Source organism: Halomicrobium mukohataei DSM 12286, from assembly GCF_000023965.1.
In the GTDB taxonomy this organism is placed as follows: Archaea; Halobacteriota; Halobacteria; order Halobacteriales; family Haloarculaceae; genus Halomicrobium; species Halomicrobium mukohataei.
Window position 1 is genome coordinate 1663930 of sequence record NC_013202.1, and the last position, 56185, is coordinate 1720114.

Here is a 56185-nt window from a genome sequence, read left to right on the forward strand (position 1 = left end):
AGCGGATCGAACGAGTCGTCACGGATGCTCGCCAGCTTCTGTGAGTGGCCGACGCGGGCGTGTCGGTCGGCGTCCTCGGTCATCCGATCGACGTCCGTCTCGGTGATCGAGCTCTCGCTGCCGAGCTTGTCGGCGGTCTCGCCGATCTCTTCGGGGTCGTGAGCGGGACAGAACATCTTCTCGGTGCGGTCTTCCAGGTCGCCGCTGTCGTACCAGCGATCCAGGTCGATGTGCAACCGACCGACTGCGGCCGTCGTCCCACCGGCGAACGGTCCCGAGTCGATCGTCACCGCCGCTTCGCTGGGCTGGGAGTCTTTGAAGCCAGAGCGAAATCCCATCGAGAGAGGTGCGTCGTCTGGCACGTCGTCCTGTTCGACCTCGTCGGCGACCAGCCCCTGTCCCACGACGCCGGTGCGGCGCGTCGTCCGTTCGAAGATCCCGGACAGCGTCGCGTCGAACGCGACGCCGTTGAGTTCGTCGATCTCGCCCCACAGCGCTTCCTCGGCACCGATCGTCAGCGAGCCCAGATCGCTCGTCAGGAAGAGGACCGCGTCGAACTCGTCCGCGTGTTCGGTGTCCTCTCCGATCGATTCGAGGAGCGATTCGGGCGACGTGAGCTGCTCGACCGAGCTTCCGAGCCGATCGAAGTATCGGCTCGTGTAGCCCAGCATCGTCAGCAGGCCGTCGTTGATCGCCGCCGACGGGTCACCGCCGGTTCCCCACCTGACTGCCGCTTCGAGCGTCGAGAGGGCCTCTTCGACTCGCTCGCGCTCTGCGGTCGTCGGCGGCACCGAGCCGACGTAGGAGAGTCCCAGAATGACCTGATGCTGGGGCAGCGACGTGTTTCCGTGTGCGCCGTGGACGAGATACTCGTTCCACTCGTGTTGCCCGTCGGGCAGCGACGCCGTGTCGGTGCCAGACGGGAAGCGACCGCCGCCCGTATCGGTCTCTCCGCCCTCGTCCAGTTCCCGGTCCATGCACGCGGCGAGCGCGGCCGTCCCACCGATCGCAACCGCAGATCGGACGAAATCGCGGCGAGAGATCCCTCGCAAACGGTCGGATGACATTGACTGGCATTACCTTCACACCCTGATAATTCTTTCGCGAAGACGCTGGCATTTCGGTGTCGCCGAGTGAAACGAACCGGTTTTGGCCACGCAGATCTCCTCGCTGCCCACCAGCAGTGAACGATACCGCCCGAGCGTACGGACAGTCCCGTCTAGGACAGCGTACCGAGCGGAATCCCGTGTCATCCGTCGGATCGGTTTCGGCGAGGCGACAGATTCCGACGGCGAACTGATCCAAAATCATATATGTAATGGTTTGCCAACCATAGGCCATGACAACGGACGACCGTGGTGGCTGCGGTTCGCGGGCGACGCGGCGGCGTGTACTCGAATCTCTGGGTGGGACCGGAGCGGTGGCGCTGGCCGGCTGTCTCGGATCTGACGGGGCGACGACAGAAACCAGCACCGACGATTCGGTGACGATCGGACTGTCCTCGCCCGAGTCCGGTCGCTACTCTCCGATCGGCGATCACGAGCGGCGAGGGTTCGAACTCGCGGTCACCCATCTCAACGAGGGCGGGGGCCTGGTCGGTGGCGATGGGTTCGCTCGTCTCTCAGGGGACGGCGTGCTCGGACGGACCGTCGAGACCGCCGTCGCCGACACGGAAGGGGACGCCTCGACGGCCGAAACGAACCTCCAGCAGCGACTCGGCGACGACGAGCTGGCCATGTTCACCGGCGGTGTCGCGGGCAGCGTCGTCACGACACACCGGGATCTGGCGGACGAACACGAGACGCCGTACTTCGTCGGCACGTCGACGCTGAACCAGCTCACCGGCGAGAACTGCTCGCCACACGTCTACCGCGAGCTGTTCAACTCTCGCACGCTGGCCCGTGCCCTCGTCCCGGAAGTCGTCTCCGACATCGACGGTGCCCAGTTCTTCTTCCAGGTCACTACCGACACGATCGAAGGACGCGACCTCAAGCGGAGCATCAACCGCTACGCGACCGCGAGCGACCTCGACTTGCGGCCCATCGGCACGACGACGGTCCGGTCGGGCTCGACCGACTTCGAGCGAGCGCTCTCGGAAGCGTCGAGCAACAGCGTCGACATCGTCTTCCTCGATCTGTTCGGCCTCGACGCCGTCAACGCGATCCAGCAGGCCAAAGAGATCCTCTCAGAGGATGCAGTCATCGTCGTTCCGTTGCTCACCCAGTCGGTCTCGGATTCGCTGGGCGAGCGGGTCGAGGGAGTCTACGGCACCGTCGGCTGGCACGAGAACCTCGATACGCCGCTGTCGAGCAAGTTCGGCGACGCCTACCAGAACGAGTACTCGGGAACGATGAGCACCACGGCCCTCGTCCCACCGGGCCCGGCCCAGAACACGTACGGACAGGTCCTGTTGTGGGCCAGCGCGGCCGAGGCCGCCGGCACGTTCGACGCGGACGCGGTCCGGTCCGAACTCGAAGGGGTCGAGTACGCACTCGGTGCGGGTTCAGAGACGATGCGGGCCTGCGACCACCAGGCGATGCGAGCCGTCCCGGTCGTTCGTGGCAGTACCGGGACGGACTCGGTCGGGAACTACTTCGAGCTGTTGAACGGGCGGCGAAACGTGGAACCCGGCTGTGACGAACCGCCCGCGTCGGCGTGTGAGCTGTAAGCACGTACGGTCACTCCGGACCCGCCCACACGCCGCCGTCGGGACGCGACTCGATCTCCGTCTCACCAGGAGTGTAGCTCCGAGAGCGTCCCGTCTCATACTGCCGGCTGTCCGTCTGTACAGCAGTTCGCGACCACGGGGTCGCGAACGTCTCGAAACAGAGACAGCCGGCAGTATCAGTCGCGCCCGGTCAGTTCGGAGAACAGCGATCCGAAGTCGTCGACGTTCTCGGAGAGGTCGTCGACCTCGTCGGCCAGTCGCTCGACGCGAGCGGTGATTTCCGCGTACGCTTCGCTCTTCGCTCGGGCCCTCGGATTCATCTCGGACTCCAGTGTCGCCTGCTTCGAAAGGGCTGCGAAGTACGCTTGCAGGTGGTCGTCGTACGTATCGCGGCGCATCATCGCTTCGACCGTCTCCCGGAGATCAGCACCCGTGACGGGCTTCGTGAGGTAGTCGTCGAAGGGCATGTCGACGATGTCGACGTCGGGATCGACGGCCGTGACCATCACGACGCGACAGTCGAGCCCACGCTCCTGGACCCGTTGTAGCACCTCGTCCCCGGAGAGACCTGGCATCTGTCTGTCCAGGAGGACGATGTCGACCGACTCGTCGGCGTACTCCAGTGCCTGGTCACCGTCGTACGCGACGCTGGTTTCGTACTCCTCGCCGAGCCACATGGCGTACAGATCTGCAACGTCGCGTTCGTCGTCGACGACGAGAATCTCGGGTGTCTCGGCGTCCGTCTTCAGTTGCACGCCAGATGCCTCCGTCCGTTCGTCGTCCCCCCGCCACATACTGTCCCCCAATTTCGCCATACCACAGATAAATCTATCTACCAGATTATCGCCCGTGATTATGGACAGGCGACGCGTCACCCCCCGTCTCACCGGTCGGTCTTCGACCCCGCAGTGGGGATCGGAGGGACGATGCCGATCCCGTTCGGCGCTGGCGACCCCACGACATTGATACGCCGTCGCCACTCAGTAGTCACACCGATGACCGATCACGAAGCGATCGAGACGGTCGTCGTCAAAGCCGACGAGATCGTCACCGCACTGGAGGCCAGCCAACGGGGGACCCAGACCGCCCTTCGTGTCACGGCTCCGTTCAGTGCTCGCATGCGGGCACGCCTCCACGTCGAACAGCCCGGCGACGGCGACGACGACGCACAGCTGTTGCTCTCGCCGCGCGCGCTTCTCGACGACGATTGTCCGTCGCTGCCCACCTCAGACGAGACCGCCGAGAGGCTCAGGTCCGAATCCGACGAACAGTACTCCGTCGAGCGCCACCGCGAAACGCACGAAGCGGCCCTCGAAGAGTGGCGGTCGACGGTCCCAGAGTACGTCGTCGACTCCGTCGAGCTCCCCGCCGCCGGAGGCGCGGTCACGGTGGCGCTTCTCTCGGCCGCGGACCGAGAGTGATCGAATCGTCGTCGCTCGGTAAGCCGACGTTATAAAACGTTTCGGGACATTTCGCGCCGTCGTAAAACGTTCGTACGCACTTCGTACCAGCGTGAAATGAACTGAAACAGTCCGAAGCCTCGACCGGTTATATGATGCTCTCGGTCGTGGTGATCGATAGGTGTCCCCGATGTCAAGCTCGACCAACAACGACCTTCGATCGTCGCTCCAGTCGGTACGCTCGGTGAGCGAGGTCGGTAAGCACGTCTTGCCCCCGATCCGGGCGCTCGCGTTCTGGATCGCCATCGCACTGCCCTTCCTCTATCTGCCGCTTCTGGCGGTCGGCCTCTCCAGCCAGAGCCTGACTGGCGCGTTCCTGACCCTCTTGCTGTGTAACGCCGTCGCCCTCCTCGTCGGCCACAAGCACCTGCGAGAGTGACCTCCGTCGCCGTCCCGGCTTTCCTGTCACTTCGTCTGTAGTTTGGGCAATATATTTAACACGTACCGACACGTAATACTTGTATGGCCGCATACGGCCGGCCGTCACTTCGAGACTTGTTCGACGAATCGCCGACGCCCCACATCGCGCACCCGCCGCGCACACACCACCGAGACTTCTACGTCGCTACCGACGGCTCGTATCGAGAGTCGTCTGGCGGACTCGGGGTCGTCATCGAGACGCGGGACGGGGAGCGCGTCGCCCGGCTGTCGGTCCACGACGGCGCGCCCGACAACAACGTCGCCGAGTATCGAGCGCTCCACCTCGGGCTCGACATCCTCGCCGCTCGGGCACCGGGCGACGCCACCGTCGGACTCCTCATCGACCACGACGACCTCGCGGCCAACGTCAACGCCGCGATGCTCGCCGTCAAGAACGCGCAGTTCGACGCGAGCCACCCGGTCTCGATCCCTCGCTCGACCGGGCTCCACTGGCGTGGCATTCGAGCCCGCATCAACGGCTTCGACGAGGTCAGGGCCGCACGGATCGCCAGCGGATCGAACCCGGCCCACCCGCTGGCAAACGCCCCCGACCAGTACGCACACGTCAACGACGAGCCGGCCCGCTGTGTGCTCCCCGAGACGCCGACCGTCGACGAGCAGGTCCCTCCGCCCTCGCGCTCGAACCGAGGCGGCGCGAGCGACTGACGACGATCAGTCGTCCTGTGCGTCGACGACTGCCACGCCCGCCATGTTGACGATGTCTTTGACTTCGTCGCCACGCTGGAGGACGTGGACCGGCTTGTCCATGCCGACCAGCATCGGGCCGATCGCCTCTGCACCGCCGAGGCGCTGGAGGAGCTTGTAGCCGATGTTGCCCGCTTCGAGGCTCGGGAACACGAGGACGTTCGCCGGGTCGTCCAGTTCGGAGAACTCGTAGGTCCCCTGGAGGATGTCCTCGACGACGGCCGTGTCGGCCTGCATCTCGCCGTCGACCGGGAAGTCCGTCGCCGGGTCCTCCCGGAGGCGCTCGGCGGCGCGACGCGGTGCCCGCGTGCTCGGGGAGTCGACGCTGCCGAAGTTCGAGTACGACAGCATGGCCGCGCGGGGCTCGACGTTGAACCGCCGTGCCAGCTCGGCCGTGTGACGGGTCACTTCCGTGAGCACGTCCGCGTCGGGGTCCGTGTTGACAGTGGTGTCCGCACAGAAGACGACCCTGTTGCGGAAGGTGAGCATGTAGACTCCCGCTGCGTACTCGGCTTCCGGTGCGGTCCCGACGATCTGGAGTGGGGGCCGCAGCGCGGAGGGGTAGTGGTGGGTCAGCCCGGTCAACATCGCGTCGGCGTCGCCCATCTCCACCATCACGCTGCCCAGGTAGTTGCCGTCGGTGACGAGTTCGTCGGCCTCGCGTCGCGTGACGCCTTTCCGCTGTCGCAGTTCGTACAGCCGATCTGCGTACTCGTCGAGGCCGCCCTCGTCGGGATCGACGATCTCCGGCTCGAAGGCCAGCCCGAGCGTGTCGGTGATCGCCGAGATCCGGTCCCGGTCGCCCAGCAAGACCGGCTCGGCGATCCCTTGCTCGATCAGCTGGTAGGCCGCGCGGATCATCTTCTCGTCGTCGCCCTCGGCCAGCACTACCCGTTTGGGGTCGCTCTTTGCCTTGTTGAGCACGACTCGCATCATCTCGCGGGACTTGCCGAGCCGCGCCTCCAGCCGTTCGACGTAGTCGTCGAGGTCGATGCTCTTGCGTGCTGCGCCGGAGTCCATCGCCGCCTCCGCGACGGCGGGAGTCACCTCGAAGAGGACCCTGGGGTCCAGCGGCTTGGGGATGATGTACTCGGGACCGAACTGCAGCGGCTGGTCGCCGTAGGCCTTGACGACGGCGTCTGGCACGTCCTGACGGGCGAGTCGAGCCAGCGCGCGGGCCGCCGCGACCTTCATCTCCTCGTTGATCTCGGTCGCGCGCACGTCGAGCGCACCGCGGAAGATAAACGGGAATCCGAGGACGTTGTTGACCTGGTTGGGGTAGTCCGACCGCCCCGTGGCCATGATGACGGTGTCGTCGCGAGCGGCCTTCGCCGTCTCGTAGTCGATCTCCGGGTCGGGATTGGCCATCGCGAAGATGATCGGTTCGCTCGCCATCGATCGGACCATCGCCTCGTCGACGACGCCACCGACCGAGAGGCCGACGAACGCGTCGGCACCGGCCAGTGCGTCGGCGAGGTCGCCGCCGGTCCCCTCGCTGGCGAACTCCGCCTTGTAGCGGTTCAGTCCGTCGTTCTCGACGCGGTCGGCAGTGATGATCCCCGAGGAGTCACACATCGTGATGTTCTCTTTGCGGACTCCCAGAGAGACGTAAAAGCGGGCCGAGGCGATGGCGCTCGCCCCGGCACCGGAGAAGACGATCTCCATCTCTTCGAGCTCTTTGTCCACGATGTCGGCCGCGTTCAGCAGCGCCGCCCCGGAGATGATCGCGGTCCCGTGCTGGTCGTCGTGGAACACGGGCACGTCCATCCGTTCGCGTAGCTCGCGCTCGATCTCGAAGCAGGCCGGCGCGGCGATGTCTTCGAGGTTGATCCCGCCGAAGGTCGGTCCCATCGCGTCGACGGCCTCGATCATCGCGTCGGGGTCGTCGGTGTCGAGTTCGAGGTCGAACACGTCGATGTCGGCGAACCGCTTGAACAGCACGCCCTTTCCCTCCATCACCGGCTTGGACGCCTCGGGGCCGATGTCGCCGAGGCCGAGCACCGCGGAGCCATCGGAGACGACGGCCACGAGGTTCCCGCGTGCGGTGTACTTGAAGGCGTCCTCCGGGGTCTCGTGAATCGCCTCACAGGGCGCGGCCACGCCCGGCGAGTACGCCAGCGAGAGGTCTCGCTGGGTGTTGGTCGGCTTCGTCGTCGCGATCTCGATCTTTCCGGGCGGTGCCCGGCCGTGGTAGTCGAGGGCGTCCTCGTCGAGTCCCATACGTGGCCGTCGATCCCGACGGTAAAAAAGGCCCGTTTCCCGTCAACAGACGAATGGTACTACGACGGTCGTGGAACTGTGTCGGCAGTCTCGGACGGCCGCGAGACGAGCGGCTACCTGCTCGTCAGTTCGTCGACGCGGTCGGTGAGTTCGTCGACGGCCGTCTGTTGCTGGTGCGTGGCCGACACGATCTGGCCGGTCGCCGTCTCGGCCTCTTGGGCGTGTTCCCTGGCTTCCTCGACGATCGACGTGATGTTCTCGATCGCAGTCGCCTGATCGTCGTTGGCGTCGGCGACCTCCTGAATCCCGCTCGTGGCCTCCTCGACCGCCTCCGTGATTTCGTCGAGCGCCGTGAGCGCCTCGTCGATCTCGGACTCCGCTCGTTGGACCCGTTCGTGGGAGTGGTCGACCATGTCGGCGGTCTCGGCCGCCTGCTCCTGAATCGCGTCGATACTCGCGGAGATATCCGAGGCGTGGTCGCTGGTCTCGTTCGCGAGGCTCTTGACCTCGTTGGCGACGACGGCGAACCCGCTCCCGCTCTCGCCCGCGCGGGCCGCCTCGATGTTGGCGTTGAGCGCGAGCATGTTCGTCTGCTCGGCCACGTCGGCGATAATGTCGACGATCTCGTTGACCTCGTCCATCTGGGACTCGAGATCCGTCACGCTGTCGACGAGGTCCTCGCTCGTCTCGGTGAGGTTGTCCGTGACCGCTTTGACCGCCTGGCCGGCGTCGGATCCCTCTTCGGCGGCGTCGCGAGCCCGCTGTGCCGCCGACGCCACCTCGCTCGACGTGGCGGCGACCTCCTCCATCCCGGCACCGATCTCCTGGACGGTATCGGCGGCCGTCGTCAGCGACGTGGCCTGCTTCTCGACGCGTTCCTCGACCGCTTCGGCGGCGTTCGTGGTCTGTTCGATCGTCGACGCGAGCGCCTGGGCCTGGTCGTCGACCTTGTGGGTCAACCGTTCGACCTGCTCGGCCATCTCGTTGAGCGACTCGACGACTTCACACAGCTGGTCGTCGACGTGTTCCTTGCCGTCGTCCTCGGTGAACGAGGCTCGGGCGTCGAGCTGCCCTCGCTGGAGTGCCCCCATCGTCGACTCGACTTCCTCGACCAGCGTCTCGATCGCCTCGTGGCGCTCGGCCTCTTCGGTCCGATCCTGGACCATCTCGACGACGGCGACCAGCTCGTCCCCGTCGTAGATCGGGGCCGCACTGAACGAGATGTGTCGCTCGCTGCCGTGTTGATCGGCCATCACGCTCCGGTCCCGATAGAGCGTGAATCCGGCGTCTTCGACTTTCGGCACGTCGTACTCCAGATGAGTTCGTTCGGGGGCGTCGAGTACCTTGTCGGCCAGCGTCTTCCCGCGCCGACCGTCGGGGTAGAAGGCCATACTGGCCATCTCCATCTCCTTGGCGTCCGTCTCCGAGACGCCGGTGAGGTCCTCAAGCGAGCGGTTCCACGTCAGAATCTCCCCATCGGGGTCGAGGACGAACAGCGGCGTTCCGACGTGGTGGAGCACGTCGTGGTAATCGAACCGATCCGTCGCCTCCGACGCCGCGTCTCCGTCGCCGTCGGCCTCGAAGGCCTCGATACCGGTTCGGGAGACGAACTGCGCGGTTTCCAGGCGCTCTCGGAGCTCGCGCTCGACCGCGTCGATCGAATTCTGGGCATCCGGGCCGACCTCCTTCCGGAGCCGCTCGAAGGCGTCTTCGACGAGCGACTCGGTGACGAGTTCCTGTGTGGTGAGGAACGCCGAGCGGCTGGCACCGACCTGATCGTACTCCGCCACCAGATCCGCAACGTCGGAGCGGTCGAGCGCGAACTGCCGGTCGACCTGGCGACGACCGACCGCAGCGGCGTCGGATACCTCGAAGACGGCGTCCAGTTGCGACGCGTCGACGTCGACGACATCACCCTCGGACTGTGACTCTCTCCGACCGACCGTTCCGCCGTCCGGTCGCGCCTCCGTTTCCGTCGTGTCGCTCGGCCCGAGCGCGTCGACGATGGCGTCGAACATATCTCTTGTTCCTTGCTCCACTGGTGTGGTAGATAAACGTATCCACGCTGGTATCAAACCAGATAACACTGTCGGCCGTTACTCCGTGACGGTCTTCGCCACTCGGGGTGGCGAAAGCGTGCACCGAGGTACGACCGGTGGTATACCCCGATGGCCGCGACAGAGAGAATGGGATAAGTGCGTGGGGCCGATAGCACGACTATGACGAGTCGTTTCCGTCGGCTGTTGCTCACCACGACGGCCGGAACGCTCCTCCTGATGCTCGTCGGGCTCTACACCGCCTACAAGGGCGCAGGGTTGACCTGTGAACAGCGATGGCCGCTCTGTGACGGCTGGATGGGCCTGTTCCCCGCGAACCTCGTGAGTTTCATCGAGTGGTCCCACCGGCTGCTGGCGATGCTCGTCGGCTTCGCGCTGCTTGGCGTCCTGTATCTCGCCTGGCGACGCCAGGACGACCGTCGGGTGAAGTGGGCCGTCACCGCCGCCGTCGTACTGCTCCCCTCCCAGATCATCCTCGGTGCGCTGACGGTGACGGAGTTTACTGCCCTGATCACCGCGGCGCACTTCTTTACCGCCTCGCTCATCCTGCTCTGTCTCACGGCGGCCTGTGTCTGGACCGTCGAACCGCCGTCTGTCGGTGGACTCCGCACGCTGGCGATCCTCGCTGCTGTGGCGGTCCCCTTCCACCTCGCGCTCGACGGCTCCCTGTTTGCGGTGCCGGTCAGCGTGCTCACCGGCTACTACGCCCTCTCTTTCCTCCTCTGGGGCGCGCTCGTCGCGGGGGCGCTGTGGGCACACGGCCACGGACTCCCTCGTGCGCGTCTCCTCTTCGCGCTGGGCAGTGCCGTCACCTGGTTCGACATGCTCGTCGCACGCCGGAAGTTCGGGCTCGACCAGACGCTGACGGACGCGGGTGCGGTGGTCGTCCTCGTCCTGATCGCGGGCGCGATCTGGACGCTCTCGAAGCGGTCGAAGACCGGCGGTCTGGCCGCGACGCGGGCGGACTGATACGGATTATTGTAGCGATTTACCGGTGATCGTCTACTCCGTGGCGACGATCACCGGTAAGCAACTACAAGAAACCGTATGATACGGACTGCCGGTCGGCGATCGTCACATGAAATCGGAGAGCCCGGACTGCTGGTCGCCGTCGTCGCTCTCTTGGCTGCCGTCGCTGTCGTCCGCCTCCCCGTCGTCGCCCGCGGGCTCACCGCCAAGCGTCGCCTGTCCACCGTCGTCAGTGTCGTCGTGGGTGTCGTCTGTGCCGGTCGCGTCCTGTGTCGTCTCGCCGGCACTGGCACCCTCGAAGGCACCGTCCGACCCCTCGACTGCGGCCTCCTCTCGAAGCTCCTCGGCGTCCTCGACGATCGACTGGACCTTGTTGGTGTCTTTTCCCGACCCGGTGACGAAGGCGACGTGGCTGGCGTCCATCTCGTACTGGGCGGCCATCGCGACGGTGAGTTCGCGGTTCTTGCAGTGGTGAGTCATCGTTGCGAGGAAGGGCATGATCTCCCGGCGTGCAGTGCGCATGCTGACGCCGTTGACGGCGGCGATCTGCTGGGCGATGTGGTCTCGCGTGTTGCGCGTGCCCTTCGAGCGGCCCAGCTTCGACCAGTAGCTCGGGGGGCCGTAGCGAGTCCAGCCGCCCTTCGTTCCCTCGCGGGCGGCGGCGACTCCGGCGGTCATGTTGTCGCCCGCGTAGCGCCAGAACGAGTAGTTCTGCTTCGCGCGTACGCGCCCGAGCCAGCGGTCGGCGTTGGCGAGAAACTCGTAGGCAGTCGTCAGCTCGCTGCCCGCGTACTCTTTGGGCATGTTGTCCTCGATCCAGTTGATGAGGTCGTCGGGCGTCTCGTCGACGTCGTAGCTCGCTTCGAGTGCTTCTTGGGGACCGGCTTCTTTCAACAGGAGATCGAGGTAGTCGAAGATCCCCTCCGTCGTGTCGCGCTCGCCGGTGACCACGTCGTCGGCGGCGAGGTGGTCCCGGCCCTCCGCAAGCGCCTGGAGGTCCTTGATCGCTCCCCGGAGGTCGCCGTCGTTCATCTCGGCGATCTCGGTCAGGGCCTCGTCGTCGAACGCGATCTCCTCCTGGCGGAGCACGTCCCGCAACACCGGCACGATCGAGCGCTTGCCCACGTCGCGGAACTCGATGTCATCACAGGCGTTGCGCAGCCCGTTGCTCATCTCGTAGAACTCGTTTGCGATGAGGATCATCGGCTGGTTGGCCTCTTTGACCAGCGACGTGATCGCCCGCGCTCCCCCGCGGTCGGCGTTGCCGTGGATGTTGTCGGCCTCGTCCATGACGACGAGCCGTCGTCCCGCTCCGCCCGCCGTGAGCGTTCCCGACTTTGCCGCCTCCCCGGCGACTTTCTCGATGACGTCTTTCGTTCGGGAGTCCGAGGCGTTGAGCTCGATCGTCGGCCACTCCATGTCGTTGGCCAGCGCGTGGGCCGCGGAGGTCTTCCCGATCCCCGGCGCGCCGTGGAGGATGACGGCCTCGCGGTGGTCCTCCCAGCTCTCGGCCCACTCTCGCAGGGCGTCGCGGGCCTTGTCGTTGCCCCGCACCTCCGCCAGCGTCGTCGGGCGGTATCGCTCCGTCCAGTCGGCCATTGACGTGTGCTTGGCGCGAGGCTCGTTTAGGGATTGCGGAGCGGGAGCGATCGTCGTCTCGAAAGAGAGACTGCCGGAACGGCAGGATGTCCACGGAGGATGGGGATGGAAGCGTGTGAGGTGGGCATCTGCCGTGCCGCATTGCGTTCACCGCTCGCCCTTGGGGAAGTGAGCGAGCGGCGGTGGCAACTGATGGCTTCGTACCGGCACTGTGGAGGGCACCGGTGTCTGGTGGTATCCGGCTGCCCCACATAAAACTATTGGAATTATTATAGTAACAATGGAACCGATTTACACACCGATCGCACTGCAGTCGTGCGATCGGGTGTGCATTGATTTTCAATGGCTACTATAGACAGCGTGTCGCGCCGCCGTCGACACCGACTACAGATCGCACGACGATGCGGGCGGCTCCTCACAGCCGGGTTCCATACCGCGTTTGACAGCGCGTAGTTCGAGGTTGTTGTCGATAGACTCCGTCTGTGCTCGACCGCGAACGATCGGGACCGAACGGATAGACTGGTGGTCACAGGCCCGCATCTCCTGTGTTCCCGCACCGGCTGCGTACCCAAGTCCTTCGAGTTCCGTCCGAAGCGCTGTGGCGTCGAAGCTCCCGGCTCGTTCGGCGGCGTGGGCAAAGAGGACGACCTGTGCGTAGACGGTCTGTGCCGGTCCCGGTGCGACGAGCGCGTCCGAGTCCGACCGCCCGTACTCGCGCTGGTAGGCCTCGCCGAAGGTGCCGGCCAGTGGGGTCCCCAGATCCTCGTGCCAGCCTGTCGTACCGTAGATTCCCGCCACCCGGTCCCCGAGCAAGTCCGCGATCGACTGCGTGAGATACGGCACTACCACCGTCGTATCCTCGGAGAGCGTGTCTCTGGCCCACTGGATCGCGTTGACGGCGTCCAGTCCGAACACGTCGAGAAAGACGAGTGTCACGTCGGAGAGGGTCCCCTCGTTGATTGCCGACTCGAAGTTCGTCGTTCCCGGGCGGACCGCGATACCCCCCGTCGGCCGCCAGGGGAGGTCACGGCGGGAGACGACATCGCTGATCGAGTGGAACAGGTCGTTGCCTTCCGGTGCGTCGGCGTAGACGTGGAAGGTCGACTGCTGGCTCGTGATGTCGCTGGCGAGCTCGGACACGAGCGACCGGGCCAGCGTCGTGGAGTTGAACAGGTGCCGGTAGACGTGGGGCGAGCAGCCGCTCCCGGTGAGTGCGTCGACCGTCGACGAGCCGACGAAGTACGGCGTCTCGTACTCGTCGGCGAGGTCGCGATTGGTCTGTGCGACGGATCCGGCGACGCCGCCAAACACCGCCGCGAACTCGTCGCCGTCGAGACGCGGGCGCACCTTCGATTCGGTCGTCGCGGGGCTGCCCTCCGTGTCCAGCACGGCAGTCTCGACGGTCGAGCCCAGCACGCCGTCGCCCGAGAGGGAACCGTACTCGGAGTCGTCGACGATCCCACCCCCTTCGTTGAGGTGCCTGACGGCCAGTTCGAACCCGTCGCGTTCGTGCTCACCGACGGGAGCGTAGTGGCCCGTCTCGGGTGCCGTGAGCGCGATCGTGACCGACCCGTCGCCGCTGCTCGTCGCGGTGGATGAGCTATCAGATCCCAGACAGCCGGCGAGTGCCAGCGTTCCAGCACCGCCGACAGATTCGAGCATTCGCCGCCGCGTGACGCGCGAACGACGCCCGTCGCAGTCCTCAGTGGTCATGGATCACAGTTGGTAAACCACCTCATATATCGTTTTGGGTATACGTTCTGTTCGTGAGATTCGAGATGAATCGAGGACCGGGATGTCGGCTCGATGGGATCGTCTCACTCGTCGAGCGGCGACGGCGTCGTCACTCGCACGGGGTTCGCGATGAGAGTAACTGACCGGGGAGGGCTCCGAACTTGCGAGAGACTCACTTCGTTCGTCTCACGTACCCTCGCTCACTGCCGTTCGCGAGGACCTACCGGGTTCGTCGCCCGGGCATACCATGACAGACTCGTCACTCACTGTCGTTCGTGACTCGCATAGTAATGGTATGCCCGGGGAGGGCTCCGAACCCTCGATCTCCGCATGACTCAGGTCGCAGGCGCGACGAACGCCTGCTGTCATGCCGGGTTGGTACCGCGTGAGTCTGACGACCCTATGAGTGCGGCGCTATGTCCAGCTAAGCCACCCGGGCGCGGTGCATTCGTTCGTTGTCCGGAGGTGCTCTTTAACGTTCTCATCTAGTGGCGGTCCGTGACGCTCTGGCACCCGCGGATTTAAGCCACCGGACTGGTACATGACCACCATGGAGATACCAGACCTCGTCCGGCAAGCGCTCGGGGACGAGGAGGTCACGGCCGGCGTCAACCTCGGGGACGAAGACGCCGTCTGTTTCACCCCGACGCGGACGCTCGTCTACAGGGGCGAAGGGTTGCTGAGTGACGAAGGGGTCGGCGAGTACGCCCACGACTTCGAACGCCTCTCGATTTCCGAGGGTCGCCGGAAGACGAAGTTCACGATGACCTACGTCGACGACAAGGACTCGTTTGCCGTCCCCGGCAAGCGTACCAGCGCGGTCCTCGAACGCCTGCTGGAGGGGAACCTCCGCGTCAAGGGCGTCATCGCGGACGACGAGGGCGTCAGCGGCGTCTTCCGCTTCAGCGAACTGACGCTGGTCGTCACCGAGTCGCGCCTGCTCAAACACATCGGCGAGTACACCTGGGCCGGCGACTTCGAGTCGTATCACTACGACGACGTGACGGGGCTGCACTTCGAGGAGGGGAGCGTCGCGACGGCGGTCGTCCTCGAAGCCGACGGCCGTCCGGAACGCATCAAAGCGCCCAACGATCAGGCCGGGCTGTTCCGCAAGACGCTGGAGGGGTCGCTCTTCGCGTACCACGACGTGGACTCGCTCGGCGAACTCAACCACGCTCTCGAAGTCGACGAGACGGACGGCGAGACCGACGACGAGGAGGCGAGCCCCAGCGGGTCGGACGGTCTCGGACTCGACTCGGGCATCGATCCGCTGGTCGGCGACGACGAGGACGCGGACCCCTCGGACGAGCGACCGGCCGCGGCCGCCGGACAGCGTCAGTCGGCCGCCTCGGTCACCTCACAACGTGACGCGACCGGGTCCAGACAGGCGTCTCCGAGCGCCGACGGCACCACGAACGATGCCGACCTCGCGGCCGTCGAAGAGCAACTCGCGACGCTGACCGAGACGATCGAACAGCAAAACGAACTCCTCGCGAAACAACAGCAGACGATCAAGCAACTGATCAAAGAGCTCCGGCAGGGCCGCTAGTCGCGCCCGAGCACTTTCCTGATACACGTCGAGCCGAAGGGGCCGAGTTCGTCGCTGTCGAACTGGACGAAGTGGCCCTCGGAGATGCCCGCGCCACAGCGCTGGCAGTCGAACTCGCCCTCTTTGACGACGACGTCGCTCTCGAAGCTGACGAACGTGCCCGTCGCGGTCGGCCGGACCGTCCCGTCCTCGCGTTCGACGACACCCTCACGCTGTGCGGCCGTCAGGATCTCGCGCTGGACTGCCGGATCGGTGGTAACGATCTCGATGCGGTCCATCGCGTCCTTGACCGACAGCTCGGCGTGTTCGAGGTGGGCGAGCAGTTCCAGACCGAGCGCGACGCGATCGTCGGACGGCACGGTCGGAGCATCGACGGCGACGCTGGTAAACGTTCGGCTGCTCCGTCGAGCGCCGCTCCGGTCGCCGGGGAGTCGGACCACAAGAGGTTTCACACTGCGAACGCCGTTTTCGACCGATGAAACAGTCGACGCGACGGCAACTCGGGGGTGTCGTGGCCTTCGCCGCGCTCGTGCTCGTCGCGTCGCTGGTGCTCTCGCCCCGGCAGCTGCTCGACGAGGTCGCACATCTCTCGGCACATCCCCTCCAGTTCGGCGCGGCGCTGCTCGTGTTGTATCTCGTTCGCCCGCTGTTTGCCTGGCCGATCAGTCCGATCTCCGCGCTCGTGGGCTACGTACTGGGCCTCCGGTACGGGATCCCTGTCGCACTGGTCGGAGCGACGCTGACGACGATCCCGCCCTTCCTGTTCGCCCGCTATGCCGGGCGTAGCGGCGGCGGGCTGTTCGCCCGGCTCAACGACGCGGGCCGGCGGTTCATCTCTGTCACGGGCGCGACCCGCGGCGTTCTCGCGGCACGCCTCTCGCCGCTCCCCGCGGATCCGGTCTCGTACGGTGCCGGCTTCTCCGGCGTCTCGACGCGGGCCTACGTCGTCGGGACGTTCCTCGGAGAGATCCCGTGGGTGTTCGTGGAGGTGCTCGCCGGTGCGTCGATGCGGACCCTCTCGACCGAGGGGCTGAGCGCGGGCCTGCACGTGCTGCTTGGCTCGTTCGCGGTGGCTGTCGTGTTGCTGGCGGGGCCCGCGTACCGTCACGTCCGGTCGGCTCGTCCCTCGCGCAACTAGGTCGTGACCTCGAAGCGCGCACCGCCCGCGTCGCTTCGTCCGACCGTGATCGACCAGTCGTGAGCCCTCACGATGGTGTCGACGATCGCCAGTCCGAATCCGGTCCCCTCCTCGCTGGTCGTGAACCCCCGTTCGAAGATCGTCTCACGCTGGCTCGGCGGAATCCCGTCCCCGTCGTCGACGACGGCGAACCCGTCGTCGGTGTCGACGACGCGGACCGTCTCGGCTCCGCCGTGGGTGATCGCGTTGCAAAACAGGTTGTCGAACAGTTCCTGGAGTCGGTCGAAGTCGGCCTCGACGCGGCTGTCGGTCTCGGCGACGAGATCCTTCTCGTCGGCGTCGAGTTGCGACCAGGCCGCCTGGGCGACCACGTCGAGAGCGACCGGTTCGAGGTCGCCGACCCGCCGTCCCTGGCGGGCGAGGGTGAGGAGGTCGCCGATGAGCGCTTCCATCCGATGGGCGGCGTCGGCCGCGTCGTCGAGGTGTTCGAGCTCGCCGGTCGCAATAGCGTGGTTGACACGTCCCTGAACGACGTTGAGCGGGCTCCGGAGGTCGTGGCTGACGACGCTGGCGAACTGTTCGAGCTGTCGCTCCCGCTGTTTGCGCTCGCTGATGTCCCGGATGACTCCGGCGGTCCCTCTGAACCGCCCGTCGTCGGCCGGCAGCAGGGCGACGTGGTTCTCGCAGGTGATCCGGGTTCCGTCGGCCGTCTGGAGTCCCATCTCGAAGGTCCCGTTCGTCCGATCCGGGTCGGCGAGCAGTTCGGCGATGAGGTCTTCCCCGGCCGCAACGTCTTCCGGGGTCATCAGCTTCGAGATGTGCTCGCCGATCAGTCGATCGCGGTCGTAGCCCGAGAGCGCCTCCATCGCGTCGTTGACGACGGTGAACTGCCCTTCGGCGTCGAGCGTGTAGACGGGATCCCCAACCGCCTGCAGGATCGTCTCGTAGCGCTCTAGCTCTCGTTGGCGTTCGGTCCGCTCGGTGATGTCTCGGATGACGCCGGCCGTTCCCTCGAACTCGCCGTCTTCGTCGGTCATGACGGCGATTTTCGTCTCGTTGTAGGTCTCCTCGCCGTCGTCGTCGACCGTCCACATCTCGAAGGTCGCCACGTCTCGATCGGTGGTCAACAGCTCGCGGATGCGTTCCTCGGCCCGTTCGACGCCGTCTCCGACGACGAACTCCTCGGGCGACGCTCCGACGATCTCCGACCGCTCGTAGCCGATGTGGTCGGCCAGCGCGTCGTTGATCATCTCGATGGTCCCGTCGGGAGCCATCACGTACATCGGGTCCGCGACGCTCTCGGCCAGCGTCTCGTACTGGCGCAGCGTCTGTTCGCGCTCCTTGCGCTCGGACACGTCACGGCCCACACCGGCGATGCCGAGGAACTCGCCGGTCGTGTCCGACAGCGCCGTGCCGTGGAACTCGTAGGGAATCGTCTCGCCGGACTTCGTCTGTACCGTGGCCTCGTATCGCGACGAGCCGCTCTCGATCGCACGCTCGATGGCAGCTTCGACCGTGGGAACGTCCTCGGGAGCGATGAACTCCAGTGCAGTCATCTCCGCGATCTCCTCGTCGCTGTATCCCGTCACGTCGACCACCTGCTCGTTCCACTGGCGCAGCGACCAGTCGGGCGTGACGACGTAGAAGAGGTCTTCGAGCGAGTTCAACACGTCCTCGACGTACGCTCGCTGCTCTTCGAGCGCCCGGCGGTGCTCCGTGCGAGCCGTGATGTCCGTCATAAACCCCTCCAGAATCTCCGTCTCGTCGTCGCGCGTGAGCAACTGGCCCCGCTCCCACAGCCACCGCCGTTGCCCGTCGTCCGTCTCGATCCGGTAGGTGACTTCGAAGGGCTCGCCGCTGTCGAGTGCCGACTGGACCGCCTCCCGGACGTCGTCGCGATCCTCGGGGTGAACCACGTCGGTCTCCCAGTCGACCCGTCCGCTCTCCAGGGCGTCGGGCTCGTAGCCGGTCAGCTCCCGGACTCCCGCGCTGACGAACTGCATCGGCCAGCCCGGTTCGTTTCGACAGCGATACACCATTCCGGGGAGGTTCGACACCAGCGTCGAGAGGCGCTGTTCTTGCCGTTCGATCGGCGTCGTCGCTCTGTACTCAGAGACCGTTCGCTCGACCCGATCCACGAGCGCGCGATACCCGTCGTCGCCGTCGCGAGGGAGGTACTCGGTGACGCCGGCAGCGACCGCCTCGCTGGCGAGCGCTTCACTTCCGGCGTCGGTACACAGCAGGAACGGAAGGTCCGGATACTCCGAGCGGACGGTTTCGAGGAGCGCGACGCTGTCGAGGGCAGACTCGTCGTGGCCGCTGACGACGCAATCGAACCGACCGTCGGCGAGTTCCTCGACGGCTGCCTCGCTGGTCGAGACGCTCTCGACGACGATGTCGTCGTCTGCCAGCCGCGCCGCGACGGCGTGTCGGACCTGCGGGTCGCGGTCCACGTGGAGCACTCGAATCCCGTCCACAGGCTGGGTCATTACACGAGTCTCTGTCGCCCACCGTATAAAAATGTGTAGTTGTGTCGATATGACGGTCCACGAGCCGGCGTCGGTCCCAGTCGTCGCACTGTCACTGTTTCGAGCGACTCGCGACCACGTGATCGCGAGATCGGCCCAGACTGACAGTCGGCAGTGTCATACGGACGGTTGTCGTTGCGTATCAGTAGAACGTGTCGGCGCAGTCGTACACGACACCGTGCACGGGACAGACGTACTTGCAGTGGCGGTGGTACATGGGCGTCTCGCACATCGGACAGGGCCGCCCACCGGTCTCGGTCATGACACGCTCTGGGGTGCGGTCGGGCAAGAGCGTGTCGACGTTCGGCGTCGCGGACGAATTTGGTACGGAATCCGAAGAACCGTTAAGGGGGTAGTGTCCCCAGCAACGGGCATGACACGGTTCGCTCGCTTTCGTCCGTCGGCCGACGATGCGGTGGCGCTGTTTGCCGGCGTCGCGGCCGTCGTGGGCTCGTTCGCCGCCGTCGGCTTCGCCCCGTCGTTCGTCGCGTCACCGATCGAGCGGTGGCTGGCCCGGCGGATGCCCGGCGCTGTGGTCTCGCTGGCGATCCAGTTTCTCGGTTCGCTCGGCCAGCAGCTGAACCTCGTCGCCGCCGCGCTCGTGGCCGTCTGCGTCGTCGCCGCCGTCGCACGCGTCGCCGGCACGCTCGGGGATCGACTCGCCAACCGCGCCGTCGGACCCGTCGTCGCCGGTGGCGTCGTCTTCGGCGTCGCGACGCTGCTCACGGGATCTGTCCCTTCCAGCGGTGGTGCCGCAGTCGGGACGGCTCTCACACTCGGCCTCGCGGGGCTGTCGGGCTCGCTCCCGGCTCGCGGCGCGACGAGTCCCGACCGTCGGCGCGTCCTCGCGTCGCTGGGGACGGCTGCCGGACTCGGCGTCGTCGCGACCGTCCTGACCGACGACACCAGCCAGCCGACCGCGACCATTCCGGACGACGCCAGTCCAGCGGTGCGTGAGGCACTCGAAGCGGCCGCAGACCAGTCGCTGGCCGTCGACGGACTCGAACCGCTCGTGAGCGACGAGTTCTTCAGCGTCGACATCAACGCCGTCGATCCCGAGGTCGACGCGACCCAGTGGTCCCTCTCGGTGACCGGCTCGGTCGAGGAAGAGATCACGGTCGACTACGAGCAGCTCCGGTCGATGGACGCACGGACGGAGTTTCACACGCTGCGCTGTGTCGGCGAGTCGCTCAACGGGACGAAGATGGACAACGCCCTCTGGACCGGCGTTCCCGTCCGGACGCTGCTGGACCGAGCCGGCCCCGACAGCGACTGTGACTGCGTGCGGGTCCACGCCGCCGACGACTACTACCAGGTGTTCCCCATCGACGCGCTCAACGGCGCGATGCTGGCCTACCGGATGAACGGCCGCCCGCTGCCACAGGGTCACGGCTACCCGGCCCGGGCGCTGGTGCCCGGCCACTGGGGCGAGATCAACGTCAAGTGGATCACCGAGATCGAGGTGATCGACCGCGATGCGGAGGGCTACTGGGAGGAACGTGGCTGGCACGGCACCGGGCCGGTCGAGACCGTCGCGAAGATCCACGCCCAGAACACGCTACCAGACGGCCGCGTACAGGTCGGCGGCCACGCCTACGCCGGGACGCGTGGCGTCTCGGCCGTCGAAGTCTCGACTGACGGCGGCGACAGTTGGTCGGAGGCGCGACTCTCCGATCCCCTCGTCGAGTCGGTCGACTGGGCCGGCGAGCCGGGCGAGACGCCACACGCGCCGGACGTGTGGCGACAGTGGGCCTTCGAGTACGAGCCCCCGGCCGGCGAACACGAGGTCGTCGCCCGCGCGATCGAGGCCGACGGGACGGTCCAGCCCGAGACCGAACGCGAGGCCTTCCCCCACGGCCCCAGCGGGTGGGTGTCGAGGACGGTGGAGTAGCTCCTCCAGCGAACGGAACCGCGCGACACGGCGGGTTAGCTCGTCGCCCCGTCCACGTCGACGCTCTGGGACCGCTCGGTCTCGTGCCCCAGCTGGGTCTTCAGCTGATCGAGTTCGCGATCGACTCGCTGTTCGGTCGAGCGTCGGTCCAGTTCCCGGTCGATCTCGTCGCCCTCTGCGAGCACGTCGTCGAGCGCACCGCTCGCCTCGAGCTCTTCGAGCGCAGCCGCTCTGGCCTCCATCTGCTCGGTCCGTTCGGTCGCACGCTCGATTGCACGGTTCACGTCGGCCATGTCGCCGCCGACCCCGGTGAACGCCTCGGCGACGCGGGCCGACGCCTCGGCCGCTTCGTGGCGCGCCTTCAGCGTCTCTTTGTGGGTCCGGAACCCCTCGATCCGTCCCCGAAGTTCGATCTGGCGCTGGACGAGCTGGTCCTGCGTCGCCTGCAGTCTGTCGATCTGTTCGTCCAGGCCAGCGAGCTGATCGCTCGTCGCGTGTTTCTTCTCCAGGGCGCGTCTGGCCAGCTCCTCACGCTCCTGTCGGAGTGCCTCCTGGGCTTGCTCGTCGTACTTCTCGACGGCCGCCCGCAGGCGTTCGCGGTGCATCTCCAGGCGCTTCTTCTGGGTGGTGAGGTCGGCGATGCCGCGGTTGATCTCCTGGAGCTCGTCTCGGAGTTGTTCGTAGGAGTAGTCCAGTTCTGCGACGGGGTCTTCGACGCGGTTCAACAGGGCGTCGAGCCACGACCGGACGACGAAGCCAAACCGCCGGAGCAGACTCACGGGCGCACCCTCCGTTCGGGACGGTCGCGTCGGTAGGGGGTACTGTCCATGTCTACACCAGAACGACGACCGAGCGGCGGTTAATCGTGGTTTCGGGTGACTGTCCACGAAGCGACCAGTCGCCTGCAAGTTCGTCCTCGCGTCGTCACTCGGTCTCGCGTGGCGAGATCTCGACAGCGGCCTGCGTCGAAAGAAGAGAACGAACGTCGCGAACCGAGAGTGTCACACGCTCTTGGCCCCGGGTGTGGCCGGCGGTCGGCCACGGAGATCCGCAGTCAGATCCTCATACGGGCAGTTGTAGACACGTTCCCGGTCGATCGCACACCGTCGTGCGATCAATCCGGCGAGGAACTACAACTGTCCGTATCAGCACTCCGACCAGCCACAGGACTCGCAGGTCTTGCAGCCTTCGGAGTAGTACAGCGACAGCGAGCTACACTCCGGACACTCCGGATTCTCGCCCGCGTCGATCAGTTCCTGCTGGTCGGCGTCGGTGGCCTCGCCCGGCGACGACGGTTCTGTGCCCGCCGCGTCCGTGGCCGAACTGTCGGCGGTGACGGCACCGCCGTCGGTCTCGGGCACGTTCGGATCCGCACTGCCCGCCTCGTCTTCGGCGGTCTGTTCGAGCGTGGCCTGGTCCGGGTACGCCTTGTCGATTTCGTCGTCGAGATAGCGACGCATCGCCGTGCCGATGGCGTCGGGGATCGACTGGATCTGTTCGCCCTTGTCCCAGGCGACCTTGGGCGAGCGGATGCCCTGCAGTTCGTCTGCGATCTCCTTGGGATCGACGCCCGAACGGAGCGCCGTCGAGATGGTCTTGGCCAGGGCCTCGGTGAAGGAGGCCGTAAAGCCGCCGGAGTTCCCGATGTTGGCGAACAGCTCGAAGGGCCGTTCCCGCTCGGGGTCCTCGTTGATGTTGACGTACAGCTTCCCGTAGCCGGTGTCGATGCGCTGGGTGACGCCGTGGAGCACGTCCGGTCGGCTCTGCTTCTCGGCGAACGGGCTGGTCTCGGGCTGCTCGCCGTCGGCCACTTCCAGCAGCGACTCGACCTGCTGATCGAGTGCCTCCTGGACGGCCTCGTGTTCGAGGAAGCCCTCGATGCCGTCGAAGACCTCCTCGATCTGGGCGACGATCTCGCCCTCGTCCATGTCTGCGAACTCGGCGTTCTGGGCCCGCGTCGTCAGCACTTGCTTGCTGCGGGTGCCGTCGCGGTAGTAGGTGACGCCCTTGCCGCCGTGCTCGTAGATGTACTCGAACACTTCCCGGGCGTCCTCGAGCGTGGAGTCGTTGGGCGCGTTGACCGTCTTCGAGATCGCGGAGTCGACGCCCTGCTGGCAGGCACACTGGATGCCGGCGTGTTCTTTCGGCGTGAGGTCGCCGGTCGTGACGAACAGCTCGCCGATGGCGTCGGGCACCGTCGTCAGGCCGTCGACGCCGTCGAAGGCGTTGTCGGCCATCTGCTCTTGGGCCTCCTCCTTGACGGCATCGACGTCGATGCCGTTCTCCTCCAGCACGCGCAGGAAGTAGTCGTCGAACTCGACGAGCATCTCGTCGCCTTGCACGTCGTCGGAGACGTTCTTGTAGTAGGCGACGTTGTAAATCGGCTCACAGCCGCCGGTGGTGTTGCCCACCATCGAGGTGGTGCCAGTCGGCGCGATCGTGGTGGTGTTGTGGTTGCGGATCGGGAAGCCCTCGGCCCACTCGTCGGCGTCGAGGCCGGTCTGGGACTCGAACCACTCCCGGTAGGCCGTCGGGTCCGCGTACTTGGAGTTGTCCCACTCGTCGAAGGTGCCCCGATCCTCGGCGAGTTCGTGGCTGGCCCACTTCGAGCCGTGGTTGATCTGGCGCATGATCTGGCGGGCGATCTCGTCGCCCTCCTCGGAGCCGTACTTGACCCCGAGCTGGATGTACAGCTGGGCCAGTCCCATGATGCCCAGCCCGATCTTGCGCATCTCTCGGACCTTCTCCTCGATCTTCTCGACCGGGAAGTCCGACATCGTGACGACGTTCTCGAGGAAGCGCGTTCCCAACTCGATGCGGCGCTGGAACTCCTCGTTGTCCAGCGCGTCGTCGAGGAAGGCATCGACGGCGTCTTCGAGCGCATCGTACTCGTCGGCGTGGGCGTCGGACCAGACACGCCAGTCCGGGGCGTCCTGGTCGGCCAGCGTCGAGAGGTTGATGTGCCCGAGGTTACAGGCCTCGTACTCCTCCAAGGGCTGTTCGCCGCAGGGATTCGTCGCGAGGATGCGGTGGTCGGGGTGTTCCTCCACGTCGAAGGAGTGTTGCTTGTTGACGCGTTCGAGATAGATCACGCCCGGTTCGCCGTTCTCGTGTGCGCCGCCGATGATGCGCTCCCAGAGCTTCTCTGCGGGGATCGACAGCACTTCGCCGGCCTCGACGTACTCGCCGAGGTCGAACATCTCGTACAGTTCCTGGGTCTCCTCGGTGGCGACGTGGGGCTCGTTCGTCCGCGGGTTGGTGAAGGTGAACTCCTCGCCGGCCTCCAGTGCGTCCATGAAGTCGTCGGTGATGCCGACGGAGATGTTGAAGTTCGAGAGGTGACCCTCGACGGCGTTGCGGAGGTGCTTCGGGACTTTGCCGTCCTCGTCGATGAGTTCGCGGGCCTCCTCCAGGGCCTCGGCGAAGGAGTTGTGCGTGAAGTCGTCGGGGTCGTTCAGTCGCAGGGTCTCGGCCAGCGAGACGTCCTTGTTCTTGGCGTGGATGAACTGGATGACGTCCGGGTGCGAGACGCGCATGACGCCCATCTGAGCGCCACGGCGGGCACCACCCTGTGCGATCGTCTCGCACATCTGGTCGTAGGTGCGCATGAACGTGATTGGGCCAGAGGCGATGCCGCCGGTCGAGCCGACCTGATCGCCGTACGGCCGCAGTTGCCAGAAGGCGTATCCCATGCCACCGCCCGACTGGAAGACCTGTGCGGCCTCCTTGGCGGTCTGGTGGATGTCGTCGATGTCGTCGTCGGGCGAGTCGACGAAACAGGCCGAGAGCTGCTGGAGTTCGTCACCGGCGTTCATCAGCGTCGGCGAGTTCGGCATGAACGACAGGTTCTCCATCGCGTCCTGGAACTCGCCGGCCACGTTCTCGACGTGGTCTCGTAGCTCGTCGGGCAGTTCGGGGACGACGGTGTCGTACGCGAACTTGTTGACGTTGTACACCGACAGCTCGGTCTCGGCGTCGTCGCCGACGGTGGTTCCCTTGCCGAACACTTCCCCGGCGAGTTCGTCACGCCGCGGGTGATCGGGTTTGAGCTGGTCCGGGGTGACCGTCACGTCGACGCCCCGTTTGTCGGCTTCGAAGACGGCTTCGGCCAGGGCGACGTTCTTCCCGACCCGATCGAACAGATCCTCTTGCTGTTCGATCAGTTCGCCGTCGGCGTCCTTGCGGAGATAGCGGGCGGGCAGAATGTTGTGGTAGGCGTTGCCAGTGAGTCGGTCTTCGAGCGTGTCGCCGGTCGTCCGCTTGATCGGCAGCTGTACCTCGTCGGCACCTGCACCTGCGTCGCTCATTCCTCGGTCCTCCTGCCGACAGTGGCCGTCTGTCGGGCGATACCCCTCTCGATGATGCGTGTAGATCCTCTCATTCGTAACGACGGTTGTGTTTGTACGGACTGCTAAATACCCAGCGATACGTGTCCCCGCGGGCACGCGGCGGGAGACAGACCGCCGGGTGGTTTCGACGCTATGCGAAGTATCACTGGTGGGTAATATCAGCCACGATCCAGCGGGCAGCGCACGCGATTCGCTGTACGATACATAGCAAACGCCGACAGTACATTAATGGAGTGAGACCGGAGTGAAAGTGAAAACCAGGTCCCGGAAACCACTAGACGAGAGCCGAAATTTCAGTCGAAATAGTCGGGGGTTTCGACTGGAGATTCCGCAGACGGCCGGCGAGGATCGCCGGTCGATCGCGCCGCGCCGTCGTCGTTCAGTCTTGCATTTTTTGTTTCTGATACGTTCGCCGTGTCCCGGCGCGACGGCGCGGCCAGTGAGCACGGCGACAAAGCATATGCCGATGGGCGGTGAGGGGCCAGTATGCTCCTGACTATCGGCGGGTTCGGAACGATCCCCGCCCTGCTGGTCGGCCTCGCCGCGCTGGCTGTCGTGATCTTGATCGGGCGGATCGTCCTCAAGTTCGCGTGGCGACTGGTCGTTCTCGCCGCGGTCGCCGTCGGCGTGCTCTACCTGCTCGGACTGTTCGGCATCTCCGTGCTCTGATACGGACGGTTGTAGGCGTTTACCCAGTCGACCGCACGACGGCGTGCGGTCGATCTGGTAAAGACCTACAACTTTCCGTATGATCGAGTCGACAGACGCCGCCAGGTTCAGAGGCCGTCGAGAAAGTTCTCGATGAGGTCGTGGCCGACTGCGGTCAGCACCGACTCGGGATGGAACTGGACCGCCTCGATGGGGTACTCGCGGTGGCGGACGCCCATCACTAGTTCGACCGTCCCGTCGTCGGTCGCCACGCCGGTCGTGGCCGTCACGTCGAAGCAGTCGGGCACCTCGTCGGCGATCAGCGAGTGGTAGCGACCGGCCTGGAACCCCTGATCGAGTCCGGCGAAGACGCCCTGGCCGTCGTGGTCGATCGGGAACGCCTTCCCGTGGATCGGTTCGGGTGCGCGGCCGACCGTTCCGCCGTACTCGTAGACGGCGGCCTCCAGCCCCAGACAGACGCCGAGCGTCGGGACTTCGGGGCTGACTTCTCGTAGCACGTCCATCGTGACGCCCACGTCGCGGTCGTTCTTCGGGTGGCCCGGACCGGGGGAAATGACGATGGCGTCCGGATCGACGGCCCGGACCTCGGCGAGCGTCGCGGTGTTGCGCAGTACCTCGGTGTCGGCGTGTTCCGAGACGTACTCGACGAGGTTGTAGGTAAAGGAGTCGAAGTTGTCGATAAAGAGCACGAGCGGCCGGTCGTCGCCGGCCGCCTCGTCGCCGCTCATCGGGACACCTCCTCGTTCGCGTCGGCCGCGGGTGCTCGGATGCGCTCTACGGCGTCTAGCACGCCGCCCATCTTGTTCTCGGTCTCCTCGTACTCCGACCCGGGAACGGAGTCGGCGACGATTCCCGCACCGGCCTGGACGGTCGTGCGCTGGGTCCGGTCGCCATCGACGCCTGCTGGGGTATCACAGTCCTCGACCGTCGCCGACCGGATCACGATCGCGAAGTCCGTGTCGCCGGTCCAGGAGAAGTAACCGACGCCGCCGCCGTAGACCCCGCGTGGCGACCGCTCCAGTTCGTCGATGATCTCCATGGCCCGGATCTTGGGCGCACCCGAGAGCGTCCCCGCCGGAAACGTGGCGCGCGCGGCGTCGAAGGCGTCCGCTCCCTCGTCGAGCGTGCCGGTCACGGTCGATTCGATGTGCTGGACGTGGCTGTACTTGAGGACGTTCATGAACTCCTCGACGCGGACGCTCCCGGGCTCTGCGACCCGACGCACGTCGTTGCGCGCGAGGTCGACCAGCATCGTGTGCTCGGCCCGTTCCTTGTCGTCGGCGAGCATCTCGCCCGCGAGGCGGCGGTCCTCGACCGGACTCGTCCCGCGCGGACAGGTCCCCGCGATCGGATTCGAGACGATCCGGTCGTCGGCCACGGAGACGAGCGTCTCGGGGCTCGCGCCGACGATGCTCAGCCCGTCGTAGTCGAGCAGGTACATGTACGGCGACGGGTTGACCGCCCGCAGCGACTCGTACAGCGCCAGCGGGTCCATCTCACCGTACAGTTCCCGCTTGCGCGAGATGACGCCCTGGTAGATGTCGCCGCTGAGAACGGACTCCTTGGCGTGCTCGACGGCGTCTTCGTACTCGTCGCGCGGCCCGGCCTCTTCGTGGGCGGGGACGAAGCTGCCGGTCTCGAGGTCCGTGGCTCCGTCGAGGACGGCCTCGACCCGCTCGACCTCGTCGAGGAGCGCGTCGTAGCGTGCGCGGGGATCCTCACCGGGTCGGACGATCGGAGTGAACACGAGCGCGGCCGTCTCCTCGACGTGGTCGAAGCGCAGCGTCGTCGTCGTCAGCGCGAACTGTGCGTCGGGGAAGCGAGAGTCCGGCCGGTCGAGTCCGACCTCGTCGAGCCAGAGGTCGTAGACGGCGTCGTAGGCCAGGAAGCCGACGAGGCCGCCGTCGAGGTGTTGGCGATCGTGGTCCGGGAAGCCCCGCAGCTCCACGTCCGGCATGGCCGCCCGGAGATCGTCTAACACGTCGCCCCCGTCGGTCGTCACGAGGTCGGCGATCCGGTCGTCGAAGACCTCGACGCTGGTCTCGTCGTCGACCGTGATCACCGCGTCGGCGTCGTAGCCGACGAACGAGTAGCGGGCGTGGCGGTCGTCGGTCGCCGGTGCGAACGCGCCGTCTGGGTCGCTGGAGGCGACCTTCTCCGCGCTTTCGAGCAGGAAGGTGTGGCCGCCTTTGCCGGGGGCACCGTCCGCGGTCCGGCCGGTCAGCGCGGCGTAGGCCGCCAGCGGCTCCACGTCGGCCGACAGCTCCGCGACCGCTCGCACGGAGACCGGTCCGTCGGCGGTCGCTCGGTCGACGAACGTCTCGCGGTCGATATCGAGGGTCACCGTCCCGCCTCCACGGCCGCGGCGTCGGCGCGCTTCGCCTGCTGGACGAACGCCCGGACGGCGTCGTGGTCCTTGACGCCGCCTTCGGCCTCCACTCCGGAGGCCACGTCGACGCCGAACGGCCGGACCGTCCCGACGGCGTCGCCCACGTTCTTGGGGGTGAGTCCCCCCGCGAGGACGACCGGCGCGTCCAGCGTGTCGACGATCTCGCGCGTCCGATCCCAGTCGTGGGTCTCGCCGGTGCCGCCGCCGCCCTCGGCGTCGACCGAGTCCACGAGGAGGGCGTCCGCGGCGTCGGCGTACGCCTCGATCTCGGCGTGTTCGGCGTCGACGACGGCCACCAGCTGCGCGTCGACGCGCCGTCGGAGCGCGCCCAGCTGTGTCGGAGTCAACCCGTCGTGGACCTGCACCACGTCTGGCTGGACGGTCTCGACGCGGCGGGCTACGGACTGGACGGCCTCGGGCATCGTCACCAGCACGCTCGTCACGAGCGGTGGCACGCCGGCCACGAGCGCGGCCGCGGTCTCGTCGTCGACCTCGCGGGGCGTGTCCACGCTGACGCCGTTGATGACACCAATCGCGTCTGCGCCCGCGGCGACGACGGCCTCGCGGTCCTCGCGACGAGTGATTCCACAGACCTTGACCCGCGTCATGCCTCGCCTCTGAGCTCGTCGAACTTCCGGGCGGCGTCGCCGGACTCGATCGCCTCGCGAGCCGCCTCGACGCCGGCCTCGTGGCTGTCGGCTTCACCGGCGACGTAGATCGCCGCGCCCGCGTTCGCGAGGATGATGTCCTGTTTCGGTCCGGTGACGGTCCCCTCGACGATCCCTCGCAGGTCCTCGGCGTTTTCTTCGGGCGTGCCGCCGGCCACGTCTTCGATGTCGGCCGTCGTCAGTCCGATGTCCTCCGGGACGAGCGTGTACTCCTCGATCTCGGAACCGGTGACCTCTGCGACGACGGTCTCTCCGTGGATCGCGATCTCGTCGAGGCCCGATCCGTGGACGACCATCGCTCGCTCGACGTCCATCCGAGCCAGTGCCTCCGCGATCGTCGACACGAGGGCCGGATCGTAGACGCCGAGCACCTGCGCGTCCGCACCGGCGGGGTTGGTCAGCGGTCCGAGGATGTTGAAGATGGTCCGCATGCCGAGTTCCTTGCGCGGGCCGATGACGGCCTTCATCGCCGGGTGGAAGACGGGCGCGAGCATGAACCCGATCCCGTCGTCCTCGATGGCCTGCTCGACCTGTGGCGGTTCGGCCTCCACGTCGACGCCGGCCACCTCCAGCACGTCCGCGCTCCCCGACGAGGAGGAGACTGAGTAGTTACCGTGCTTGGCGATGGGGACGCCGGCACCCGCGGCGACCATCGTGCTCGTCGTCGAGACGTTGATCGTGTCGTAGTCGTCGCCGCCGGTGCCACAGGTGTCGACCAGCGGCCGCCGGTCGGGGTCGATCGTCCGCGCGGCGTCGCGCATCCCCTCGGCGAAGCCGGCGATCTCCGCTTCGGTCTCCCCTTTCGCTCGCAGACCCGCCAGCAGTGCCCCGATCTGGGCCTCCGTGGCGTCCTCGAAGACCGCCGTCGCTGCCTCGCGAGCCTCGTCCTGTGTCAGATCCTCTCCCTCGGTCACGCGTTCGATGTATTCCTGCATTGTGGGTCACCAATGAACTCTTTCGTGTTGTAATGTACAACCTCGTACATCCAAATAAGGCTGTCGGGACCACGTGACGGATTCGATATCGCGACATCGCCCGAGTGGAGACGTCGTGTCGCTCGAATCGCTCTCGACCGCACCGTGCCCACAACCCACAGACGGCACTGGGATTCGGTTTCGAAACATTCAATTATACCCCTCTGCAACGGATGAGTGTAGATAGAAGCCAACGCGGGTTGGTGGTCTAGTTGGTTATGACACCTCCTTGACATGGAGGAGGCCGGCGGTTCAAATCCGCCCCAACCCATTTTTGACGACACAAACCGTGAGCGGAGCGAGCGGTCTGTGTCGGCGAAATTGGTGACACGGATTGGAAGCAGACGAGACGAGCATCGCGAGTCTCGGCGCGGTTCAAATCCGCCCCAACCCATTCTCTGATTCCTCGCGACGACGAGCACGACGATTCTTTCGCCGGTCTGGGTTCCGCCCGAGTCGACAGACGGCACCGCTTCGAGGACACTTCCTCGTGAGTGTCGCGTGTGGCTCGGCGGTGGCCTCTCGGAAGCCGGCGTGTTCGAAACCACCGCTCGACGACGGTGTGCCCGCTGTGTCACAATTTTTCACGCACGACATCGGTGGTCCCAATAGCTTCATACGCCGCCCGCCAGAGTGTGTCCATATGGACGAGACGATCAGCTCACGTCGGCCGTTCGAACAGTTCGTGCTGCTGGCGGTTGCCGAACTGACCATCGACGGGGAGACGCCCGTCCAGTCCCACGTGGTGACGGAGACGATCAAGGACCAGCTCGATACGGTCGCTCGTGATTCGTTCGGCGGCGTCGAACGACAGGAGGTCGTGTCGGCGCTGGGATCGCTCGCGGCGGACGACCTGCTGTCGACCGAGCGGACCACGTCGGCGACGGGGAAAGGGCGGCCCGCCTACGACGCCGAAGTCGGTGTGAAGACGATCGTGGAGACACTCCTGGACGACGACACGGTCGGTCCCTACGCCGAACGCCTGCAGACCACGGTCTGAGTGGCGTCTCGGAACGAAATCCACTTGGAGATAGCCAACCGATCTCCGCGTATGCGCGAGTTCGAGTTCACGGTCCAGTACGAGCCGGGCGCGGACGACCTGATGGACCTCTTTGTCGAGACTCCGTCGCTCTCCGCTCGCTCGCAGGCCTGTTTCGCCAACGCGGACGCGATGTGGCGAATCGACCGCATCGTCGGCCCGTCGGACGTGCTCGACCGCCTCGACGATCTCTATCTCGACGAGTCGATCTGTAACGAGTGTCTGGACATGGAGCGGTGTTCGTCCACCCGCGAGTACCAGGTTCTTGACGCCGGCCCGGAGCATCGCCTGATCTACACGCGCCGCCAGGAGATCGACCGCTGTCACTCCATCCCGTATCTCGCCGTCGACTACGTGGGCGACGGGGTGCTGTTCGACGCGGAACGATCGGGCGACGAGTACGTCTGGCGGGTCCTGATGCCGGAAGCGACGCCGGTCGGCGAGCTGTACGACGCGATCGAGCGAAACCTCAGAGACGGACTGACGCTCGAACTGGGCCACGTCGGCGGAATCGACGGCTGGCGTGGCGACGATGCCTTCGACGCCGATCTCACCGTCGAGGAGCGCCGAACGCTGCAGGCGGCCGTCGACGCGGGATACTACCGGACGCCACGGGAGACGACTGTCGACGAACTGGGCGAGCGACTGGACGTACCGCGATCGACGGTACAGTATCGGTTACAGCGAGCGGAGGGTAAGGCCGTCGAACAGTTCGCTGACGGTAGCCTCTAGACGATCGAGGCGTTGCTCGCTTCCTGCTCGATCGCCGGTGGTTCGCCGGCTTCCAGGCGTTCGAGTCGGTCCATGATCGTATGGACCACGTCACCATTCGTACAGGGAGCCACGTGCTGGAGTTCTCCGCCCGCGTACTCGGCCAGTCCCATCACGGGCAGGATCATCGCCGAGTAGTCGTCGGTGATCTCCGAAGAGATCTCGGTCGTCTGGTAGAACGACTCCAGCGAGACGTTGTTCGACAGCGCCCACTGCTTGAACTCGGCGACGCGATTGAGGATGTACCGGCCCTCCTCGGTGTGGGCGGCCGCCGACTCCCGGGACACCTGCTTGCCCCAGACGATGACCGAGAAGTCTTCGATCGCGTCGTTCTGGTCCAGCGTTTCGAGTCGCTCGATGACGGCCGCCTGTCGCTCGTGGGCACCGTCCGGAACGAGCGACCGGACGTAGAGTTCGATGTGGGGTGTGGGGGTATCGGACATGGTTCAACTGATCTACGTGTCAACACTCCCGCACCACACTAATACTTTGCGTGGACCCGTTGACGTGGGTAACGTTCACATACAAAATTGTGGGTAGAGCGGTTTTGCACTGGCTCTGACACCGGTTAGATCTGTGATCGTTCAACCGACAGGGACAAACGCTTTCCAACTATAACTGGATGTTTAAGAAATACTATATTGGTCGCTCTGCGGTGTCTCGCTGTTGGGGTCGGAGAGGCGTCACCGTCGTCGCTGGGTCTCCGGTTCCGCCTCACACCGTCTGTGAAAGCACGTTACGATAGCACTCCCTCGGTAGCGACAGCCCGGAGACAGACAGCCGGCAGCGTCAGTCGTCGTCGAGTCGGGCGAGTGTCTCGTGAGCGCCGACGACCATCGCGGGGACGACGATCATGAAGACGTGTTCCTCGATCGGAATTCCGAGCAGTTCGACGCCGGTTCGCATCGGGATCGCGAACACGCCGACCGCCAGCGTGTACCAGTCCCAGACGTACGCGAACGGATAGAGGACGGCGATCGTTCGGGCAGCGGTCCGGCCCGCGTCGGCGTACCAGAGCAGGCCGGCCGCGACGAGACCCCACACGATCTCTGTCGCGAGGTACGTGTACGGGCCGAGGACGGTGATGTCCGGGAGCACGCCGGGTGTTCGGGCGCTGGCACAATGAACTCCGGGGGTGAGCGAGTCCGACGAGCGTTCTCAGCTGCTGGAACCGGAACCAACTTTGATTACCTCTGGCGTCGAACCCTCGTAGTGGGAAGTACGATGAATATAGCTGATATTGCCACTAGTGATTTTGTTGAACTCGACGCCGATGTCCGCCTCGGCAAAGTGCGCTCGATCTTCGAGCGCGAGAACCCCAAGGGAATCGTCATCACCGAGGACGGGGCGTACGCCGGTGTGATTACCCAGAAGCAGCTGGTCCAGTCCCACGTCGAGGACAACGCCAAGGCAGGTGCGATGATGCGGTCGGCCCCGAAAGTCGAACGCCACGACGACGTCCGCGAGGTCGCTCGCGTCCTCGTCGAAGGCGGTGCGAAGATCGCACCGGTCTTCGAGGGGGGCTCGCTGTGGGGGGTCGTCACTGGCGACGACATTCTCGAAGCCGTCCTGGAGAATCTCGATGCCCTCACCGTCGAACAGATCTACACCAAAGACGTCGTCACCATCACCGAGGAGACCCACGTCGGGCAAGCGATCAACCTCCTGCGCAAGCACAGCATCTCTCGTATCCCCGTGCTCGACGACGACGGAGACCTCTCTGGCATGGTCACGACCCACGACATCGTCGACGTGGTCGTCCGGGATATGAACAAGGCGACGCGGGGCGACCGCTCCGGCGAGAACGACCGCGTCCTCGATCTGCCGGTCTACGACATCATGAACAGCCCCGTCGCGACGACCTCTCTCGACGGTTCGGTTCGAGATGCCGTCGAGCGGATGCTCGAAAACGACTTCGCCGGCCTCGTCGTCACCCCGGACCACGACGACTCGCTGGTCGCCGGGATCGTCACCAAGACGGACGTGCTCCGCGCGCTGACGTTCACCGAGGAGGAGCATATGGACGTACAGATCACCAACATCAACCTCCTGGACAACACGATCTCTCGGGACGACATCCGCGAAGAGATCGGCGACGTGGCCAGCAAGTACCAGGACATGCAGGTCCAGCACGCCCACGTCCGCTTCCACGAGCACAAGGAGAAACTCCGTGGCACGCCCCTGATCCAGTGCCAGATCCGTCTGCGGACCAACAAGGGCCAGGCCGCCGGCTCCGGCGAGGGCTACGGCTCCGACACGGCGTTCAACGTCGCTCTCGACAAACTCCAGCGGAACGTCCTGGAGATGAAAGGCGTCCGCGCCGACGAGGAGTACCGCGGCCAGCTGCTGCGGAAGCTGGGCGAGCTGTAGCGCCCTCCTTCCTCTGTATCCGCCGAGCCCCGCGAGGCGGTTCACTCGATCGAACGGTGCGAGGCGCGCCGAAGGCGGCCCTCGATGTGAACGGGGAACGAACTGACCCGTGAACGGAGTGAGATCGAGCGTTTTTCACCCACGTTTTTACGCGAGGGTTCCCGCAGTGAGCGAAGCGAGCGAGGAAACCCGACGCGGAAAAAGGTGGAGGAGTACCGCGGCCAGCTGCTGCGGAAGCTGGGCGAGCTGTAGGGGTCGACGGCGTTCTTTTCCACACGTTTTGATCGGGCATCTTCGCTCTGGCACGATGGAGTATCGCGGCACCGTCACGGCGCGGTTCGGCCGTCGTTCGAGCGTCGCTCTGCCAGCAACAGAACGACGCCACCGAGGAGCGTCACGTAGACTCCGACGTCGGCGATAAACATGCCAATGATTCCGTATTTACCGACACAAAAAGTGACGGACGTCACTACTGCGACGGTTCCGACCGACACTCGAAACGAACTCTCGCTGACCCATTTGAGGTCACTGACCATTCCCAGAGCAGTGACGAGCGCAAGTACGAGCGTGACGAGACCGTACGTTTCTGTCCCGGAATGCATCCCCGGTAGTCCGACTGTCAGGATCGCCTCGTGCGTCGGGTTAGCCCTGACCCACGGTAGATACGCCCCAACGAGGAGAAAACACAGACCGATCCAGACTCGTCTCCGTGAGTGCATCGCTATCTCGTACACTGCCCGCTGGAGGTTGTAGTTCTTCTGTCCGATATTTCGGTCAAATGACTGGAACGACCACGCTGGCAGTCGGAGAACAGCCAATCAGATACGGCCGAAACTTCCGTGTCGAAGTTCGTCCCGACAGTATTTTTATGGAGTGTGCGAGTGAAATTGAAGACGCGAACCGCTCGATTACGATCGATACTCGTCGATGTCGACGGCGCGTCTCGTCTCCTCGTGTGTGAGATCGCTGTCGGCGGAGACGATCGGTGCGCCCCACTCACGGCCGACCGCAGCCACGAGTCCGTCGACGCCGTCGAGATACGGTCCGCCGGCCGGAATCTCGTCTGCGATCCGGGCAGCGGTCTCGGACAGTTCCGCATCGACTTCGACGACCTCTACCCAGCCCAGCGCCTCGATCGCTTCCTCTAAGTCGCCGTCTGGGTGGTTGCCGACGCCGACGATCGCTTCGGTGTACGCTGGTGCGGGTGCGATCCAGGTTTGGTCGGCACCACCGTTGGCCTCGTAGTACTCTCTCGTCGCCGAGAGCCCACTCATACGGATTATTGTAGCGATTTACCGGTGATCGTCTACTCCGTGGCGACGATCACCGGTAAGCAACTACAATAAACCGTATCAGGTAATCGATGAGAAAATTCGCGTCCAGGACTCTCATCGATCTCCCAGCCGCTCCGCGCGGTCCGCACGCTCGTCTCTGGCCTTGGCTCGTTTCGTCCGGATCCACTCACCTTGTTCCTCGGACAGCACCCCGAACCCGTCGTCGAAGTCACTCTCCGTGGTGTCGGCGATCAATCGTTCGAGGACGTCGTTGTACGACTCGCCCTCGCGTCGCCGGTGTTCGAGGCGTTCTTTGATCCGTTCACTGACCCGGATCTGTTCGTCGGCGGTTGCCATCGCTCGTGTCGACGTTGGCGTTGACAGAATAAATCGTTTGGCTCTCCCCATCCGGTCGTGTTCAGATAAGAGATCAGTGCAGGCAGTCTGAAGCACCGAAAGCCCTCGTACAGTTGCGGTCCCGCGACTCGCTGTGCGCGCTTCGCGTGCTTGTTCTGAGAGAGCAAGCTCTCTCGACGTTCGCCTCTCTTCGTTCGGGTCACCTTCGTCGGGGTTCCCGCAACTGTACTCGCCCTTTCATCCGCCAGGGTTCAGACTGTGAGGCAGCCGAATCCTGGCGGATGAAAGGGCGAGGCCCGCTCCGGGGTTCTGCGGCGGCACTATCCGAACGGAGTGAGGATATCCGCCACAGAACCCCGGAGCGGGCCGAGGGCTTTCGGTGTCTCCAACTCAGAAAATGCAGCGGCTTATCTGAACACTACCCCCCATCCGGTCGTGTTCGGATATGAGATTTGAGAGGGCACTACTCAAGCGCCGAATGATTATTAAAATTACAAGAGTCGCTCAAATACCGGAATTCGTATAACCTGACAATGTTGGAAACAGGAACAGTAGAAGAAGTAGTATCGCTAGAACTGCGTGTTTGTAACGTCGGTTGTATCCCGAATATCCGGCGCCGAACAGGAGTCCAAGGATGCATAGTGCATAGATGATAGAAGGGATGTTTACACCAAACATATTTACAACCCGCTTCGACTACATTAGAATTCTACGATTTCCGGATAATAGTGTGCAATAGACTAGCTGATACTAACAGCTATGATAAACTGCAGGTGGCCGTAATCTGGGTGGTCTGATGTCTCTGTGAGCGTATCTGAGAACTCATCTCGTAGCTTTTCCCAGCCAGGATCGTTCCCCCGTCCCAAGTTTGTACCTGTACTGATGTATCGGAGGTATAGCCCAACGTACAGTGACCATGTCTCCATCCGTCGTGAGGCGGGGATGAATTGACCAGGACGCCCACTGGAGATGACCAATGGGCGGACTACCTGTTGTGTTGGGCGGCATTCGCGCGACCGAGTGGTCCGAAGGACCCGGCAGGTCGCGCAATTCACCGGACGAGCGAAGCGAGTCCGGCCTTTTTCACCACCGGGAGAGCTCGCTCTCCCGAGCCTCACTTCGCTTCGCTCAGTGAGACCACGTTTTTGCGCAAGTGGTTCGCGCACCGCGCGAACCCGCAGCCGAAAAAGGTGGTCTACTGGAAGCCGATGCGGCCGCCACCGCGGGTCTGCTGGGGTTCGCCGCCGCCCTTGAATTCGTCTTGCATCTGCTCGTAGTAGTCGCGGATGTCGTCGGTGATCGTCGGGCGCACGTTCTCCATGGCCTGCCGGAAGTGCCTCATCTCGACCATCTCGGCGTCGTCGTCCTCGCGCAGCGCCTCGATGGCGGCCTCGCGGCCGATCGACTCCAGGTCGGAGCCGACGTAGCCGTCGGTCATCTCCGCGAGTTCGCGCAGGCTCACGTCCGGCGACAGCGGCGTGTCGTCGGTGTGGATCTTGAGGATCTGCTCGCGGCCCTCGATACCGGGTTCGCCGACCATCACCAGCCGGTCGAACCGACCCGAGCGGATCAGTGCCGGATCGATCATGTCCGGCCGGTTGGTCGCGCCGATCACCATCACCTCTTCCATCTCTTCGAGCCCGTCGAGTTCGGTCAGCAGCTGGTTGACGACGCGTTCGGAAACGTTGCTCCCGGTCTCGCCGCCACGTCCCGGTGCGAGGGAGTCGAGTTCGTCGAAGAAGATCACCGTCGGTGCGACCTGCCGGGCCTTCCGGAAGGTCTGACGGATCGCCTTCTCCGACTCGCCGACCCACTTCGAGAGGAGCTGTGGTCCCCGCACCGAGATGAAGTTGGCGTCAGTCTCGTTGGCGACGGCTTTGGCCATCAGGGTCTTTCCGGTCCCCGGCGGCCCGTACAGCAGGACGCCAGATGGCGGTGAGACGCCCATGCGCTCGAACTTCTCCGGGCTGTTCATCGGCCACTCGACGGACTCCTGGACCTGCTCTTTGGCGTCGTCGAGACCGCCCACGTCGTCCCAGGAGATCTTCGGGAGCTCGACCAGCACCTCCCGCATGGCGCTGGGACTCACCTCGTTGAGGGCCCCGCGGAAGTCCTCCCGTTTGATGATCATGCGGTCGATCAGGCTCGGCGGGATGTCCTCCTCGTCTAAGTCGATCTCGGGGAGGTACCGACGCAGCGCCTTCATCGCGGCCTCTTTGGTCAGGCTCTCGATGTCGGCACCGACGAAGCCGTGGGTCTCGGTCGCCAGATTCGAGAGGGCCACGTCGTCCGAGAGAGGCATCCCGCGGGTGTGGATCTGGAGGATCTCCTCGCGGCCGACCTCGTCGGGGACGCCGATCTCGATCTCGCGGTCGAACCGGCCCGGCCGGCGCAGTGCCGGGTCGACGCTGTCGACGCGGTTGGTCGCGGCGATGACGATGACCTGGCCGCGTGATTCGAGACCGTCCATCATCGTCAGCAGCTGGGCGACGACGCGGCGCTCGACCTCGCCGGTCACGTCCTCGCGCTTGGGCGCGATCGAGTCTAGCTCGTCGATGAAGATGATCGAGGGAGCCTCCTCGCTGGCGTCCTCGAAGATCTCCCTGAGTTGCTGTTCGGACTCGCCGTAGTACTTCGAGATGATCTCCGGACCGGCAATAGAAAAGAAACTGGCGGAGGTCTCGTTGGCGACGGCCTTCGCGAGCAGGGTCTTGCCCGTACCCGGTGGACCGTGGAGCAACACCCCCTGTGGCGGCTCGATGCCGAGCTTCTTGAAGATCTGGGGGTGTTTCATCGGCAACTCGACCATTTCGCGGACCCGCTGGATCTCACTGGAGAGGCCGCCGATGTCCTCGTAGGTGATGCCGCCGCCGGTCTTCTCGAAGCCGCTGATGGGCTCTTCGCGCAACTCCACGTCCGTGTCCTCGGTGATGAGACAGACGCCCTCCGGCTCGGTCTCGACGGCGATCAGCGGGATCGCCTGGCCCGGCGAGCGCATGAACGGGTGGTTCGTACTGGACATTACGGGGACGATGTCGCGCTCGACGACCGGGCGCTTGAGGATCTGGCGCTTGACCATGCCGGCCGCGTCCGAGCCGAACTGTACGCTGGCTTCCTCCGGCGGAGCCAGCACGAGCTTGTCGGCCTTCTCGGCGTCGGCCTTGCGGATCGTCACGCGTTCGCCGATGCCCACGTCGGCGTTCTGTCGCGTGAAACCGTCGATGCGCACCGTGTCGGTGTTCCAGTCCTGTCGATCCGCACGCCACACTTTCGCGGCGGTGGTCTCACTTCCCTCGATCTCGATGATGTCGCCGGGCGAGAGCTTGAGATGCAAGAGCGTGTCCGGATCCAGGCGAGCGATACCGCGCCCCGAGTCGTTCGGGTACGCTTTCGCGACCTCCAGTTGAACCTCGTTCATAGTTAGTCTGCGGGGATACCTGATTTCAGTCGTGACCGGAGATATGCTTTATGCTACCGGCGGTCCCCTGTCCGTCCGGTAGGTACTTATGTTATCATGTGTCACACTGCCACGGCCGCGCTACCGACGCCGCCACAGTCCGTCGGTTGAACCTCCGCATGTCACACTTTGCCGTGGTGGTAGCTTTCATAGGGCTGGCCGAGAAAGCCGCGACTATGGTGTTTCTCGTCCCGTACGACGGATCGTCGCCGGCCCGTGCAGCACTCGAACGCGCAGTCGAGTACGGTACGCCACTGGATCGCGACGTCGTCGCCGTCAGCTACATCCCGACTGGTAACAGCTACGCCGAGCGTCGTCAGTGGGTCGACCCCGACGACGAGTTCCCCTTCGAGACGGTCACGCAGGACCTCGAACGCAAGATCGAGGAGGCGACCGACGACACGGAACTGCGCTACACCGACGTGAGCGCCCACTCTCCCGCGGGCGGCTCCTCCGAGGAAGTCCGCCAGACCGCCAGCGACGTGGACGCGACCGTCCTGTTCGTCGGGAGCGACGACGAGGAGTCGGTCGTCGTGCCGGTCGGTGATGGCACTGACGAGGAGTACGACGTACACGTCGTCCGCGGCTGATCGGCGCTTCGCGGTACTTTTCTTTTGGCGCACCGACGCCACGAGTATGCGAACACTCGCTTTCGACGGCCGGATGGGTGCCAGCGGCGACATGCTGCTCGCTGCCCTCCTGGCCGTCGGTGCCGATCGAGACGCCCTCGCCCCCGTCGAGGACGCCCTCCCGATCCGGTACGACGTCTCCGAGACGGTCGAACGCGGGATCGGTGCGACGAGCGTCGCCGTCGTGTTGACCGACGCAGACGAGACTCGGACGGACGGGACCGACGAGGACTCCCAGATGCCCTCGAAGGTACCGAAACACGACCACAGCCACGACCACGCGGACGACAGTCACGATCACACTCACGGCGGTACTGCCGCCGAGGGACACGGTCCGTCTCGCTCGCTGGGCGAGGTCCGCGAGATCGTCGGGGAGATGACCCTCCCCGACGGCGTCGAGCGCGACGCGCTGGCGATCTTCGAGATTCTGGGCGAGGCCGAAGCCGCGGTCCACGACACGACCCTCGACGAGATGCACTTCCACGAGGTCGGGGCCGACGACGCCATCGCCGACGTGGTCGGCGTCTGTCTCCTGCTGGACGACCTCGGCGTCGAACGCGTCGTCACGACGCCGCTGTCCGCGGGCGGTGGCACCGTCGAGATGAGCCACGGGACCTACCCCGTTCCCGGCCCCGCCGTCGTCGAGATCGCCGAGCGGGCCGACTGGTCGCTCGCTGGCGGACCCGTCGACGCCGAGTTGCTGACGCCGACCGGTGCGAGCATCCTCGCACACGTCGCCGACGGCGTCGACGCGCTGCCGGAACTCGCCGTCGAGGCGTCTGGCTACGGCGCTGGGGGGTACGACTTCGAGAATCGACCGAACGTCCTGCGGTCGATCGTCGGCGACGGTGGCGGCGGGCTCCGGCGCGACGAGATCACCGTCCTGGAGACGAACCTCGACGATACGACGCCGGAGGTACTGGGTAGCTTGCAGGAACGACTACAGGACGCGGGGGCGCGAGACGTGTCGATCCTCCCGGCCACGATGAAGAAGTCACGACCGGGCCACCTCGTCAAGGTGGTCTGCAAGCCGGCAGACAGCGAGCGCGTCGCGCGCCGACTCGCCGAGGAGACGGGAACGCTGGGCGTTCGGGCCCACGGTGCCGGCCACCGCTGGATCGCCGACCGCGAGATCGTCACCGCCACCGTCGAGATCGACGGCGACGCCTACGAGATCGACGTGAAGGTCGCCACCGACAGCGAGGGCACCGTCTTCGACGTGAGCGGCGAGTACGACGACGCCGCGGGGGTCGCCGACGAGACCGGACTGCCCGTCCGCGAGGTGCTTCGGCGGGCCGAAGACGCCCTCCGGTAACTGGTCAGGGATCTGCGCGCTGACGGTCGGTCGCCAGCGAGTCGTCCAGGACCGTCTTCGTGATCGCGACCGCCCCGACGGCCACGAGCAGGAAGCCGGCGATCTCGGTCAGGAAGCCCGAGACGCTCAGCAGCGGGCGCTGGAGGAAGCGTGGCAGCAGGGCGACGACGATGGACAGCGGTTCGAGCACGTTCCAGTTCCGGAGGGCCAGTCCCACGAAGACGACGCCGTAGAGGACGAGCAGTTTCCGTTTGGCCGCGTACGCGAGCGTCGCACCGAGTGGAGGGCGCATGGTTCGATGAGCTTGCGGGCGTGCAAAATGGATTTCGGGTCGTCGCCGACCGGTCACGCGTCGTTGGTGTCACCGTCGTCGCGGTGCTCGGCCAGCGCCTCCTCGATCGTCAACTGCCCGTCTGCGACACGGCGGGCCAGCGCCTCGCCGATGGCCCGGTTCGTCTCGCTGGCCTCTCGGGAACGCTCCTTGATGCGCTTGAGTTCGCCCGCCGTGGGATCGATCTCGCGGGACTCGATCTCCTCGCCCTCGATACGGGCGATGTTGACCGCCGCGAGCACGTCTCCCATGCCGCGGGTTCCCGTTCCGAGGTGTGGCGTCGTCCCGGTCTCGTCGACCAGTTCGACGGTCACGTCGCCGAGGTCGTCGATGATCCGCGCTCCCAGCAGTCGCGCGCCGTCGCCGATCCGGACGAGCGGGTCGACCGCTTCGGCCAGCTCCTCGTGGACGGCCTCGGCGACCCGATCGGCCGGCACCTGAAACGCGGCGACGATCATCTCGCCCGAGCACACGGCGATGCCCGGCCGGTCACCGGGGTCGATACCGACGATCAGTTTCCCGTCGCCGCCCCGCAGGAGCGCGGCCACCTCGTCGACGGCCCGGCGCGGGTTTTCTGGATCGGCCCGGACCACGTCGACGCCACCCGGGTCGTGGGACTCGTCGGCCGCCGTCACGACGACCGCCGTCCCGTCGGGCAGTTGGTCGCCGGGCTCGACCGTCGTGAAAGTCAGCCCGCGGTCCCGTAGCTCCCCGACCACCCCGTGATACACTTCGAAGTCCTCCGTTGCGACGACGATCACTGTTCGGAGGTTGTCGTGGCCCCTGCAAGTATTTACTGCCGGGCGAGCAACCGGATGGTATGTCCAACGCCGCCCCACGCTCGGCCCCCGCCCTCCCGTTCGAACCGCCCGATCCGCAGTTTCGGCTCGTCGTCGGCCTGTACGTCGCACTGCTGGTCGTCCCGCTCGTGCTGTTCGGTGCCGTCACTGTCGGCTTCTCGGACGCTGCGGCGCTCTATGGCGTCTTCCTGATCGCGGGCCTCCTCCTCGTCGCGGTCGTCACCTGGGCGCTCGGTCGCCTCGATGGCGCTGCCGTCAGACTGGGCAACAGTCGCCTTCGGTGGTTTCTCTCGCTTCCAGCGCTCGGTCTCATCGTCGGTTCGTTCACCACCCTCTCACGTATCGGCGGGATCGCGATGGTGGGATTCTTCCTCGGTCTGTTCGCCGCCCTCGCAGGATTGCTGCTGGCGGTGATGGCTCGCAGCCGCTACGTCAAAACGCTCCTCGACGCCGTTGACGTTGATGGCGAGTGGACTGCTGGCTGGCCTGCTGCCGCCAAGCGCCGCGTCGAATGGCTCGCTGCCGTGTCGATGCTCGCCGGTGTCGTGACTTTCGCCGGCGGTCTCGCGGTCGGCGGACAGTTCTGGTTCCCGGGCCAGTTTCTGGTTGCGATCGGGGCCGCGATCACGGGCTACGGCCAGTCACAGGACTACGCGGTGACGCCGGCCGGCATCACCGTCGAACGGGGCGGCTTCCGACGCTTCTACGAGTGGAGTCACTTCGACGGCTACACGCGGACCGACGACGCACTCGTCTGCCACCGCCCCCGTCGCGTCGACGTTCGCTTCGCGCTGGACGACCTGGACGACCCCGACGCCGTCGAGGGCATCCTCAGTCGATACCTCGGCCGGTCCGAGGTCGCCAGCGTTTAGACGGGGCTCGGCGTAGTCTCGTCCGTGAGTGAGTACGTTTCGACCGGCTGCGCGGAGATCGACGACCTGCTCGGTGGCGGGTTCGAGCGCGGCGCGGTCACCCAGATCTACGGCCCACCAGCAGCGGGCAAGACGAACCTCGCGCTCAGTGGCGCGGTCGAGGTGGCGGCCGCCGGTGACTCGGCGCTGTACATCGACACGGAGGGGCTGTCGGCCGACCGGATGGAGCAGATCGCTGGCGCACGCGCCAGCGAGACCGACGAGACGCTCGCGGCCCTGGCCGAACGAATCGTCGTCTCCGAGGCGCTCGACTTCGAGGACCAGGAGGTCGCCGTCCAGGACGCCGCAGAGCTGGCCTCGCAGGTCGAGCTGATCGTCCTCGACAGCGCGACCGGCTTCTACCGGCTCGAACGGGACGACGGCGACGGCGGCGAGGCGCTGCGGGACGTGGCCCGCCAGATCACGCACCTGCTCTCGCTTGCCCGCAAGCACGATCTGGCCGTCGCCGTCACCAACCAGGTCTTCGCGGATCCGGACAGCGACGGCACCCGTGCCCTGGGCGGCCACACGCTGAACCACTGGTCCGGCGCGATCCTCCGACTCGATCGGTTCCGGGGCGGGAATCGGAGAGCGACACTGGAGAAACACCGCGCCAAGGCCGCGGGCGACACCGCCCAGTTCCGGATCACCGAGGCCGGTCTGGCCGGCGGACAGGACCGTTCGCTCGATTAGTAGATCAGTTCGTCGTCGTTCTCGACCATGTACAGCGTCCGGGCGGCGATGTTGACGGCGTGATCTCCGACCCGTTCGAGGTCTCGAATCGTCAACAGGAGACGCGACACGTCGTTCATCAGCTGTTCGATCTCCGTTTCGTCGGCACCGTCGCCGACCTCGCGCTCGATGAGGTCGCGGACGACCGCCTCGGAGGCGTCTTCACAGCGTTCGTCGATCTCGTCGTCGCGTTCGGCGATCTGGTAGCAGGCGTCGGTGTCCTCGTCGCGGTACCCCGCCATCGCGTCCTCGATCATCTCCAGGGTGTGGTCGGCGATGCCCTGAATGTCGACCTCGGGGAACATGTCCCGGTCGGCGGTGAGCGTGTACTCGCCGAGGTTGGTCGCCAGATCGGCGACGCGTTCGAGGTCGGTGATGATCTTGAACGAGGCGGCGATAAAGCGCAGGTCACCGGCGACGGGCTGTTGGAGCGCCAGCAGGTCGACACAGTCCTGTTCGAGTTCGAGGTACATCTGGTTGATCTCGTCGTCGCCCTCGATGACTTCCCAGGCCAGTTCCTCGTCTTTCTGTTCGAGCGCGTCGAGTCCGACGCGGAACCGCTCCAGGACGACTTCGGACATGTAGAGTACGTCTTCCCGAAGCTCTTCGAGGCGTTCTTGATACGATTCGCGTGGCATGCACGGTCTTGCGCCGGACATCCGTATCAGGCTTTCCCTTCGCCCAACCGTCGACTGTCCACGTCGCTTCCGGACGCCGGTCTACACGGACGCTCGTCGTTGCTCATACGGACGGTTGTAGGCGTTTACCCAGTCGACCGCACGACGGCGTGCGGTCGATCTGGTAAAGACCTACAACTTTCCGTATCAGTCACCGTCCGTCTCGTGCTGCCGGCTGTCACGTCGTGACGAGATTCGCCACTCCGGAGCGGCGAAATCCCTCACAGATGGACAGCCGGTCGTATCAGTAGATCAGTTCGTCGTCGCTCTCGATCATGTAGAAGGTCCGGGCAGCGATGTTGACGGCGTGGTCGCCGACCCGTTCGAGGTCGCGGACGGTCAGGAGAAACTGCTTGGTGTCTGCCAGCAGCGCCTCGTGCTCGTCGCCGGCCGCGTCGTACGTCGCCAGGTATCGCACGAGGTCGTCGGCCGCGGCCTCACAGCGCTGGTCGAGGTCCGTATCGTCGGCCACGACCGTCCGACACTGCTCTGGGTCCTCCTCGACGTAGGCCGCGATCGCGTCGGCCACCTGGCTGCTGGCCATCTCGGCGATGTCGGCGATCGGGACGACGGTGAGGCGGTCGCGTCCGGGCGTCCCGGCGTACCGGCCGATGTTGGCGGCGAGGTCGGCGATTCGCTCCAGATCGGTGAGAATCTTGAACGTCGCGACGACGAATCTGAGATCGCCGGCCACGGGCTGTTGGAGCGCCAGCAGATCGATACACTCGCTTTCGAGTTCGAGATACAGCTCGTTGACCTCGTCGTCGCGCTCGGCGATCTCCCGGCCGCCGTCCTCGTCGCCGTCCTCGTAGGCGCGTGCCGCCTCGCGGAGGCGCTCGACGACCAGCGTCGCCATCGACGTGACGCCCTCTTTCAGCGTTTCGAGCTCGGTTTCGTAGCGATCTCGTGTCATGTGTCTCCGTTCGATCGGTAGCTCACTCGATCCGGACGCCCAGTCGGTCGGCCAGTTCGTAGAGGTCTGCGACCTCGTAGGTCGGCGTCGCCGAGAGATCGAGGTCGGCGCGGTGGTCACGCCGGAGGAACGCCGAGTCGATCCCGGCCCGCTGGGCAGCGACCACGTCTTTCTCGCTGTCGCCGACGTACAGCGCCGATCGCGTGCCGAGGTCGTCGAGCGCCGCCTCGATGTAGCTTGGGTCCGGCTTCCTGCGTCTCGCGCCTTCTATTGTGGGGACGCGTCCGTACGCGGTCTCGAAGTGTCTCCCGAGGTCGTGGTGGTCGAGGATGAACTCGATCGTCGCGTGCTGGTTGTTGCTGACGAGGCCGGTCCTGTGGGGCAGGGCTGTCACTGCGTCGCTGTCGTCGTACAGTGCTTTCTCACCGCTTCGAATCGCCTGGCGCTGGTACTCGCTGGCGATGGCTTCGCGCCGCTCCCAGAACCGTGCGGGGTCGATCCCGTACTCGCGTTCGAAGTCGCCGTCGGGTACGGCACCGGCGGCGACCATCTCGCGGGCGCGCGCCTCGTCGACCGTCACGTCGAACTCGGCGAAGGTGTCGCTTACTGCCCGGGCCAACCGTCCTCTGTCGGTCGGTTCGATGAGAACTCCGTCGTTGTCGAAGACGACCGCGTCGTACGCTGGTGCCATTCGTCGGCGTTATCCGAACTTGCCGGTGATGTAGTCCTCGACGCGCTGGTGCTCCGGGTTCTCGAAGATCGACTGCGTGTCGCCGAACTCGACGAGTTCGCCGCCGGTGAGGAAGACGGCGGTCTTGTCCGAGATCCGGGCGGCCTGTTGCATGTTGTGCGTGACGATGACGACAGTAAACTCTTCTGCCAGTTCCTCGATGAGATCTTCGATCTTCGAGGTGGCGATCGGGTCCAGCGCCGACGCCGGTTCGTCCATGAGGATCACGTCGGGGTCGACCGCGATGGCCCGCGCGATACAGAGGCGCTGTTGTTGCCCACCCGAGAGGTCGAGCGCTGACTTGTCGAGTTGGTCCTCGACCTCGTCCCACAGCGCCGCTCGCTTGAGCGCCGTCTCGACCTTCTGGTCTAAGTTCTCGGTCTCGTCCTGGATCCGCAGGCCGTAGGCGACGTTGTCGTAGATGCTCTTGGGGAAGGGGTTGGGGTGCTGGAACACCATCCCGATCCGGCGGCGCAGTGCGACCGGGTCAACGTCGTCGTCGTAGATGTTCTTGCCCTCGAAGTAGAGCTCGCCCTCGACCCTGGCGGCGTCGATGAGGTCGTTCATCCGGTTGATCGAGCGCAGGAACGTGGACTTCCCACAGCCCGAGGGGCCGATCATCGCCGTCACCTGATTCTCGGGGATCGACATCGTGATGCCCTGTAGGGCCTGTACGTCGCCGTAGAAGACGTTCAGGTCTCGGGCCTCGATGACGGTGTCTCGGCCGGGCTGGGCACCGCCGTCGGTGCCGTCGACCTCGATCGACTGGTCGACGAGTGGCTCACCCGACGGATCCGGGGTGGCAGTGGTCCCAACGGCAGCGGGATCGGTACTGTCGTCGCTCGTCATCTCGTTCTGTGTCATGGATTGTCACTCTCGTTGATACCGGTTGCGGATGACGATCGCAGTCGCGTTCATCACCAGCAACACCGCGAGTAGCGTGATCACGCCAGCGGCGAGGACGCCGTGGCGAAACGCCGGCTCCAGTTCGCTCGACCAGCTGTAGATCTGTCGGGGCATCATACCCGCCACGTCGAAGAAGCCGTTCGGGGCGAGTCGCACCGACGCCGCCGCCCCGATCATCAGCAGCGGTGCCGTCTCGCCGATCGCGCGCCCGAGCGCCAGGATCGTCCCGGTGAGAATTCCCGGCAGAGCTTCGGGCAGGACGACCTGACGGATCGTCTGCCAGCGGGTCGCACCCATCCCGTAGGAGGCCTGTCGGAACGAGTCGGGCACCGAGCGGATCGCCTCCTGTGAGGAGATGATGACGATCGGCAGGATCAACAGACCGACTGCGAGGCCGGCGACGACGATCGAGCCCTGGGGCCACTGGACGATCCGGATGAACAGTGCCAGTCCCAGCAGGCCGTAGACGACCGAGGGGACGCCGGCCAGGTTCCCGATGTTGATCTCGACGAGCGTGACGAACTTGCCCATCGGCCCCTCGGAGGGAGCGTACTCTTCCAGATAGATCGCCGCACCGACGCCGACGGGGAACGTCGCCAGGACGATCACGATGATCATCATCACCGAGCCGACCATCGCGGGGTAGATCCCGGCGTCGGCGGCGGTCCGCGAGGTCGCGCTGGTCAGGAACCCCCAGTCGATCCAGGAGTCGGGACCGGCGAAACCGGCGGCCTCCACGACGACGCTGCCGACGGCCACCCCGAGGACGGCGGTGACCGGGAAGGCCAGTCCGCGCACGCCCTCACGGCGGCCCACGACGCCTTCGACGTAGATGCCGACCGGCAGCGCGACGAACGCGACCAGCAGCATCCAGCCGCCGTAGCCGATCCCGAGCGCCGGGCCGGTGACGAGTCCCGCCAGCGCGCCGACGAGTGTCGCCCCGACGACCGCGACGCCGGCCCGGCGAGAGTCGCGACGCCGGGCGACGAACACGCCGCCGGCCACGGCGAGTGGCGCGACCAGCGTCCCGAGGAGCAACAGCCAGTTGGTGGGCACGTACGGCAAGCGCAACAGCACTTCTCGCAGACTGATCACGCGGTGGTACAGCCCGAAGTCGACGCCCAGCGCCGCCGCCAGGTCGGTGACGAGCCAGTTGAACTGGGCCGGCGGAGTCCCCAGGACCGTCACGATCGGCGCGCCAAACAGCACGACGAGGCGTTCGAGGGCCGCGTCGGGTCGCAGGCGTCCGTGGGCGACGATCAGGCCGCCGGCCGCGACCAGCGAGGTCACCAGCGCGAACCACTCGAGGATCGAGAGCAACTCGATGAACATGACCGCGAACCCGCCCGTGAGCAAGACGCCGACCACGGGGAGGCCGCTGGTCACGTACGCGACCTCGCCGGCCGGTTCGTCGAGCCGGTAGTAGTACACCGCGAGCGCGGCCAGCGGGACCAGCACGGTCGCGGCGTAGGTGAGGAGCCACCCGCTGTCGGCCGAGAGCGGTCTGAAAGCGTCGTTGGCGACGAACAGCAAGAGGAGCAACACGGAGACGAGCCCGAACGCGGTCGCCGCGAGGCAGGCGGCCTCGAACGCTCGCCCGCGGAGGTGGTTGACCGAGCTGTCGCCGCCGTGCCAGTCGACGTCCGGTTCCGTCGTCGCCATCAGTGCTCACCCATCGTTGTGTCGTTCATTCGTACTCCTCCCGGTATCGGGCTGCGATTCGGTTGCTCACGAGGTTCAGCAGGAACGTGATCGCAAACAGCGTCAGCCCGATCGCGAACATGCTGCTGAAACCGAGCTGACTGACGCTGTCGGCGCTGTTGATCTGGACCATCGCGGCCGTCATCGGCTGGAACCCCTGCCAGAGGTTCTGGAGCGGCTCCGCGAGGTTCAGCATCCGGGGCTGACTGCCGGCCGCGACGACGACGATCATCGTCTCGCCGATGGCTCGCGACAGCGCGAGGATGAACGAGGAGAAGATCCCCGACGCCGCCGCGGGCAAGACCACGCCGGTAGTCACCTCGAACTTCGTCGCTCCCATCCCGTAGCCGGCCCGCCGCAGCGAGTCCGGGACGGCGCTCATGGCGTCTTCGCTCAGGCTGGACACCATCGGGACGATCATGATCCCGACCATGATCGACGGGCTGAGGATGTTGAAGGTGTTGACGGGCAGGCCGATCGTCGCCAGGAACGGCGTCACGTAGACGAGCGCGAAGATCCCGTAGACGACGGTCGGAATCCCCGCGAGGACTTCCAGACCGGGCTTGAGCACCGAGCGCATCCGGTCGCTGGCGTACTCGCTGAGATACACCGCCGCCGCGACGCCGGTCGGCAGTGCGATCAGCGCGGCGATCACCGTCACCAGCAGGGTGCCACTCAACAGCGGGAGCAGCCCGTAGACGTCGCGGCTGAGGAGAAACTCCGTCCCGCCGAAGAAGTCGAGCGGGTTCACGAGCGTGAAGAAGGTGATCGCGTCCCGCGCGAGCAACACGACGATGCTGATCGTCACGAGAATCGACAGCGCCGCACACAGCAACAGGAGGTACCGGTACATCCGTTCGCGCGCCGCACGCCCGCGTGGTCTGGACGTGATATCCGGTTCGGGCGTCTCGGCGCTCATCGTGTTCGCTCCCGTGTGTGCTCCATGTGTATGTCCTGATACAGCACTGTTCTATCCAGCGACCTCTTCGAGCTTGGCGAGGTTCTCGTCGCGTTGCTCGGCGCTGGACGGGACGTAGCCGATGTCCTGAACCACGTCGGTTTCGGCCTGTTCGAGGTAGTACCGGACGTACTCGTACACTTCCTCGCGCTGGAGCGCCGACTCGGCGACGTAGAGAAAGAGCGGCCGCGCCATCGGGTAGGAGCCGTCCTTGGCGTTCGGGAGGCTCGGCGGCGTACACTTGTCTCCGGCCTCGGCCTTGATGTCGATCGCCTTGACGGCCTCCGAGTTCGAACTGTAGTACGCGTAGCCGAAGTATCCCATGCCGCCTCCGTTGTCGCGGATCCCCCGGACGATCGTCTCGTCTTCTTCGGTCGGCTGGTAGTCGGTCGTGTGCTCGATCTCCTCGCCGACGACGTGCTCGTTGAACCAGTCGAAGGTCCCGGAGGTCGAGGCCGGACCGTAGAGTTCGAGTTTCCGGTCGGGCCAGTCCTCGCGTACGTCCGACCAGCGGGTCACGTCGTTGTCGCTCCAGATCTGTCGCAACTCCTCGAAGCTCATGCACTCGACCCACTCGGCGTCGTTGTTGACGGCCGCCGTCAGCGCGTCGCCCGCCACCTGGAACTCGACCGGTTCCACGTCGTTGGTCGCACACTGGTCGACCTCAGCGTCCGTGATCGGCCGTGACGAGCCGTTGATGTCGGAGTCGCCGGCACAGAACCAGTTTTCGAAGCCGCCACCGCTCCCGGTCGGGTCGACGGTGACGTTGACGTTCCCGTGTTCCTCCATGAACTCCTCGGCCATGGTGTCGGAGATCGGAAAGACAGTGCTGCTCCCTTTCACGATGACCTGCCCGGAGAGACCGTCGCCGCCACCACCGTCGCCACCGGAACCGCCGCCCCACGCGTCCCGACGCGTGTTCTGGACACAACCCGACAGCGCCGTCACCCCGGCCAACCCACCGGCGATAAATCTCCGACGCGAAACGTCCCTGTTGGGGTCCCGTGTCATCGTCTGAAGCGTACTCAGGGGTGAATAAGTACTCTACTATGAAGAGTACCAAACTGTACGTAGTCTATATAGAAGTACGTTTGGTATAGATCATCAGTGGTATTTGAATCGGCCGAAACCATCCCGAGGCAGCCACACAGATGGTTTCTCGGGATTCGTCGAGCGCCCGATATCACTCCCGAGCGGGCTCCTAATCGATCGCTTTCGGTCGAGAAATCGTTTGTTACCCTCGACACGTCTCGTATTGTTGTCGCTATATAGTTCCATGTGGGTTTATGTTGCTCTGGCTGCGAGGGGCACCTATGGAGACGCGAAAGGTGCAGGTGACGGGTGGATCGACGTACACCGTCTCGCTTCCCAAAGAATGGGCGACCGAAAACGACGTGAGCGCCGGGAGCGTCGTGGAGTTTCACGCCGAAGAGGACCTCCTCCTGCTCTCGCCCCGGCGCGAGAACGGGCGCGTCGAGGGGACGCTCGACATCAGCGGTCTCGACGAGGACCACGAGCTCACCCGCGCGGTGATGACGATGTACGTGAGCGGCTTCGACGTGATCACTCTCGAGACGCCCCGAATTTCGCCGAAACAGCGCCGCGTGGTCCGCGACGCCGTCCAGGGGCTCGTGGGGCTGGAAGTGATCGAAGAGACCTCCGATCGAGTCGTCCTGCAGGACCTGCTGGACTCCTCGGAGCTGTCGGTCCACAACGCCATCACGCGGATGCAGCTGGTCTCGCTGACGATGCTCGCAGACGCCGTCGACGCCCTTGTCGAGGACGACGACGACCTCGCGGCCGACGTGATCCACCGCGACGAGGACGTGGACCGTCTCTGGTACATGGTCTCGCGCGTGTTCCGGACGGTGCTACGGAACCCGACGGCGGCGACCGAGATCGGGTTCCCCCGAGAGACCGTCTTCGACTACCAGTCCAGCGCTCGCCAGCTGGAGCGCATCGCCGACCACGCGACGAAGATCGCCGAGCTGTCCCGCGAGATCGACGCCATCAGCGGCGAGACCGGCGAGAAGCTCCGGACGCTCCGCGAGGAGGCCGCGACCGTGCCCGAGACCGCGATGGAGGCGCTGCTGGCCGACGACTCCGAAGCGGCGGTCGAGCAGGCCAACCAGGCCCGTGGCACCATCGAGGACGTCGACGCGATGGCCCGCGAGGTCGACGAGCAGGTCCGAGAGGCCGACCCCCAGAGCGCTCAGGTGCTCGGGCTGGTCGTCGACTCGCTGTCCCGGACCGCCGACTACGGCGGGAACATCGCCGAGAGCGCACTCCAGAAGGCCGCACCGCGTCCCTGATACGGCCGCCCTCGGCTACTCGTAGTACTGGCGGAGCGCCGAAGCGGCTCCAGCCGCGGTCTTTCGGTAGACTCGCTCTCCGTCCGGCGTCCGGACGGCGTACTCGTAAGTCCGGCTGTCGGGCTCGTACCAGCGGTCCTCGTGTCGATCGAGGATCCACGGCGACCCGCCGTCTGTTTCGGAGGGAAGCTGTGTCTCGGTGTCGTCCGTCACGTCCGTGTCCTCGCCGCGTCCCGTCTCGGAATCGGCGCTCCGGGGTGGCCCCGCCTCGACGAGCAGGTCGCCGTCGACCGGGTACGGTTCGATCAGGCCGGCAACCGGTTCGTCCTGGCTCGCGGCCGCCCGCGTCTGTTCCATCAACACGTCCTGCGTACTGACGGCCGACTCGTCTCCAGGCCGTCGCTGCTCGTAGCTTCCATCGGACTGCATCTCCCACACGTGGCGGTTGTCGGCCAGCGTCAGTTCGAGCACGAACTTCAGCTGTCGCCGGATCGTCGGGTCGTCGACGGGCGTGACCGCTTCGACCCGGTAGTCGAGGTTCCGGGTCATCCAGTCGGCGCTGCCGATGAAGTAGCGCGGATCGCCCGCCGTGTCGGCCGCCGCGGGGTCATCTGGTGCGGCCCCGTTCTCGAAGTAGCAGATCCGCGAGTGCTCCAGGAACCGCCCGACGAGGCTGTACACGTCGACGTTCCCGCTGACGCCCTCGACGCCGGGACGTAGCCGACAGATGTCGCGGACGATCAGATCGACGTCGACACCGGCCATCGCGGCGCGGTACAGTTCCTCGACGATGGCCGGGTCTTCGAGCCCGTTGACTTTGACGACGATCCGGGCCGGGCGTCCCGCCTGCGCGTACCGGGCTTCCCGGCGGATGTACCGCGTGAACCGCTCGCGCATCGTCACCGGCGCGATCAGGAGCTTCCGGAACTGCTCGTCCAGCGAGGGACCGGTGAAGAAGTTGAACACCGCCACGAGGTCCTGTCCGATGTCCTGATCGGCGGTCAGCAGGCCGAGATCCACGTAGCCTTTCGCGGTCTCGGAGTGGTAGTTGCCAGTGCCGACGTGAGAGTACAGCTCCACACCGTCGTCCTCCTCGCGGACGACCAGCGCCGTCTTCGTGTGCGTCTTCAGCCCGATCGTTCCGTAGGCGACGTGGATGCCGTGTTCTTCGAGCGTCCGGACCCATTCGAGGTTGTTCTGCTCGTCGAAGCGGGCCTTCAGCTCGACCATCACCGCCACCTGCTTGCCGTTCTCGGCCGCGTCGATTAGCGACTGGATCACCTGTGAGTCGCTCGTCGTCCGGTAGATCGCGGCCTTCACCGCCAGCACGTCGGGGTCGGTCGCCGCCTCGTGGAGGAACGACTGGACGGTCTGGGTGAAGTCGTGGTACGGGTGATGGAGGAGGATGTCCGTCTCGCCGACCCGCTCGAACACGCTCTGGTGGGTCGTGGTGTGTTCGCCGATCGCGGTCCGGTCGGTCGCGGTCAGCTGCGGGTGTGGTCTGGGCGTCCAGGCGTCTCGTTTCAGCGCCGGCCGGTCGAGGTCGACGAGGCGGTCGAACTCCCGGTAGTCCAGGGGCCCCTCCCGCTCGTAGATCTCGCGTTCGTCCAGCTCCAGTTGCTCCCGCAGCGTTTCGCGGGCGAACGGGTGGGCATCGGTCTCGATCTCCAGACGGACGACGGACGCGAACCGCCGCTGTTCGAGGACCTCCTCGATCATGTCGATCAGGTCCTCCGCGATCTCCTCGTCGCGCCTGACCTCGGCGTTGCGCGTCAGCCGGAACAGCGCCGTGTCGACGATCTCGACGTTGGGGAGGAGTACGTCGAGGTTGTTTCGGATCACCGCCTCGATCGGGACGTATCGCGCACCGGCTTCGAGTTCGACCAGTCGCGGCCGGTTGGGCGGGATCTTCACCCGCGTGAACGTCAGTTCCTCGCCGGGGGACTGGCGCGTGACGATCGCCAGCGACAGCGACCGATTCGAGATGAACGGGAACGGGTGGGCCGGGTCGAACGACAGCGGCGTCAGCGTCGGCAGCACCGAGTCCTCGAAGTACGTCCGCAGACGCGTTCGCTCGTCGGCCGACAGCGACGAGTAGTCGAGGATCTCGATGCCGGCATCGGCCAGCGCCGGCCTGATCGTCTCCCGGTAACACGCAGTCTGGGCGGCCAGCATCGGTCGCAGCTCGTCGTGGATCTCGCGCCACTGTTCCAGCGGCGTTCGGCCGTCGGGCGTGGCGTCGGTGACGCCGGCCTCGATCTGCTGTTTGAGGCCGCCGACCCGTTTCATCACGAACTCGTCGATGTTGCGGGTGAAAATTGACAGAAACCGGACCCGTTCGAGCAACGGCGTTCGTTCGTCCTCGGCCTCGTGGAGCACCCGCTTTTGAAACTCCAGCTCGCTGAGTTCGCGGTTGAGGTACAGCGACGGATCCGCGAGGTCCACGTCGTCCGGCTCGAAGGGCTCGATACCGACGCCGGCTGGGTCGCGCTCGCCGCCCATCTCACTCCTCCACCATCGGACGCGGATCGACGATACTGTCGGCGCTGCGCTCGACGTACGTCTCCGGTGGCTCGACGGAGACGAACTCCCCGGTCGAACACCGATAGGCCGTCAGCTGTCCCCCGTAGACACAGCCGGTGTCGAGCCCGACTGCCCACGGCGTGGCGAACGGCTGTGCCAGCACGGTGTGGCCGAAAAACACCGTCCGGCCGCCGTCTCGCGTCTCGAACCAGTAGGGCCGGTCGTAGCCGCCGTCCGGGACCAGCGAGCGGTTGTTCAGCAGCTCCTCGGCGCTGTGCTCGGCCAGTGGCTTGCGGTGATCGATCCCGCCGTGGACGACGAGCGCGCCGTCCCAGGAGACGACGAGAGGCATCGACTCGACGAAGGCCAGGTCGTCGTCGTCGAGCGCGTCGAGCGACGCCCGGCCGTCGAGGAGCTTCTGCTCGTTGTTGCCCCTGACGCTGAGCAGGTTGTCCCGTTCCCGGACCAGCGACAGTGCGCGTCGACTGTCCGGCCCCTTCCTGACGAGGTCGCCGACGAAGACGAACAGGCTCCGGCCGTTGTCGAGTCGGTCGAGGAGCCGTTCGAGCGTCTCCGCACAGCCGTGTACGTCGCCGACGACGTACACCTCGTCCCAGCGGGACACGTCGATCTGACGGTGCTGTTTCGCGACGGTTGGTTCGAATGAGAGTGTTGCTGTCATCGTGTCCTGTCCGAATCGTCCGGACCGAGACGAGCGCCGTTGTAACTGGTTTATAATTGGACTCCAGAGCGGTACATATCGGTACGTATCGTAATCGAAACGCTGTCCGCATCGATCACACCGCCATCGTGCGATCGGGCGTCGGTTTTCGATGGCCACTGCCGTCGGTTTCCGACGCGTCCCGCAGGTGACCGTCGTCCCACGGCGGCCGAAAAGTGGGGTCTGGTGGCCCCGACTGGGATGGCGTGACGTGACGGGATACCCCGGGCTCGTGGGGTGGCGTGTCGACGACCGCGGATCGGGCACGGTCCGCGGCGTGGGGAACACACGCCACCTAGGGATCTGCCGGGACGGCCTAAAAGCGTCGCTAAGAGGTGTCCGGACCGCTACCGAGAGCTATAGTAGCCATTGAAAATCAATGTACACCCGATCGCACGACGGCAGTGCGATCGCTGTGTAAATCGTTTCAATTATTACTATATTGAGACGATCGAAACGGTTGTACGGATTACTCGATCAGGACCGCGTTGACCTGACCGTCCTGACCGGGGCGGGAGGTGACGCGGGCCCGGCCCTCGCTGGTCTCGACGATCGCACCCTTGGTGACGATGTTTCGGCGAGCGTAGTTCGGGTCGGAGGCGTTCTCGACGACGTCCTCGATGGTGGCCTCGACGACCTCGCCGCCGTCTGCGACGCTGGCGACGTTGGTGGTGACGGCGCGGAACTTCTCGGTGTTCCCGCGGGCGTCGACGGTCTTGAGCTTCTGGTCGCCGACGGTCGTCTCGGTGGACTCGTTGCCCAGTTCGTACT

General features: G+C 65.6%; 50 protein-coding genes and 2 tRNA genes (2 of these 52 running past the window's edge). 18 read left to right on the forward strand and 34 right to left on the reverse strand.

All coding sequences use genetic code 11. The annotated features are described in order from the left end of the window. A protein-coding gene (locus HMUK_RS08360) for a DUF7405 family protein (protein WP_223270945.1) crosses the window boundary here: on the reverse strand, positions 1–1067 show its 5' portion. The gene continues 238 nt to the left of window position 1, outside the view; only the first 1067 of its 1305 coding nucleotides appear in the window; its start codon is at positions 1065–1067; its stop codon lies off the left edge, out of view. Between the two features lie 272 nt (positions 1068–1339). Here HMUK_RS08360 and HMUK_RS08365 point away from each other — a divergent pair, with 272 nt between their 5' ends. After that, positions 1340–2668, forward strand: coding sequence for a substrate-binding protein (locus tag HMUK_RS08365; RefSeq protein WP_015762705.1), 1329 nt, complete (start codon positions 1340–1342; stop codon positions 2666–2668). A gap of 176 nt (positions 2669–2844) precedes the next feature. Here HMUK_RS08365 and HMUK_RS08370 read toward each other — a convergent pair whose 3' ends face one another. After that, complete coding sequence (locus tag HMUK_RS08370) at positions 2845–3462, reverse strand: HalX domain-containing protein (protein WP_126967130.1); 618 nt, start codon at positions 3460–3462, stop codon at positions 2845–2847. Positions 3463–3663: 201 nt separating this feature from the next. Between HMUK_RS08370 and HMUK_RS08375 the strand changes: the two genes are divergently transcribed. The 3 genes from HMUK_RS08375 to HMUK_RS08385 all read left to right on the forward strand — a co-directional run bounded on the left by HMUK_RS08375 (position 3664) and on the right by HMUK_RS08385 (position 5214). Beyond that, positions 3664–4089, forward strand: coding sequence for a hypothetical protein (locus HMUK_RS08375; RefSeq protein WP_015762707.1), 426 nt, complete (start codon positions 3664–3666; stop codon positions 4087–4089). Between the two features lie 169 nt (positions 4090–4258). After that, on the forward strand, positions 4259–4507 hold the full coding sequence (locus tag HMUK_RS08380) for a hypothetical protein (RefSeq protein ID WP_015762708.1): 249 nt from the start codon (positions 4259–4261) through the stop codon (positions 4505–4507). A gap of 83 nt (positions 4508–4590) precedes the next feature. Continuing rightward, complete coding sequence (locus HMUK_RS08385) at positions 4591–5214, forward strand: hypothetical protein (RefSeq protein WP_015762709.1); 624 nt, start codon at positions 4591–4593, stop codon at positions 5212–5214. A gap of 6 nt (positions 5215–5220) precedes the next feature. Here the strand turns inward: HMUK_RS08385 and HMUK_RS08390 are convergent, their stop codons facing one another. Further along, a complete protein-coding gene (locus HMUK_RS08390) occupies positions 5221–7473 on the reverse strand; it encodes an NADP-dependent malic enzyme (RefSeq protein WP_015762710.1) in 2253 nt (750 codons plus the stop codon). A 113-nt stretch (positions 7474–7586) separates the two neighbouring features. After that, positions 7587–9491: a methyl-accepting chemotaxis protein gene (locus HMUK_RS08395; RefSeq protein WP_015762711.1), complete on the reverse strand. Its 1905-nt coding sequence runs from the start codon at positions 9489–9491 to the stop codon at positions 7587–7589. A 201-nt stretch (positions 9492–9692) separates the two neighbouring features. Between HMUK_RS08395 and HMUK_RS08400 the strand changes: the two genes are divergently transcribed. After that, on the forward strand, positions 9693–10499 hold the full coding sequence (locus HMUK_RS08400; RefSeq protein WP_015762712.1) for a COX15/CtaA family protein: 807 nt from the start codon (positions 9693–9695) through the stop codon (positions 10497–10499). Positions 10500–10604: 105 nt separating this feature from the next. On the opposite strand, the gene HMUK_RS08405 is transcribed toward HMUK_RS08400, so the two are convergent. From HMUK_RS08405 to HMUK_RS08415, 3 genes are all read right to left on the reverse strand, one after another. Then, entirely contained in the window at positions 10605–12098 is a 1494-nt protein-coding gene (locus HMUK_RS08405; RefSeq protein WP_015762713.1) for a replication factor C large subunit, read from the reverse strand. A gap of 384 nt (positions 12099–12482) precedes the next feature. Next, on the reverse strand, positions 12483–13811 hold the full coding sequence (locus tag HMUK_RS08410; RefSeq protein WP_049940789.1) for an ABC transporter substrate-binding protein: 1329 nt from the start codon (positions 13809–13811) through the stop codon (positions 12483–12485). A gap of 317 nt (positions 13812–14128) precedes the next feature. Further along, a tRNA-Met gene (locus tag HMUK_RS08415) sits at positions 14129–14271 on the reverse strand. Between the two features lie 111 nt (positions 14272–14382). Between HMUK_RS08415 and HMUK_RS08420 the strand changes: the two genes are divergently transcribed. Continuing rightward, positions 14383–15381 (forward strand): DUF7115 domain-containing protein, encoded by a 999-nt coding sequence (locus HMUK_RS08420; RefSeq protein ID WP_049940790.1) that lies wholly within the window; start codon positions 14383–14385, stop codon positions 15379–15381. On the opposite strand, the gene HMUK_RS08425 is transcribed toward HMUK_RS08420, so the two are convergent. Further along, positions 15378–15740, reverse strand: coding sequence for a DUF5830 family protein (locus HMUK_RS08425; protein WP_015762716.1), 363 nt, complete (start codon positions 15738–15740; stop codon positions 15378–15380). The two genes, HMUK_RS08420 and HMUK_RS08425, sit on opposite strands and share 4 nt — an antisense overlap. Positions 15741–15856: 116 nt before the next feature. Here HMUK_RS08425 and HMUK_RS08430 point away from each other — a divergent pair, with 116 nt between their 5' ends. Continuing rightward, positions 15857–16519, forward strand: a complete 663-nt coding sequence (locus tag HMUK_RS08430) for a TVP38/TMEM64 family protein (protein WP_015762717.1) — start codon at positions 15857–15859, stop codon at positions 16517–16519. Here HMUK_RS08430 and HMUK_RS08435 read toward each other — a convergent pair. Continuing rightward, positions 16516–19008, reverse strand: a complete 2493-nt coding sequence (locus HMUK_RS08435; protein WP_015762718.1) for a PAS domain S-box protein — start codon at positions 19006–19008, stop codon at positions 16516–16518. The two genes, HMUK_RS08430 and HMUK_RS08435, sit on opposite strands and share 4 nt — an antisense overlap. A gap of 181 nt (positions 19009–19189) precedes the next feature. Beyond that, the gene (locus tag HMUK_RS18090) at positions 19190–19309 is read right to left on the reverse strand and encodes an HVO_2523 family zinc finger protein (RefSeq protein ID WP_015762719.1); all 120 of its coding nucleotides are present in this window, start codon (positions 19307–19309) and stop codon (positions 19190–19192) included. 111 nt (positions 19310–19420) lie between these two features. Here HMUK_RS18090 and HMUK_RS08440 point away from each other — a divergent pair, with 111 nt between their 5' ends. After that, entirely contained in the window at positions 19421–20938 is a 1518-nt protein-coding gene (locus HMUK_RS08440) for a molybdopterin-dependent oxidoreductase (protein WP_015762720.1), read from the forward strand. A gap of 35 nt (positions 20939–20973) precedes the next feature. On the opposite strand, the gene HMUK_RS08445 is transcribed toward HMUK_RS08440, so the two are convergent. Continuing rightward, entirely contained in the window at positions 20974–21717 is a 744-nt protein-coding gene (locus HMUK_RS08445; protein WP_015762721.1) for a PspA/IM30 family protein, read from the reverse strand. 366 nt (positions 21718–22083) lie between these two features. Continuing rightward, positions 22084–25245, reverse strand: a complete 3162-nt coding sequence (locus HMUK_RS08450) for an adenosylcobalamin-dependent ribonucleoside-diphosphate reductase (protein WP_015762722.1) — start codon at positions 25243–25245, stop codon at positions 22084–22086. A gap of 528 nt (positions 25246–25773) precedes the next feature. Here HMUK_RS08450 and HMUK_RS08455 point away from each other — a divergent pair. Then, positions 25774–25956: a hypothetical protein gene (locus HMUK_RS08455; protein ID WP_015762723.1), complete on the forward strand. Its 183-nt coding sequence runs from the start codon at positions 25774–25776 to the stop codon at positions 25954–25956. A gap of 107 nt (positions 25957–26063) precedes the next feature. Here the strand turns inward: HMUK_RS08455 and trpG are convergent, their stop codons facing one another. The 4 genes from trpG to trpD are packed head-to-tail and all read right to left on the reverse strand — an operon-like array spanning position 26064 to position 29948. Further along, positions 26064–26684 carry an anthranilate synthase component II gene (gene trpG, locus HMUK_RS08460; protein ID WP_015762724.1) on the reverse strand — a complete coding sequence of 207 codons (621 nt, stop codon included), beginning with the start codon at positions 26682–26684 and terminating at the stop codon, positions 26064–26066. Then, a complete protein-coding gene (gene trpE / locus HMUK_RS08465) occupies positions 26681–28300 on the reverse strand; it encodes an anthranilate synthase component I (protein WP_015762725.1) in 1620 nt (539 codons plus the stop codon). Before trpE ends, trpG begins: the two co-directional genes overlap by 4 nt. Further along, positions 28297–28953, reverse strand: coding sequence for a phosphoribosylanthranilate isomerase (locus HMUK_RS08470; RefSeq protein ID WP_015762726.1), 657 nt, complete (start codon positions 28951–28953; stop codon positions 28297–28299). Before HMUK_RS08470 ends, trpE begins: the two co-directional genes overlap by 4 nt. Then, positions 28950–29948, reverse strand: a complete 999-nt coding sequence (trpD, locus tag HMUK_RS08475) for an anthranilate phosphoribosyltransferase (RefSeq protein WP_015762727.1) — start codon at positions 29946–29948, stop codon at positions 28950–28952. The genes HMUK_RS08470 and trpD overlap by 4 nt, the downstream gene beginning before the upstream one ends. 236 nt (positions 29949–30184) lie before the next feature. On the opposite strand from trpD, the gene HMUK_RS08480 reads away from it, so the two are divergent. From HMUK_RS08480 to HMUK_RS08490, 3 genes are all read left to right on the forward strand, one after another. After that, positions 30185–30258, forward strand: a tRNA-Val gene (locus HMUK_RS08480). Positions 30259–30630: 372 nt separating this feature from the next. Then, a complete protein-coding gene (locus HMUK_RS08485; protein WP_015762728.1) occupies positions 30631–30987 on the forward strand; it encodes a hypothetical protein in 357 nt (118 codons plus the stop codon). Between the two features lie 51 nt (positions 30988–31038). Further along, positions 31039–31758: a helix-turn-helix domain-containing protein gene (locus tag HMUK_RS08490; RefSeq protein ID WP_015762729.1), complete on the forward strand. Its 720-nt coding sequence runs from the start codon at positions 31039–31041 to the stop codon at positions 31756–31758. Here the strand turns inward: HMUK_RS08490 and HMUK_RS08495 are convergent. Together HMUK_RS08495 and HMUK_RS08500 are read right to left on the reverse strand one after the other, a co-directional pair. Beyond that, a complete protein-coding gene (locus tag HMUK_RS08495) occupies positions 31755–32240 on the reverse strand; it encodes an HTH domain-containing protein (protein WP_015762730.1) in 486 nt (161 codons plus the stop codon). The genes HMUK_RS08490 and HMUK_RS08495 overlap by 4 nt on opposite strands. A 346-nt stretch (positions 32241–32586) precedes the next feature. Then, positions 32587–32895, reverse strand: coding sequence for a lycopene cyclase domain-containing protein (locus HMUK_RS08500; RefSeq protein WP_015762731.1), 309 nt, complete (start codon positions 32893–32895; stop codon positions 32587–32589). A 126-nt stretch (positions 32896–33021) separates the two neighbouring features. Between HMUK_RS08500 and HMUK_RS08505 the strand changes: the two genes are divergently transcribed. Then, positions 33022–34167: a CBS domain-containing protein gene (locus HMUK_RS08505; RefSeq protein WP_015762732.1), complete on the forward strand. Its 1146-nt coding sequence runs from the start codon at positions 33022–33024 to the stop codon at positions 34165–34167. Between the two features lie 326 nt (positions 34168–34493). Here the strand turns inward: HMUK_RS08505 and HMUK_RS17180 are convergent, their stop codons facing one another. The 4 genes from HMUK_RS17180 to HMUK_RS08520 form a co-directional block, all read right to left on the reverse strand. Continuing rightward, positions 34494–34769 carry a hypothetical protein gene (locus HMUK_RS17180; RefSeq protein WP_126967131.1) on the reverse strand — a complete coding sequence of 92 codons (276 nt, stop codon included), beginning with the start codon at positions 34767–34769 and terminating at the stop codon, positions 34494–34496. A 306-nt stretch (positions 34770–35075) separates the two neighbouring features. Beyond that, positions 35076–35441 carry a PIN domain-containing protein gene (locus HMUK_RS08510; RefSeq protein WP_015762734.1) on the reverse strand — a complete coding sequence of 122 codons (366 nt, stop codon included), beginning with the start codon at positions 35439–35441 and terminating at the stop codon, positions 35076–35078. A 114-nt stretch (positions 35442–35555) separates the two neighbouring features. Beyond that, positions 35556–35798: a DUF7557 family protein gene (locus HMUK_RS08515; protein WP_015762735.1), complete on the reverse strand. Its 243-nt coding sequence runs from the start codon at positions 35796–35798 to the stop codon at positions 35556–35558. A 1195-nt stretch (positions 35799–36993) separates the two neighbouring features. Beyond that, on the reverse strand, positions 36994–39216 hold the full coding sequence (locus HMUK_RS08520) for a CDC48 family AAA ATPase (protein ID WP_015762736.1): 2223 nt from the start codon (positions 39214–39216) through the stop codon (positions 36994–36996). Positions 39217–39431: 215 nt separating this feature from the next. Between HMUK_RS08520 and HMUK_RS08525 the strand changes: the two genes are divergently transcribed. Then, positions 39432–39845 (forward strand): universal stress protein, encoded by a 414-nt coding sequence (locus tag HMUK_RS08525; protein ID WP_015762737.1) that lies wholly within the window; start codon positions 39432–39434, stop codon positions 39843–39845. A gap of 46 nt (positions 39846–39891) precedes the next feature. Continuing rightward, positions 39892–41199 (forward strand): nickel pincer cofactor biosynthesis protein LarC, encoded by a 1308-nt coding sequence (gene larC / locus HMUK_RS08530; protein ID WP_015762738.1) that lies wholly within the window; start codon positions 39892–39894, stop codon positions 41197–41199. Between the two features lie 4 nt (positions 41200–41203). Here larC and HMUK_RS08535 read toward each other — a convergent pair whose 3' ends face one another. Both HMUK_RS08535 and HMUK_RS08540 read right to left on the reverse strand, forming a co-directional pair. Beyond that, positions 41204–41491: a hypothetical protein gene (locus HMUK_RS08535; RefSeq protein ID WP_015762739.1), complete on the reverse strand. Its 288-nt coding sequence runs from the start codon at positions 41489–41491 to the stop codon at positions 41204–41206. 53 nt (positions 41492–41544) lie between these two features. Continuing rightward, positions 41545–42291 (reverse strand): hypothetical protein, encoded by a 747-nt coding sequence (locus tag HMUK_RS08540; protein ID WP_015762740.1) that lies wholly within the window; start codon positions 42289–42291, stop codon positions 41545–41547. A gap of 59 nt (positions 42292–42350) precedes the next feature. Between HMUK_RS08540 and HMUK_RS08545 the strand changes: the two genes are divergently transcribed. Continuing rightward, positions 42351–43202, forward strand: coding sequence for a hypothetical protein (locus HMUK_RS08545; RefSeq protein WP_015762741.1), 852 nt, complete (start codon positions 42351–42353; stop codon positions 43200–43202). Between the two features lie 24 nt (positions 43203–43226). After that, entirely contained in the window at positions 43227–43934 is a 708-nt protein-coding gene (gene radB, locus HMUK_RS08550) for a DNA repair and recombination protein RadB (protein ID WP_015762742.1), read from the forward strand. Here radB and phoU (HMUK_RS08555) read toward each other — a convergent pair. The 7 genes from phoU (HMUK_RS08555) to HMUK_RS08585 form a co-directional block, all read right to left on the reverse strand. Then, positions 43931–44611 (reverse strand): phosphate signaling complex protein PhoU, encoded by a 681-nt coding sequence (phoU, locus tag HMUK_RS08555; RefSeq protein WP_015762743.1) that lies wholly within the window; start codon positions 44609–44611, stop codon positions 43931–43933. The two genes, radB and phoU (HMUK_RS08555), sit on opposite strands and share 4 nt — an antisense overlap. A 283-nt stretch (positions 44612–44894) precedes the next feature. Further along, on the reverse strand, positions 44895–45563 hold the full coding sequence (gene phoU / locus HMUK_RS08560) for a phosphate signaling complex protein PhoU (RefSeq protein WP_015762744.1): 669 nt from the start codon (positions 45561–45563) through the stop codon (positions 44895–44897). Between the two features lie 22 nt (positions 45564–45585). After that, entirely contained in the window at positions 45586–46254 is a 669-nt protein-coding gene (locus HMUK_RS08565; RefSeq protein ID WP_015762745.1) for an HAD family hydrolase, read from the reverse strand. 9 nt (positions 46255–46263) lie between these two features. Further along, positions 46264–47157 carry a phosphate ABC transporter ATP-binding protein PstB gene (gene pstB / locus HMUK_RS08570; protein WP_015762746.1) on the reverse strand — a complete coding sequence of 298 codons (894 nt, stop codon included), beginning with the start codon at positions 47155–47157 and terminating at the stop codon, positions 46264–46266. Between the two features lie 6 nt (positions 47158–47163). Next, on the reverse strand, positions 47164–48861 hold the full coding sequence (pstA, locus tag HMUK_RS08575; protein ID WP_015762747.1) for a phosphate ABC transporter permease PstA: 1698 nt from the start codon (positions 48859–48861) through the stop codon (positions 47164–47166). A gap of 25 nt (positions 48862–48886) precedes the next feature. Beyond that, complete coding sequence (gene pstC / locus HMUK_RS08580) at positions 48887–49819, reverse strand: phosphate ABC transporter permease subunit PstC (RefSeq protein ID WP_015762748.1); 933 nt, start codon at positions 49817–49819, stop codon at positions 48887–48889. Positions 49820–49870: 51 nt separating this feature from the next. Further along, positions 49871–50869 (reverse strand): PstS family phosphate ABC transporter substrate-binding protein, encoded by a 999-nt coding sequence (locus HMUK_RS08585; RefSeq protein ID WP_015762749.1) that lies wholly within the window; start codon positions 50867–50869, stop codon positions 49871–49873. A 302-nt stretch (positions 50870–51171) separates the two neighbouring features. On the opposite strand from HMUK_RS08585, the gene HMUK_RS08590 reads away from it, so the two are divergent. Continuing rightward, positions 51172–52170 carry a phosphate uptake regulator PhoU gene (locus HMUK_RS08590; RefSeq protein ID WP_015762750.1) on the forward strand — a complete coding sequence of 333 codons (999 nt, stop codon included), beginning with the start codon at positions 51172–51174 and terminating at the stop codon, positions 52168–52170. Between the two features lie 15 nt (positions 52171–52185). On the opposite strand, the gene ppk1 is transcribed toward HMUK_RS08590, so the two are convergent. From ppk1 to HMUK_RS08605, 3 genes are all read right to left on the reverse strand, one after another. Further along, positions 52186–54672 (reverse strand): polyphosphate kinase 1, encoded by a 2487-nt coding sequence (gene ppk1 / locus HMUK_RS08595; RefSeq protein WP_015762751.1) that lies wholly within the window; start codon positions 54670–54672, stop codon positions 52186–52188. A 1-nt stretch (position 54673) separates the two neighbouring features. After that, positions 54674–55375 carry a metallophosphoesterase family protein gene (locus tag HMUK_RS08600; RefSeq protein ID WP_015762752.1) on the reverse strand — a complete coding sequence of 234 codons (702 nt, stop codon included), beginning with the start codon at positions 55373–55375 and terminating at the stop codon, positions 54674–54676. Between the two features lie 508 nt (positions 55376–55883). Beyond that, positions 55884–56185 carry the 3' portion of a 30S ribosomal protein S8e gene (locus tag HMUK_RS08605; RefSeq protein WP_015762753.1) on the reverse strand. Its footprint extends 70 nt past the window's final position, so 302 of the gene's 372 nt are visible here — the last part of the coding sequence; the start codon falls outside the window, past its right edge; its stop codon occupies positions 55884–55886.

Excerpts from the sequence above, each read along its gene's own strand:
- HMUK_RS08365 (WP_015762705.1), top strand. The coding sequence starts at position 1,340 with ATGACAACGGACGACCGTGGTGGCTGCGGTTCGCGGGCGACGCGGCGG.
- HMUK_RS08370 (WP_126967130.1), bottom strand. The coding sequence starts at position 3,462 with ATGTGGCGGGGGGACGACGAACGGACGGAGGCATCTGGCGTGCAACTG.
- HMUK_RS08375 (WP_015762707.1), top strand. The coding sequence starts at position 3,664 with ATGACCGATCACGAAGCGATCGAGACGGTCGTCGTCAAAGCCGACGAG.
- HMUK_RS08380 (WP_015762708.1), top strand. The coding sequence starts at position 4,259 with ATGTCAAGCTCGACCAACAACGACCTTCGATCGTCGCTCCAGTCGGTA.
- HMUK_RS08385 (WP_015762709.1), top strand. The coding sequence starts at position 4,591 with ATGGCCGCATACGGCCGGCCGTCACTTCGAGACTTGTTCGACGAATCG.
- HMUK_RS08390 (WP_015762710.1), bottom strand. The coding sequence starts at position 7,473 with ATGGGACTCGACGAGGACGCCCTCGACTACCACGGCCGGGCACCGCCC.
- HMUK_RS08395 (WP_015762711.1), bottom strand. The coding sequence starts at position 9,491 with ATGTTCGACGCCATCGTCGACGCGCTCGGGCCGAGCGACACGACGGAA.
- HMUK_RS08400 (WP_015762712.1), top strand. The coding sequence starts at position 9,693 with ATGACGAGTCGTTTCCGTCGGCTGTTGCTCACCACGACGGCCGGAACG.
- HMUK_RS08405 (WP_015762713.1), bottom strand. The coding sequence starts at position 12,098 with ATGGCCGACTGGACGGAGCGATACCGCCCGACGACGCTGGCGGAGGTG.
- HMUK_RS08410 (WP_049940789.1), bottom strand. The coding sequence starts at position 13,811 with ATGACCACTGAGGACTGCGACGGGCGTCGTTCGCGCGTCACGCGGCGG.
- HMUK_RS08420 (WP_049940790.1), top strand. The coding sequence starts at position 14,383 with ATGGAGATACCAGACCTCGTCCGGCAAGCGCTCGGGGACGAGGAGGTC.
- HMUK_RS08430 (WP_015762717.1), top strand. The coding sequence starts at position 15,857 with ATGAAACAGTCGACGCGACGGCAACTCGGGGGTGTCGTGGCCTTCGCC.
- HMUK_RS08435 (WP_015762718.1), bottom strand. The coding sequence starts at position 19,008 with ATGACCCAGCCTGTGGACGGGATTCGAGTGCTCCACGTGGACCGCGAC.
- HMUK_RS18090 (WP_015762719.1), bottom strand. The coding sequence starts at position 19,309 with ATGACCGAGACCGGTGGGCGGCCCTGTCCGATGTGCGAGACGCCCATG.
- HMUK_RS08440 (WP_015762720.1), top strand. The coding sequence starts at position 19,421 with ATGACACGGTTCGCTCGCTTTCGTCCGTCGGCCGACGATGCGGTGGCG.
- HMUK_RS08450 (WP_015762722.1), bottom strand. The coding sequence starts at position 25,245 with ATGAGCGACGCAGGTGCAGGTGCCGACGAGGTACAGCTGCCGATCAAG.
- HMUK_RS08455 (WP_015762723.1), top strand. The coding sequence starts at position 25,774 with ATGCTCCTGACTATCGGCGGGTTCGGAACGATCCCCGCCCTGCTGGTC.
- trpG (WP_015762724.1), bottom strand. The coding sequence starts at position 26,684 with ATGAGCGGCGACGAGGCGGCCGGCGACGACCGGCCGCTCGTGCTCTTT.
- HMUK_RS08470 (WP_015762726.1), bottom strand. The coding sequence starts at position 28,953 with ATGACGCGGGTCAAGGTCTGTGGAATCACTCGTCGCGAGGACCGCGAG.
- trpD (WP_015762727.1), bottom strand. The coding sequence starts at position 29,948 with ATGCAGGAATACATCGAACGCGTGACCGAGGGAGAGGATCTGACACAG.
- HMUK_RS08485 (WP_015762728.1), top strand. The coding sequence starts at position 30,631 with ATGGACGAGACGATCAGCTCACGTCGGCCGTTCGAACAGTTCGTGCTG.
- HMUK_RS08490 (WP_015762729.1), top strand. The coding sequence starts at position 31,039 with ATGCGCGAGTTCGAGTTCACGGTCCAGTACGAGCCGGGCGCGGACGAC.
- HMUK_RS08495 (WP_015762730.1), bottom strand. The coding sequence starts at position 32,240 with ATGTCCGATACCCCCACACCCCACATCGAACTCTACGTCCGGTCGCTC.
- HMUK_RS08505 (WP_015762732.1), top strand. The coding sequence starts at position 33,022 with ATGAATATAGCTGATATTGCCACTAGTGATTTTGTTGAACTCGACGCC.
- HMUK_RS17180 (WP_126967131.1), bottom strand. The coding sequence starts at position 34,769 with ATGCATTCCGGGACAGAAACGTACGGTCTCGTCACGCTCGTACTTGCG.
- HMUK_RS08510 (WP_015762734.1), bottom strand. The coding sequence starts at position 35,441 with ATGAGTGGGCTCTCGGCGACGAGAGAGTACTACGAGGCCAACGGTGGT.
- HMUK_RS08515 (WP_015762735.1), bottom strand. The coding sequence starts at position 35,798 with ATGGCAACCGCCGACGAACAGATCCGGGTCAGTGAACGGATCAAAGAA.
- HMUK_RS08520 (WP_015762736.1), bottom strand. The coding sequence starts at position 39,216 with ATGAACGAGGTTCAACTGGAGGTCGCGAAAGCGTACCCGAACGACTCG.
- HMUK_RS08525 (WP_015762737.1), top strand. The coding sequence starts at position 39,432 with ATGGTGTTTCTCGTCCCGTACGACGGATCGTCGCCGGCCCGTGCAGCA.
- larC (WP_015762738.1), top strand. The coding sequence starts at position 39,892 with ATGCGAACACTCGCTTTCGACGGCCGGATGGGTGCCAGCGGCGACATG.
- HMUK_RS08535 (WP_015762739.1), bottom strand. The coding sequence starts at position 41,491 with ATGCGCCCTCCACTCGGTGCGACGCTCGCGTACGCGGCCAAACGGAAA.
- HMUK_RS08545 (WP_015762741.1), top strand. The coding sequence starts at position 42,351 with ATGTCCAACGCCGCCCCACGCTCGGCCCCCGCCCTCCCGTTCGAACCG.
- phoU (WP_015762743.1), bottom strand. The coding sequence starts at position 44,611 with ATGCCACGCGAATCGTATCAAGAACGCCTCGAAGAGCTTCGGGAAGAC.
- phoU (WP_015762744.1), bottom strand. The coding sequence starts at position 45,563 with ATGACACGAGATCGCTACGAAACCGAGCTCGAAACGCTGAAAGAGGGC.
- HMUK_RS08565 (WP_015762745.1), bottom strand. The coding sequence starts at position 46,254 with ATGGCACCAGCGTACGACGCGGTCGTCTTCGACAACGACGGAGTTCTC.
- pstB (WP_015762746.1), bottom strand. The coding sequence starts at position 47,157 with ATGACACAGAACGAGATGACGAGCGACGACAGTACCGATCCCGCTGCC.
- pstA (WP_015762747.1), bottom strand. The coding sequence starts at position 48,861 with ATGGCGACGACGGAACCGGACGTCGACTGGCACGGCGGCGACAGCTCG.
- pstC (WP_015762748.1), bottom strand. The coding sequence starts at position 49,819 with ATGAGCGCCGAGACGCCCGAACCGGATATCACGTCCAGACCACGCGGG.
- HMUK_RS08585 (WP_015762749.1), bottom strand. The coding sequence starts at position 50,869 with ATGACACGGGACCCCAACAGGGACGTTTCGCGTCGGAGATTTATCGCC.
- HMUK_RS08590 (WP_015762750.1), top strand. The coding sequence starts at position 51,172 with ATGGAGACGCGAAAGGTGCAGGTGACGGGTGGATCGACGTACACCGTC.
- ppk1 (WP_015762751.1), bottom strand. The coding sequence starts at position 54,672 with ATGGGCGGCGAGCGCGACCCAGCCGGCGTCGGTATCGAGCCCTTCGAG.
- HMUK_RS08600 (WP_015762752.1), bottom strand. The coding sequence starts at position 55,375 with ATGACAGCAACACTCTCATTCGAACCAACCGTCGCGAAACAGCACCGT.